Annotated in this window: 52 protein-coding genes, 4 pseudogenes and 1 riboswitch (2 of these 57 running past the window's edge); of the genes and pseudogenes, 9 read left to right on the forward strand and 47 right to left on the reverse strand. The window is 43.5% G+C overall.

Going from position 1 to position 57,671, the window contains the following annotated elements; translation table 11 throughout:
• The 24 genes and pseudogenes from I872_RS05595 to yycF all read right to left on the reverse strand — a co-directional run.
• A protein-coding gene (locus I872_RS05595; RefSeq protein ID WP_015605174.1) for an exodeoxyribonuclease VII small subunit crosses the window boundary here: on the reverse strand, positions 1-166 show its 5' portion. The gene continues 47 nt to the left of window position 1, outside the view; only the first 166 of its 213 coding nucleotides appear in the window; it begins with the start codon at positions 164-166; the stop codon falls past the left edge of the window.
• The gene (xseA, locus tag I872_RS05600; RefSeq protein WP_015605175.1) at positions 144-1,484 is read right to left on the reverse strand and encodes an exodeoxyribonuclease VII large subunit; all 1,341 of its coding nucleotides are present in this window, start codon (positions 1,482-1,484) and stop codon (positions 144-146) included. Before xseA ends, I872_RS05595 begins: the two co-directional genes overlap by 23 nt.
• Positions 1,485-1,586: 102 nt before the next feature.
• Positions 1,587-1,808, reverse strand: a complete 222-nt coding sequence (locus tag I872_RS05605) for a helix-turn-helix domain-containing protein (RefSeq protein ID WP_041826805.1) — start codon at positions 1,806-1,808, stop codon at positions 1,587-1,589.
• 220 nt (positions 1,809-2,028) lie between these two features.
• A complete protein-coding gene (locus I872_RS05610; RefSeq protein WP_015605177.1) occupies positions 2,029-2,871 on the reverse strand; it encodes an NAD(P)H-hydrate dehydratase in 843 nt (280 codons plus the stop codon).
• A gap of 706 nt (positions 2,872-3,577) precedes the next feature.
• A complete protein-coding gene (locus I872_RS05615) occupies positions 3,578-4,288 on the reverse strand; it encodes an ABC transporter ATP-binding protein (protein WP_041826806.1) in 711 nt (236 codons plus the stop codon).
• Positions 4,288-5,052, reverse strand: coding sequence for an ABC transporter ATP-binding protein (locus I872_RS05620; RefSeq protein WP_015605180.1), 765 nt, complete (start codon positions 5,050-5,052; stop codon positions 4,288-4,290). The genes I872_RS05615 and I872_RS05620 overlap by 1 nt, the downstream gene beginning before the upstream one ends.
• Positions 5,052-6,005 (reverse strand): branched-chain amino acid ABC transporter permease, encoded by a 954-nt coding sequence (locus I872_RS05625; RefSeq protein ID WP_015605181.1) that lies wholly within the window; start codon positions 6,003-6,005, stop codon positions 5,052-5,054. Before I872_RS05625 ends, I872_RS05620 begins: the two co-directional genes overlap by 1 nt.
• A gap of 3 nt (positions 6,006-6,008) precedes the next feature.
• Positions 6,009-6,878, reverse strand: a complete 870-nt coding sequence (locus I872_RS05630) for a branched-chain amino acid ABC transporter permease (RefSeq protein WP_095666451.1) — start codon at positions 6,876-6,878, stop codon at positions 6,009-6,011.
• 151 nt (positions 6,879-7,029) lie between these two features.
• Positions 7,030-8,190 carry an ABC transporter substrate-binding protein gene (locus tag I872_RS05635; RefSeq protein ID WP_015605183.1) on the reverse strand — a complete coding sequence of 387 codons (1,161 nt, stop codon included), beginning with the start codon at positions 8,188-8,190 and terminating at the stop codon, positions 7,030-7,032.
• A gap of 99 nt (positions 8,191-8,289) precedes the next feature.
• On the reverse strand, positions 8,290-8,559 hold the full coding sequence (locus I872_RS05640; protein ID WP_015605184.1) for a DUF2129 domain-containing protein: 270 nt from the start codon (positions 8,557-8,559) through the stop codon (positions 8,290-8,292).
• A gap of 87 nt (positions 8,560-8,646) precedes the next feature.
• Positions 8,647-9,237: an ATP-dependent Clp protease proteolytic subunit gene (locus I872_RS05645; RefSeq protein ID WP_015605185.1), complete on the reverse strand. Its 591-nt coding sequence runs from the start codon at positions 9,235-9,237 to the stop codon at positions 8,647-8,649.
• 171 nt (positions 9,238-9,408) lie between these two features.
• Positions 9,409-10,038 (reverse strand): uracil phosphoribosyltransferase, encoded by a 630-nt coding sequence (upp, locus tag I872_RS05650; RefSeq protein ID WP_015605186.1) that lies wholly within the window; start codon positions 10,036-10,038, stop codon positions 9,409-9,411.
• 144 nt (positions 10,039-10,182) lie between these two features.
• Positions 10,183-11,691: a signal recognition particle-docking protein FtsY gene (gene ftsY / locus I872_RS05655; protein ID WP_015605187.1), complete on the reverse strand. Its 1,509-nt coding sequence runs from the start codon at positions 11,689-11,691 to the stop codon at positions 10,183-10,185.
• 3 nt (positions 11,692-11,694) lie between these two features.
• A complete protein-coding gene (locus I872_RS05660; RefSeq protein ID WP_015605188.1) occupies positions 11,695-12,513 on the reverse strand; it encodes a Cof-type HAD-IIB family hydrolase in 819 nt (272 codons plus the stop codon).
• On the reverse strand, positions 12,513-13,304 hold the full coding sequence (locus tag I872_RS05665; protein WP_015605189.1) for a Cof-type HAD-IIB family hydrolase: 792 nt from the start codon (positions 13,302-13,304) through the stop codon (positions 12,513-12,515). Before I872_RS05665 ends, I872_RS05660 begins: the two co-directional genes overlap by 1 nt.
• A 330-nt stretch (positions 13,305-13,634) precedes the next feature.
• Positions 13,635-13,862, reverse strand: a pseudogene (locus I872_RS05670) (nucleoside deaminase); the annotation flags it as partial.
• A gap of 4 nt (positions 13,863-13,866) precedes the next feature.
• The gene (locus I872_RS05675) at positions 13,867-15,162 is read right to left on the reverse strand and encodes a hypothetical protein (protein ID WP_015605191.1); all 1,296 of its coding nucleotides are present in this window, start codon (positions 15,160-15,162) and stop codon (positions 13,867-13,869) included.
• A pseudogene (locus I872_RS05680) lies at positions 15,149-15,833 on the reverse strand (AI-2E family transporter); the annotation flags it as partial. The pseudogene I872_RS05680 and the gene I872_RS05675, both read right to left, overlap by 14 nt.
• Positions 15,834-16,199: 366 nt before the next feature.
• Positions 16,200-19,736, reverse strand: a complete 3,537-nt coding sequence (smc, locus tag I872_RS05685; RefSeq protein WP_015605193.1) for a chromosome segregation protein SMC — start codon at positions 19,734-19,736, stop codon at positions 16,200-16,202.
• Positions 19,736-20,422: a ribonuclease III gene (rnc, locus tag I872_RS05690; protein WP_015605194.1), complete on the reverse strand. Its 687-nt coding sequence runs from the start codon at positions 20,420-20,422 to the stop codon at positions 19,736-19,738. Before rnc ends, smc begins: the two co-directional genes overlap by 1 nt.
• 144 nt (positions 20,423-20,566) lie before the next feature.
• The gene (locus tag I872_RS05695) at positions 20,567-20,926 is read right to left on the reverse strand and encodes a YbaN family protein (protein WP_015605195.1); all 360 of its coding nucleotides are present in this window, start codon (positions 20,924-20,926) and stop codon (positions 20,567-20,569) included.
• 311 nt (positions 20,927-21,237) lie between these two features.
• A complete protein-coding gene (locus tag I872_RS05700) occupies positions 21,238-22,038 on the reverse strand; it encodes an MBL fold metallo-hydrolase (protein ID WP_015605196.1) in 801 nt (266 codons plus the stop codon).
• Complete coding sequence (vicK, locus tag I872_RS05705; RefSeq protein ID WP_015605197.1) at positions 22,031-23,395, reverse strand: cell wall metabolism sensor histidine kinase VicK; 1,365 nt, start codon at positions 23,393-23,395, stop codon at positions 22,031-22,033. Before vicK ends, I872_RS05700 begins: the two co-directional genes overlap by 8 nt.
• Positions 23,388-24,089, reverse strand: coding sequence for a response regulator YycF (yycF, locus tag I872_RS05710; protein WP_015605198.1), 702 nt, complete (start codon positions 24,087-24,089; stop codon positions 23,388-23,390). The genes vicK and yycF overlap by 8 nt, the downstream gene beginning before the upstream one ends.
• Before the next feature lie 262 nt (positions 24,090-24,351).
• Between yycF and I872_RS05715 the strand changes: the two genes are divergently transcribed.
• Positions 24,352-25,434: a M24 family metallopeptidase gene (locus I872_RS05715; RefSeq protein ID WP_015605199.1), complete on the forward strand. Its 1,083-nt coding sequence runs from the start codon at positions 24,352-24,354 to the stop codon at positions 25,432-25,434.
• A gap of 75 nt (positions 25,435-25,509) precedes the next feature.
• On the opposite strand, the gene I872_RS05720 is transcribed toward I872_RS05715, so the two are convergent.
• From I872_RS05720 to I872_RS05745, 5 genes are all read right to left on the reverse strand, one after another.
• Positions 25,510-25,989 (reverse strand): hypothetical protein, encoded by a 480-nt coding sequence (locus I872_RS05720; RefSeq protein WP_041826807.1) that lies wholly within the window; start codon positions 25,987-25,989, stop codon positions 25,510-25,512.
• Between the two features lie 269 nt (positions 25,990-26,258).
• Positions 26,259-26,708 (reverse strand): Rrf2 family transcriptional regulator, encoded by a 450-nt coding sequence (locus I872_RS05725; protein ID WP_015605201.1) that lies wholly within the window; start codon positions 26,706-26,708, stop codon positions 26,259-26,261.
• A gap of 499 nt (positions 26,709-27,207) precedes the next feature.
• Positions 27,208-28,050 (reverse strand): metallophosphoesterase family protein, encoded by an 843-nt coding sequence (locus I872_RS05735; protein WP_015605203.1) that lies wholly within the window; start codon positions 28,048-28,050, stop codon positions 27,208-27,210.
• Between the two features lie 96 nt (positions 28,051-28,146).
• The gene (locus tag I872_RS05740; protein ID WP_015605204.1) at positions 28,147-30,870 is read right to left on the reverse strand and encodes an FtsX-like permease family protein; all 2,724 of its coding nucleotides are present in this window, start codon (positions 30,868-30,870) and stop codon (positions 28,147-28,149) included.
• 1 nt (position 30,871) lies between these two features.
• Positions 30,872-31,573, reverse strand: coding sequence for an ABC transporter ATP-binding protein (locus I872_RS05745; protein ID WP_015605205.1), 702 nt, complete (start codon positions 31,571-31,573; stop codon positions 30,872-30,874).
• 141 nt (positions 31,574-31,714) lie between these two features.
• Between I872_RS05745 and I872_RS05750 the strand changes: the two genes are divergently transcribed.
• Positions 31,715-32,275 (forward strand): TetR/AcrR family transcriptional regulator, encoded by a 561-nt coding sequence (locus I872_RS05750; protein ID WP_015605206.1) that lies wholly within the window; start codon positions 31,715-31,717, stop codon positions 32,273-32,275.
• A 128-nt stretch (positions 32,276-32,403) separates the two neighbouring features.
• Here the strand turns inward: I872_RS05750 and I872_RS05755 are convergent, their stop codons facing one another.
• Positions 32,404-33,333, reverse strand: a complete 930-nt coding sequence (locus I872_RS05755) for a peptidase U32 family protein (RefSeq protein WP_015605207.1) — start codon at positions 33,331-33,333, stop codon at positions 32,404-32,406.
• A 128-nt stretch (positions 33,334-33,461) separates the two neighbouring features.
• Here I872_RS05755 and I872_RS05760 point away from each other — a divergent pair, with 128 nt between their 5' ends.
• Positions 33,462-33,752 (forward strand): DUF3270 family protein, encoded by a 291-nt coding sequence (locus tag I872_RS05760; protein ID WP_015605208.1) that lies wholly within the window; start codon positions 33,462-33,464, stop codon positions 33,750-33,752.
• 51 nt (positions 33,753-33,803) lie between these two features.
• Here I872_RS05760 and I872_RS05765 read toward each other — a convergent pair.
• The 10 genes and pseudogenes from I872_RS05765 to I872_RS05810 form a co-directional block, all read right to left on the reverse strand.
• Positions 33,804-34,647 (reverse strand): annotated as a pseudogene (locus I872_RS05765) (C39 family peptidase).
• A gap of 200 nt (positions 34,648-34,847) precedes the next feature.
• Positions 34,848-35,279, reverse strand: a complete 432-nt coding sequence (locus I872_RS05770; protein ID WP_015605211.1) for a YtxH domain-containing protein — start codon at positions 35,277-35,279, stop codon at positions 34,848-34,850.
• 15 nt (positions 35,280-35,294) lie between these two features.
• Positions 35,295-35,690, reverse strand: coding sequence for a DUF948 domain-containing protein (locus I872_RS05775; RefSeq protein WP_015605212.1), 396 nt, complete (start codon positions 35,688-35,690; stop codon positions 35,295-35,297).
• Positions 35,666-36,481: a prolipoprotein diacylglyceryl transferase gene (gene lgt, locus I872_RS05780; RefSeq protein WP_015605213.1), complete on the reverse strand. Its 816-nt coding sequence runs from the start codon at positions 36,479-36,481 to the stop codon at positions 35,666-35,668. The genes I872_RS05775 and lgt overlap by 25 nt, the downstream gene beginning before the upstream one ends.
• Positions 36,474-37,409: an HPr(Ser) kinase/phosphatase gene (hprK, locus tag I872_RS05785; RefSeq protein WP_015605214.1), complete on the reverse strand. Its 936-nt coding sequence runs from the start codon at positions 37,407-37,409 to the stop codon at positions 36,474-36,476. Before hprK ends, lgt begins: the two co-directional genes overlap by 8 nt.
• A 143-nt stretch (positions 37,410-37,552) precedes the next feature.
• A complete protein-coding gene (locus tag I872_RS05790; protein ID WP_015605215.1) occupies positions 37,553-38,044 on the reverse strand; it encodes an NUDIX hydrolase in 492 nt (163 codons plus the stop codon).
• A gap of 47 nt (positions 38,045-38,091) precedes the next feature.
• Positions 38,092-38,541, reverse strand: a complete 450-nt coding sequence (locus tag I872_RS05795) for a hypothetical protein (protein WP_015605216.1) — start codon at positions 38,539-38,541, stop codon at positions 38,092-38,094.
• Between the two features lie 273 nt (positions 38,542-38,814).
• Positions 38,815-39,087, reverse strand: coding sequence for a PspC domain-containing protein (locus tag I872_RS05800; protein ID WP_015605217.1), 273 nt, complete (start codon positions 39,085-39,087; stop codon positions 38,815-38,817).
• Positions 39,088-39,189: 102 nt separating this feature from the next.
• Complete coding sequence (locus I872_RS05805; RefSeq protein ID WP_015605218.1) at positions 39,190-39,639, reverse strand: SprT family protein; 450 nt, start codon at positions 39,637-39,639, stop codon at positions 39,190-39,192.
• Positions 39,626-41,758 carry a Tex family protein gene (locus tag I872_RS05810; RefSeq protein ID WP_015605219.1) on the reverse strand — a complete coding sequence of 711 codons (2,133 nt, stop codon included), beginning with the start codon at positions 41,756-41,758 and terminating at the stop codon, positions 39,626-39,628. Before I872_RS05810 ends, I872_RS05805 begins: the two co-directional genes overlap by 14 nt.
• Positions 41,759-41,929: 171 nt before the next feature.
• Here I872_RS05810 and I872_RS11275 point away from each other — a divergent pair, with 171 nt between their 5' ends.
• The 5 genes and pseudogenes from I872_RS11275 (at position 41,930) to zwf (ending at position 46,913) form a co-directional block, all read left to right on the forward strand.
• Entirely contained in the window at positions 41,930-42,067 is a 138-nt protein-coding gene (locus tag I872_RS11275; protein ID WP_015605220.1) for an SPJ_0845 family protein, read from the forward strand.
• Complete coding sequence (locus I872_RS05815; protein WP_015605221.1) at positions 42,064-42,969, forward strand: permease; 906 nt, start codon at positions 42,064-42,066, stop codon at positions 42,967-42,969. The genes I872_RS11275 and I872_RS05815 overlap by 4 nt, the downstream gene beginning before the upstream one ends.
• A complete protein-coding gene (locus I872_RS05820) occupies positions 42,966-43,781 on the forward strand; it encodes a TIGR03943 family putative permease subunit (protein ID WP_015605222.1) in 816 nt (271 codons plus the stop codon). Before I872_RS05815 ends, I872_RS05820 begins: the two co-directional genes overlap by 4 nt.
• A 183-nt stretch (positions 43,782-43,964) precedes the next feature.
• Positions 43,965-45,328, forward strand: a pseudogene (locus I872_RS05825) (MFS transporter).
• A 121-nt stretch (positions 45,329-45,449) separates the two neighbouring features.
• Entirely contained in the window at positions 45,450-46,913 is a 1,464-nt protein-coding gene (zwf, locus tag I872_RS05830; protein WP_015605223.1) for a glucose-6-phosphate dehydrogenase, read from the forward strand.
• Between the two features lie 220 nt (positions 46,914-47,133).
• Here the strand turns inward: zwf and mgtA are convergent, their stop codons facing one another.
• The 4 genes from mgtA to I872_RS05850 all read right to left on the reverse strand — a co-directional run bounded on the left by mgtA (position 47,134) and on the right by I872_RS05850 (position 54,319).
• Complete coding sequence (mgtA, locus tag I872_RS05835; RefSeq protein WP_015605224.1) at positions 47,134-49,794, reverse strand: magnesium-translocating P-type ATPase; 2,661 nt, start codon at positions 49,792-49,794, stop codon at positions 47,134-47,136.
• A 277-nt stretch (positions 49,795-50,071) separates the two neighbouring features.
• Positions 50,072-50,224, reverse strand: a riboswitch (M-box (ykoK) riboswitch).
• Positions 50,225-50,276: 52 nt separating this feature from the next.
• Positions 50,277-51,443, reverse strand: coding sequence for a MalY/PatB family protein (locus I872_RS05840; protein WP_015605225.1), 1,167 nt, complete (start codon positions 51,441-51,443; stop codon positions 50,277-50,279).
• A 1-nt stretch (position 51,444) separates the two neighbouring features.
• Positions 51,445-52,539: a cystathionine gamma-synthase gene (locus I872_RS05845; protein ID WP_015605226.1), complete on the reverse strand. Its 1,095-nt coding sequence runs from the start codon at positions 52,537-52,539 to the stop codon at positions 51,445-51,447.
• Positions 52,540-52,690: 151 nt separating this feature from the next.
• A complete protein-coding gene (locus I872_RS05850; protein WP_015605227.1) occupies positions 52,691-54,319 on the reverse strand; it encodes a putative polysaccharide biosynthesis protein in 1,629 nt (542 codons plus the stop codon).
• An 86-nt stretch (positions 54,320-54,405) separates the two neighbouring features.
• Between I872_RS05850 and I872_RS05855 the strand changes: the two genes are divergently transcribed.
• Positions 54,406-55,851 (forward strand): UDP-N-acetylmuramoyl-L-alanyl-D-glutamate--L-lysine ligase, encoded by a 1,446-nt coding sequence (locus I872_RS05855; protein WP_015605228.1) that lies wholly within the window; start codon positions 54,406-54,408, stop codon positions 55,849-55,851.
• 311 nt (positions 55,852-56,162) lie between these two features.
• On the opposite strand, the gene I872_RS05860 is transcribed toward I872_RS05855, so the two are convergent.
• From I872_RS05860 to I872_RS05870, 3 genes are all read right to left on the reverse strand, one after another.
• A complete protein-coding gene (locus tag I872_RS05860) occupies positions 56,163-56,912 on the reverse strand; it encodes a CPBP family intramembrane glutamic endopeptidase (RefSeq protein WP_041826808.1) in 750 nt (249 codons plus the stop codon).
• 140 nt (positions 56,913-57,052) lie between these two features.
• On the reverse strand, positions 57,053-57,256 hold the full coding sequence (locus I872_RS05865) for a CsbD family protein (RefSeq protein WP_015605230.1): 204 nt from the start codon (positions 57,254-57,256) through the stop codon (positions 57,053-57,055).
• A 96-nt stretch (positions 57,257-57,352) separates the two neighbouring features.
• Positions 57,353-57,671: the end of a DUF1803 domain-containing protein gene (locus I872_RS05870; RefSeq protein ID WP_015605231.1), read on the reverse strand. It continues 335 nt past the right edge of the window; 319 of the gene's 654 nt are visible here — the last part of the coding sequence; its start codon lies off the right edge, out of view; it ends in the stop codon at positions 57,353-57,355.

A 57,671-nucleotide genomic window follows, 5' to 3' on the forward strand; every position in this document is an offset into this window, starting at 1 on the left:
AGGTCTTTTCTGCCTGATCTAGCGTCTTTTGCAAGTCTTTAGACAGCTGCATGCCCTTCTGGAATTCAGCAATCGCCTCTTCCAAGGCCACATCTCCATTTTCCAGCTTCTGGACAATGGCTTCCAAATCAGCTAAATTTTCTTCAAATTTTTTGTCTTTTGACATCTTTTACCTCAACTTGGACCTGACCATCCCGCATAAGAATGGTCAATTGGTCCTTCTCCTTGATATCCTGACTGGACTCGATTACTGTTTCATTTTTTTGGATAATAGCGTAGCCCCGCGCCACAATGCGACTGGTGTCCAGCATGAGTAGCGCATCCGATAGCCGCTTGGCTTCAGCCACCTTATGGTCATAGATCACTGCCATATTGCTACGCAACAAGCGTTCTTGCTGGTGAAGTTGCTCCTGATAGCGCTGCACCTGTCGCAGAGGTGACAAAGACTCCAAGCGATGCTGTAGAATCTTGACCTGCTGGACTTCTTCACTATAATATTCGCGAATTTTTTGCTTTAAACGCAGATTAAGCTGGTCTAGCTTTTGCAGATAGCCATCATAAAGTCGCTCTGGCTGCCGAAAAATAACAGAGGAAGCCAGCTTGTGCAAGCGTTCTCGCTGGTAAGCCAGACGATTTGAAGCTGCATTTGCCAGACGATTTTGCTGCTGACTCAAATGCCCCAGAAGATCCAGCTTGGTGACTGGCGTCGCCAATTCCGCTGCTGCTGTGGGGGTTGCTGCTCGTTGGTCTGCCACAAAGTCAGCCAGAGTCGTGTCCGTTTCATGCCCCACACTGGAAATAATCGGAATCTGAGACTCAAATATGGCTCGCACGACGATTTCCTCATTAAAAGCCCAAAGATCCTCGATGGACCCGCCACCCCGACCAATAATCAAAACATCCAAATCTTCTCTCTCATTGGCTCGACGGATATTAGCCACCACCTCGGCGGCAGCTCCTTCGCCCTGAACCTTGGTCGGATAAAGCAGGATATCCACGCCTGGAAAACGGCGGCTGACTGTCGTGATGATATCTCGGATGACAGCCCCGCTAGGACTGGTCACCACCCCAATTTTCTTAGGAAATTGAGGTAAGGGCTGTTTAAACTTATCTTGGAAAAGACCTTCTTCTCCCAGTTTTTTCTTGAGCTGCTCGAACTGAACAGCCAAGGCGCCAATGCCGTCTGGCTCAGCCTTTTCAATGACAATCGAATAAGACCCACTTGGCTCATAGAGCTGCACACGGCCGATGACATTGACCTTCATGCCCTCTTCTAGTTCAAAACCAAGCTTTTTATAAACACCTGACCAAATAGTCGCCTGAATAACTGCCTTCTCATCCTTGATGGAAAAATACTGGTGATTGGGGCGCTTGCGAAAATTAGAGACCTGACCTGTCAGATAAACCCGTTCCAAATAAGGATCACGGTCAAACTTCATCTTCAGATAACGGGTCAAAGTCGAAACCGATAAATAATCCGGCATGTCGCTCCCTTTCTATTTTCTAGTATTTGCGTAACTTTTATTATACCAAAAATGGTGTAAGTCAGTGATTCCAAGTTCCTGATTTTCATCATAAAATCACTATCACTTGGAACTTTCTTTGATAATTTGATACATTTCGATGTGCAACTGCTGCGCAATGAATTCTAAGGTTAGTAAACTAGGAATCGAATCGCCTGCCTCGATCCGAGCAAGCTGTCTGACTGTCAAACGAGTCTCATCCTCACACAGCAATTCCCTTGTCATTTTACGTTGTTCCCTCAATTCTCTAATTTTTTTTCCAATTGCTATCCTTAACTCTGACATAACACTTTTTGCACTTATCCATTTCTACTAAATTGTATAATATTAACTCTCATACTTTATTATTATTATAGCACAAAAAAGTTTTCTATCATATTAACTTTTTAATATATATTTAAAAATAGATCATGTAAAAAAGAAGAAAAATCCTAGTTTTTCTCAGTCGGGACAAGATTCCCAAAATCACAAAAAGAGACTCGAATTTTTCCAAGCCTCCCAAGATTTATTGACTAAAATTTTTCATCCAAGTTGAAATTTGTTGACTCAATTCTGTCGGTAATACCACATAAACTTCTTTGGCTAACTCATCCGCAATGGCTGAATGCAAGTAGGTCGCAGCTGTTACTCTTTCAAAAAGTGAAACCTGCTCAAATTGACCTGCAAAGCCGGCAATCATCCCTGCCAAGGTATCTCCCATACCGCCAGTTGCTTGATAGGGACCACCAACCTGCAGTTGATAAACATCCTTTTCCCTACTCTGAAAAATTCGCGTTCCATTCCTTTTCTGTACAACTAGAGTCCCCTTAGGAAATTGGTCAACAGCCTTTTGGCTAGATTTTTCGTCCTGTGACTCGATGGGCAGGCCAGACAAGCTTTCCCATTCTTTCTGGTGAGGAGTAAAAATTGTCTGGGAGTTTGGAAAAGGTAGAGCTTGCTTGGCAAAAAGCGAGATAGCGCCCCCATCCATAATCAAGATTTGTTGCTTGTTTACAAGCTGTAAAACCAACTGCAGCACCGATTTCTCTAAAGAATTTTCAGCCAAACCCGGTCCGATTAAAATAACAGTAGCCTTGCGGATCTGCTCCATCAGTCGCTCTTGCTCCCACAAATCAAAGGCCATAGCCTCTGGCAAATGGGCATGGAGGGCAGGAATATTTTCCCGTTCAGTTGCAACAGTCACCAAACCAGCTCCGCTCCTTACTGCGGCCAAGGCAGCCATGATAATAGCTCCACCATAGGGATAGGTCCCGCCAATCAAGAGCAGGCGACCATAGTCGCCTTTATGGCTGTCTGGCGATCGATTTATAATAACCTTTTTCAAAAGCCTGTCACTGACTAGTTTCATATTTCATCCTCTATAATTATTTAAATGTTTTCAAAAACTAATATTACCCGCTCAAGCACATCAAACAAAGAAACTCGACTGCCATTTTCTATCCCTGATAGGCATATCTCTATTGAATTCTAGTTGCGTAAGAGAATTGTGTAGAGACGAACAGAAAAAAGCTTCTTTCTTCACTTCAAAATAAAAAGCTAAACTTACTCTCCATCTCGCCAGTTACCACCAATAAGCAAATCCTATACTTTGACAAATTATTTCCGAAATTTCCAATCTTTATTTCGACCCGAGCAATTTTTCTTCACCCATATTTTACCATATTTTCGCTCGATACTTAAAATGAAGAAACAGATTCAGAGAAAAGGTCATGTGGAACTGTTACATCGCTTACCACCACAGCACTTAAAAAATGGAGACTTTTATCAAAGAAAACTATACTACGAAACTCTAGCCTCATCTAAAAAGCCCCAGCGAATTTTAAAAAACGTACAGTTGCCAATGCAACTCTTTGGTTGTAACCAAAAACGGCTAACGGCCCATCCAAATAAACAAATTTATCTTGAAAACAAAAAAGGTCCACTGGACCTTTTTAAAATGTTAAGTTACTACCGTAACTTTCTATCCACAATCTAAATATGTCTCCCAGACATTTTGAAGAAAACTCGCTACCGCGAGTTCCCATTTGCAGTCTGAAACAATCTCCCAGATTGTTTCAGCCACCTAGATATGCTTTGCGGACTTCGTCAGAAGTCAGGAGTTCTTGTCCTGTTCCGGACAAGACGATGTTACCTGTTTCAAGGACATAACCGCGGTTAGCGATAGAGAGCGCCTTGTTGGCATTTTGCTCGATCAAAAGCACAGTTGTTCCCTGTTTTTGGATGTCTTGAATGATGTCAAAGATTTCTTGGATGAAGATAGGAGCCAACCCCATTGACGGCTCGTCCAAGAGTAAGAGCTTAGGCGTAGACATAAGCGCTCGGCCCATAGCTAGCATCTGCTGCTCACCACCAGATAGAGTCGCCGCATCTTGGTTCTTACGCTCTTCCAAACGTGGGAAACGAGAGAAGACTTTTTTGAGATTGGCTTGGTTTTCTTCGCGATTTTTCTTAAGAAAAGCTCCCATTTCGAGATTTTCTAAAACGGTCAAACCTGGAAAGACATGGCGCCCTTCTGGAACCTGTGAAAGCCCCGCCGCTACAATCTTTTGAGCAGGTACTTTTTGAATTTCATTGCCTAAAAATTCAATCTTCCCAGCACTTGGGCGAACCAAACCAGAAATCGTGCGGAGGATGGTTGTTTTCCCAGCACCATTAGCTCCGATAAGGGAGACGACTTCTCCTTCGTTGACTTCAAAGCTGACATCACGGACAGCCTGAATCATGCCGTAGTGGACGGATAGATTTTCAACTTTGAGCATCGACATTAGGCTTCACCTCCTAGATAAGCTTCAATAACGCGTTTGTCATTCTTAATCTCATCTGGTGTGCCGTGGGCAATCAAGCGACCATACTCTAGTACGTAGATGCGCTCAGTTACTTCCATAACCAGACTCATATCATGCTCAATCAGCATGATGGTAATGTTAAATTCATTTTTAATCCGACGGATTAGGGCAGTCAGCTCAGCTGTTTCCTGTGGATTCATCCCAGCAGCTGGCTCATCCAAGAAGAGAATCTTAGGCTCTGTGGCAAGCGCTCGGACAATCTCCAGACGACGTTGCTGACCGTAGGCCAAATTTTTAGCCAAGGTTTCTGCTTCCTTATCCAAGTCAAAGATGGCCAGCAATTCCAAAGCTTTCGCTTTCAATTCTTCTTCATTTTTATAAAATGCTGGAAGGCGGAAGAAAGAAGCCAACACATGAGGTTTATGGTGATTACCAAAAGCAATCAACACATTATCCAAGACTGTCAAATCTTTAAAAAGACGGATATTTTGGAATGTCCGGCTGAGCCCCAGAGTCGCAATTTTGTAAGGTTGCTTGCCATTCAGCAAGTGCCCATCCAAAGTGACCGTTCCCTCACTCGGCTCATAAACACCCGTCAAAAGGTTGAAAAGAGTTGTCTTTCCAGCACCGTTAGGCCCGATAAGACCGACCAGTTCCCCTTCGTTTAACTCCAGAGTTACGTCACTAACAGCTGTTAGTCCTCCAAAATTTTTGGTTAATTTTTTTACATCAAGAAGTGCCATTATTCTTTGACCTCCTTATTCTTTTTAAAGAGCTTAGCCAAGCTAAATTCCCAAGTACCAAGCAAGCCGCCTGGGCGGAAAATCATAACCAAAATTAAGGCAAGTGAATAAACGATCATCCGAACGCTTGAGATATCTTGTAAAAGCATATTGAGGATACCCAGTACCACTGCCGCTACAATTGCTCCAGTCATTGATCCAAGACCACCAAAAACGACGATAATCAAAACGTTAATCGTATTGATGAAGGAGTAGTCTTTTGGCACTACTGAACCGACAAATCCGGCCTGCAAAGAGCCTGCAATAGAAGCTGTAATAGCTCCAAAAACAAAAGCAATGACTTTAATTTTTGTTGTATTGACACCGACAGACTCTGCCGCAATCTCATCCTCACGAACAGACAAGGTGCTGCGTCCAATAGGACTGCGGAGGAAGTTGAGGGTCAAAATAGTCGTAATCACAACAAAGGCATAAACCAGCTGCCAAGATGTAAATGGTGGAATAGACAGGATCCCTGCCGCACCATTGGTCAATTCGCCACCATTGACAATCAAAATCCGGATAATTTCAGAAACACCCAAGGTCGCAATCGCCAAATAGTCTCCCTTTAAGCGAAGGGTAGGAATACCAACAAGCAGGGCCACCGCACCTGCAAGAACAGCGCCGACCAACATAGCAATAAAGAAAGAACCGTAGGTTGGGGATTTAGAACCCATAATGGCTACTGCATAGGCACCAATGGCCATAAAGCCAGCATGTCCCAGTGAGAATTGCCCAGAGAAACCAACAATGAGATTAAGGCCAACAGCCAAAATAATATTAATCCCAATCTGCTCAAAGATTTGCAGATAAAAAGGATTGAGAATACCTGTGCTAGCAAGCACTGTCAGTAATAGGTAACCAAAAAGGATCAGAGCAAGCCATAACGCATTTACTTTTAAATTATTTTTCATACATTACACCTTCTCTTTCACATTTTTACCTAGAATACCAGCAGGACGAACCAATAGAATGATAATCAAAATTGCATACACAATCGCATCTCGGAAATCTGATAATCCAACTGCTGTTGCAAAAGTTTCCAAGAGACCGATTACAAATCCACCCAAAGCTGCCCCTGGGATGATACCGATTCCGCCCAAAACTGCGGCAACGAAGGACTTGATCCCTGGGGTCATTCCCATCAGTGGCTCAAGCGAGTTGTAGTAAAGGGCAATCAGCACCCCTGCTGCTCCTGCCAAGGCTGAACCCAAAGCAAAAGTAAAGCTGATCGTACGATTGACATTGATTCCCATGAGCTGGGCTGCATCGCTATCCACGGAAACAGCCCGCATGGCTTTCCCCATTTTGGTTTTTTGCACGATAAACTGCAATCCAACCATGAGTAAAATAGAAATTCCCAAAATCATTAGTTGGATATTGGAAATCGAAACTGGTCCAATCGTATAACGCACCGTTTCAATCACCTGAGGGAAAGAACGAGTATTGGCACCTACAAAGAAGACCATCCCGTATTCCAAAAGGAAAGAAACCCCAATCGCCGTAATTAAGGCTGCAATCCGTGTCGAATTGCGCAGCGGACGATAGGCTAAGAATTCAATCACTACACCAAGGATTGCTGTACCAACCATAGATAAAATAAGGGCCACGAAGAAATTCAGGTGAAGGGTGTTAATCAGGTAATATCCCATGAAAGCACCGATCATATAAATGTCTCCATGCGCGAAATTAATCAATTTGATAATTCCGTAAACCATGGTATAACCCAAGGCCAGAAGCGCATAGACACTCCCCAAAATCAATCCATTGGCTAGCTGCTGAAGAATTTGTTCGAGCATTCCACACCACTCTTTCTAATATAAAATAAGAGCAGAAACAACAATCTCAGACGAAGCCTTGTCTTGCCGTCTCTACTCAAACATCATAAGCAAGTAAGAAACAAGTCAAAGACTGGGTTTGTCCCCAGCCTCAGACCCTTTATTCAGGTTTAACTGTCTCAACAGTATCTACTTTACCATCTTTCAAACCAATCATCAAGGCTGTCTTCACAGGGTTGTGATCTTTATCAATGGTAATAGATCCAGTAACTCCTTCAAAGTCTTTTAACTTAGCAAGGTTATCTTTAATTTCTACAGATGTTTTTGCACCCTTAGATGCTTCTGCTGCCATATAAACTGCGTCATATGAAAGGGCTGCAAACATAGAAGGTTCTTCATTGTACTTAGCTTTGTAAGCTTCAACGAATTTCTTCGCTTTATCTGTCATGTCACCTGAAGTTGAGAAACCAGATACATAATAAACATTAGTTGCTGCTGCTGGAGTTGCTTGCTCAACGAATTTGGCATCGCTAAATCCATCAGGTCCAACGATTGTTTGGTTAATTCCCAAACCACGCGCTTGGTTCACCAATTTACCAGCTTCTGTGTAGTAACCTAGTACAACCAGTGAATCAAATTCTTTGCTCTTGATCTTTGTCAAAGCTGCTTGGAAATCTGAGTCACCAGAAGCGAATGTTTCTGTCGTAACGATTTCACCCTTGTATTCTTTCTTGAAGGCTTCAGCCATTCCTTTAGCGTAGTCGCTTGAGTTGTCATAATAGAGTACAACTTTCTTAGCTTTCAAGTTTTCTGTTACATATTTAGAGATGACTTTACCTTGGTAACTATCAGTAAAGGTTGCACGATACAGATAGTCTTGGTTTTTTGTCAAATCATCCTGTGTAGCACTTGGCGTTACCAAAGGCACACCAGCTTTACCAGCATTGGCAATTGCAGCCGCAACCCCACCTGAAGTCGCAGGACCGATGATTGTATTCACCTTATCTTGAGTCGCCAAGCTTGTAGAAATAGTAGCTGCTTCTGCTGTTTCTGATTTATTGTCTTTATCAGTGACTTCGATCTTCTTACCGTCTACACCGCCAGCTGCATTGATTTCATCAACAGCAAGCTGAGCACCGTGTTGTTCTGCAGTACCGTAAGCTGCTACAGCACCAGTTTCTTCAAAGTTGAAACCGAACTTAAGTGTTTTACCGATTTCTGTTCCAGTAGCGGATGAGTTGTTTGTCGAAACCTCTCCACAGGCTGCTAGAAGCGCAGCACTAGCAAAAGCTACAAGCGAAAGTGCAAATTTTTTCTTCATGAATAATCTCCTCTATTTTGTTTTTTGCTATGTTTGCAAATGATATAGTAAGAATATACCGAATTATCTGACAATTGTCAACCCAAAGAAGCCATTTTTTTAAATAATAGCGTTTTCTTGGTTTCTAAATAAACTTCCAACAAAATTCGTATCCAGATTTTGGATCTCGCAAGTCTGGATTTTTTTGATATAGGACTCTTTTGACAGGCTCTCCTTCAGAGAATCCGCCTGATCTTTTGCCACATAAAGCTGCAAATAACGGTGTTTCTTAGAATGATAAATAATATCTCCAACATGAGCCAGCTTCTTTGCATCGCGATTATAGTATAGATGAATGATGAAACCCATTCGTTCCTCTTTTTTAAACATGACAATCCTCTCTGGTCATTTGTACTCTATTGATTATATCAAAAAAAGCCCACAAATGGGGCATTTTTTCCTAGTTATAAATGAAAACTAGCTAAGATTATTATTAGCCATGATTTCATCGATGAAACCATATTCCAAGGTTTCTTGAGCACTCATCCAGTAATCACGTTCGGCATCTGCGTGAATTTGCTCAACCGATTTACCAGAATTATCAGCAAGAATTTGCTCCAAGGTCTTACGAGTCTTGAGCAAATGCTCTGCTGCAATGGCCATATCTGTTTGCTGAGTACCGCCACCAGTACCACCCATTGGCTGGTGGATCATATACTCTGCGTTTGGAAGCATGAATCGTTTGCCCTTAGCACCGCTAGAAGCAATGATAGTTCCCATGCTAGCTGCCATTCCCATGACAATCGTCTGCACATCAGACTTAATGAAGTTCATAGTATCTACAATCGCCAATCCCGCTGACACAGAGCCACCCGGAGTATTAACATAAAGATAGATGTCCTTGGTGCTGTCTTGTGCATCTAGGAAAAGCAATTGCGCAATAACAGAATTAGCCATATTGTCCTCAACAGGACCTGTCAGCATGATAATACGGTCTTTTAAAAGGCGTGAGTAAATGTCATAAGAACGCTCACCACGGCTGGTTTGTTCAATAACTACAGGAATCATGAATATTTTCTCCTTCATTCGATCTATTCATTATTATATCTTTTTGGTCAAAAAAGGTCAAATATTTGCTTTCTCTGTCGGATGACAGAAAGCAGCGCTGAGATTATCTTTGGTTTAGAAAGCACAAATCCACCGGTTTGGCAGAACTTTCCTTTTTGTAACTTCTAGCTATTATTTTGTACCAAAGAGGCGGTCACCAGCATCTCCGAGACCTGGAACGATGTAGCCGTGCTCATTAAGATGATCATCAAGGGCAGCAGTGAAAATATCTACATCAGGATGAGCATCCTGCAAGGCTTTAACACCTTCTGGAGCAGACACTAAGCAGACAAAGGTGATGTTGCTTGCGCCACGTTTCTTCAGAGAATCTACAGCCAAAATAGCAGATCCACCCGTAGCCAACATTGGATCGACAACAAAGATTTGACGTTGGTCAATGTCTTCTGGCAATTTTACCAAATATTCAACTGGCTTCAAGGTTTCTTCGTCACGGTACATTCCAATGTGGCCGACTTTAGCAGCAGGAACCAAGCTCAGGAGACCATCTACCATACCGATACCAGCCCGCAAGATTGGGACAATCGCCAATTTTTTCCCTGCAATCTGCTTTTGAACTGTTTTCGTAATTGGTGTTTCAATTTCTACATCTTCAAGTGGTAAATCGCGCAAAACTTCGTATCCCATCAGCATTGCGATTTCATCTACCAATTCACGAAAAGCTTTAGTAGAGGTATCTGTACGACGCAAGATAGACAATTTATGCTGAATTAGTGGATGAGCAATAACTTCAAGTTTTCCCATGATTGGATTTCCTTCTTTCATTTTATTCTTCTTATTATATCAAAAAAGAAGAAAAAAGGCTTGCAACAAGCAAACCTTTTCATCTATTTTGATTACTTTTTGATAGAAGAGTTTGATTTCAATTTAGGCTTTATTGATAGACTATTACACCAAACCTTCTAGGAGACCTCTCATAAAGTTCTCAGAGTTAAACTCGCCGATATCGTCAATTTTCTCGCCAAAACCAATCAGCTTCACTGGAATATCCAGTTCCTGACGAATGGCAAGCACAACACCACCGCGCGCAGTTCCGTCAATCTTAGTCAGGACAATACCTGTCACAGGCGTAATTTTTGAAAATTCTTTGGCCTGAACCAGCGCATTTTGACCAGTGGAAGCATCCAAAGCTAGGAAGGTTTCGTGCGGCGCTGCTGGATCCACCCGCTTGATAATGCGACCGATTTTTTCCAGCTCTGCCATGAGATTGTCCTTATTTTGCAAGCGACCTGCTGTATCAATCATGAGAATATCGACATTTTCAGCCTTGGCCCTTTCTAAACCGTCAAACACGACACTGGCTGGATCGCTCTTTTCTGGACCAGTCACAACAGGCACATCGACTCGGCGACCCCACTCAGCCAGCTGGGCAACTGCTCCAGCTCGGAAGGTATCTGCTGCCACCAGCATCACTTTTTTACCTTCTTGCTTGTATTTATAGGCCAATTTACCGATTGAGGTCGTCTTGCCTACGCCATTTACTCCGACAAAGAGCATGACAGTCAAACCGTTTTGGAAATTGATTTTTTCATTAAAGCGGCCATCTTTCTCATAGATATCGACCAATTTTTCAATGATTAGTTGGCGCAAGGCTTCTGGTTTCTTAGCATTTTCCAGGCGTGCTTCATAGCGCAAGTCCTCAGTTAGATTGGAAGCTACCTGCACACCGACATCACTGGTAATCAGCAATTCTTCCAAGTCTTCAAAGAAATCTTCGTCAACTGAGCGGAAATTAGCAAAGAAGGCATTGAGACGAGCACCAAAGCCAGTCCGCGTCTTTTTTAGACTGCGGTCATACTTGTCTTGAACACTCTCTTCTTGGTATTCAGTAGAACTCTCAGATGTTTCTGCGGGAGTCAGTTCTTCCTCTGCCTCTTCTCCATACTCGGTCGAGTCTACTTTTGAAGAAGTGCTTGCTTCCTGCTCACTAGATACTTCTTGCTCTGATTCGTAGTTAATTTGCTCTCTCGCTGCAGCCAAACGTTCCTGTAATTCTTGGTAATAATCTCTGCTTTCAGTCGCCGCTTCTGATTCGCTACTACTTTCCAACGCTTGATTTGCTGAAGTTTCAGACTGCTCTTCTGCCTCAGCCAAAACTTGTTCAGGACTTTCCTCGTCTTCAAGCACTGGTTCAGATAAGTCAGCTTGTTGAGTAGTTGGGGCAAATTCCTGCTCAGAAATTGCTGAATCTGTAGACTCTATCTTCTCTTCTAACACAAACTCTACTTCCTGAGTTTCCGCTGTTTCTTCATTGGAAGCAGCAAGAGGCTGGGATTCTGCCTCAAATGGGACTTCAGTCTCTGTAGTCTGATAACTCTCCTCTGCCTGCTCCTCTAACTGGGGCTTTTCTTCAAGTTCCTCTTTTTTACGTCCAAAAAGACGGTCAAATAATCCCATTCTTTAGTTCTCCTTCAATACATATTTCCGAATGGCCCAAGCAACTGCATCTTCATCATTGGTCATCGGAGTGACAACTTCTGCGACTTCCTTGACTTCTGGCACAGCATTTTGCATGGCAACTCCTAGCCCAGCCCAAGCAATCATTGACAGATCATTGGCTTCGTCACCGCAGGCCATAACTTGGCTTTTATCAATTCCCAAGTGGGCAATCAGTTTCTCCAAACCAGTCGCCTTGTGGACATTTTTCGGTGACCATTCCAGCAGCATTTCCCGTGATTTGAAAATCTCATACTGGTCAAACAGTTCGGGCGCAATATGAGGAATGGCTGCATCCAGCGGTTCCTGAGCAAAGGCTGTGACGCACTTATTGTAGGTAATTTGGCTAGAAAGGTCTTCAAAAGCAATGGATTCAAAGTTCAGAGCTGGATTAAACTCCGCATAGAGCGATACTTGGTCTGATTGAATCTGATAAACCAAGCCCCCATCAATCGCATCCAGAGGCAGACCCAATTTCTCAGTCTCTTCATAAATTCTAGCTACATCATCGTAGGCAAAAACTGTTTTATCCAAAATTTCGCCTGTATTGCGCTGAACTAGACCACCATTAAAGGTAATGGTGTATTCATCTGCCTGACCATCAGTGCCCAGCTCATGCAGGAAAAATTCCATAGCCTTAAGCGGACGCCCTGTGGTCAATACAACTTTGACACCTTGCTGCTGAGCCGCTTTGAGCGCTGCCAGATTCCCTTGAGAAATCTTTTTATCCGTAGTCAAAAGCGTCCCGTCCAAGTCCAAAGCGATCAATTTAATATCAGCCATTATAAGCCCTCCATGTAGGTCATAACAGATTGGGCCGCATGGTGGCCAATCACTTCTTTCGCAACTGCCAAAATTTCCGGCCGTGCATTTTCTGGTGCAATCGGGTGCCCCACCACCTGCATCATATGCAGGTCATTGAGGTTATCGCCAAAAGCCATGACCTGGTCCATTTCTAGGCCTAGCTTCTTAGCTAGCTCGACAAGAGCCACGCCTTTATCCACATAGTCCAGCACGATATCAATCGACTTATAGCCTGTTGTCATCGCCTTGACACCTGCGACATTTTCATTGACCCAGGCTTCGCCGTCGGCCACTGTTTCTTCGCTGAAATTGGTCGTGAATTTAAAAATCTCGTCTGTAATCTCACTAAAATCAGCAACTTTTTGGATATTTTCATTATAATTAGCGCTGAAAGAGAGATAAGTCGGATCTACTGTCTCTAGCACATAACAGCCTTTTTTCCCTGTCAGAAGCAACTCATTGATATTGACAAAAGGCGACTCCTTAAGCTTGTCAAATACCTTTAGATAAAATTCTCTTGGCATGGTTGCTTCGTATAGATCTTTTCCTTGAAACTCTACTAGGCTACCATTTTCTGCGATAAAGATAATATCATCCCGAACTTCATGAAAGAGCTTCTCAAGAGAGAGAATCCCTCGACCACTGGCAACAGCAAAGTAGATGCCCTTTTCTCTAAACTGAGCTAGCAGGTGCTTGAGCCGCTCCATATCAAACTGACCCTTGTCATCTAAAAAAGTCCCGTCCATATCTGTGGCAATGAGTCTTATCATACAATTATCTCCTTTTTGAATTAGGGGTGTGCAAAGGGCATTTAGGGTATGCATCTTTTAAGGATTTAGGCAACCCCCATCATTTCTCATCTCTGTTAATCCTTTATATTATATCATAAAACTAACACTTCATTCCACAGATGAAAAACAGTCAGATCATATTTCTATGACCTGACCGTTTTTGATATTGTTTATACTATATCTATTTACTTTTTATTTTATAAAATAACATCACATAAACTTTTTATATATTTAGTTATCCTAAATTCAATTTATGTTTTGCTATTTGGCAAATACGTTCTGGCGAAGCGTGGTCTACAAACTGACTTAGCAGTCTTCGAGTCGCCAGCTTCCAAGGTGTTGGTTTGCCTGGCGAATGGCTTTGATTTCGGCGTGCAGCGTGGCGTCTTGTTCCTTTTCACGTAAGTTATGACCACGCCCAATAATTTCACCATTCAAGACCACGACAGCCCCGATTGGCACTTCCGCTTGGTCATAGGCTTTCTGCGCTTCCTTCAACGCTTCCCTCATAAAGAATTCTTTTTCATGAAGTTCCATGTTCTTACTGATAGACGCGCTTCGTCACGACTAGACTATGCGGTCTCTCAAACTCCTTATCTAAGTAATCTTGGTACGTTCCTGGTGAAATAAATCCTCGGGCGCTTAAAATATCGGTGCCTGCTGTCCCGACAATCGTATCGGCTAGCAATACACAGTTGGTACTCATCACAAAATACGTCTTGAATTTTGAAGAGGTAAATTTATACAAGAGTGCATCTGCTTCTTGTTTGAGCTTGTAGGCATACATTGGTTCTTCTTTGTCGATTCCAGGATGCTTAGGTTTCACCATTTTCGGTGGATCCCAAGGCACTGTCAGCGACATCAATTTGGCGATTTCCTTATCGATGGCCGCGAGTTGTTCTGGAGACAAGGCAAGACCATATCCCAGTAGGGTCTTATGATTTTCGCGTTTACAAAATTCGATGTATTTTTCACGGTCGGCACTGAAAAGTACCCCGTCCCCCATCGTTCCAAAGAGGCGCTCCGAATTCGTATCGTAGTTTCCGAATGAAATAATGCGGCCCTTATAACACAGGTCGACATGCCCGATGGCTCCAAACCCGTCTTTTGTGACATGAATAAACATCTCTAAGTTTGGTTCTGCATTTTCTTTGGCACGGTCGTAAATTTCTGAAGCCGTTTCGCCTTCTCCAAGTTCCAACGCATCATTAATTTTTTGTAAGGTTACTCGAGGAATCAGTGCAGCAAATACAAGCGGCATCCCACGACGCAAGCGTCTGCGAAGGACTTTCTTTCCAACTTCGGCCTCGAAGAACCAGCCGTCCCGAATATTGCTAATCCCATACCCGATAAAATAGAGCGAAAGGAAGAACATTTGCAAATTGCCGTCGCCCCCAAGAGAAATTAAAGTGGCTACCCCGACAACTGAAAGCCAAATGGTATCAAAGAGCAAGCGAAATCGCGGGCGAATATCATCTTTGACATAAATATAGTATGTCACACCACTAATTCCCGCCTTCATCACTTCATTGAGTCCCATCAAGATGCTTACAATCGCAATCGGCAATGACAGGAAGAATTGATTTCCTGCTAAAAATCCGTAAAGGGAAAATTTCCCTATATTCAGCCATAACGGGTCTTTAGATGCCGCTTTACTAAACCAACGGAATAAGAAATTCCATAGTTCACGGGCCCATAAGAATGTTAAAAACAGACGTAACATCAATTCTGGGAAGCTTGGTCCGAATATAAGGAGCAATATCCCAGCAACAAGGAACGCAATCCCTTCAAAGAGGAGCTTTTTCCCCGTAATCCCTAAGTCGCTAATTTTCTTCATCAATAATACCTCCTACAGCTACCACTGGAGCAGCTTGTTCATGTTTCTCCATCCATTCTTTCACGAGACGGTAAATCACGGCAAAGATTGGTGTGAAGAAAATCATTCCTACTAAACCAAAGAGATTTCCACCGATTAACGTAGTAGCAAGGGTTAGAGCCGTTGGCAACCCTACGGAACTGCCGACAACCCTAGGATAGACGACATTGCCTTCCACTGTTTGAACGACCATAAAGACGACAACCGAAATGAGTGCTTGAATTGGGCTTTCTGTAAAGATGAAGAGCATTACGATTCCGCACGCCATAAACGGCCCGATATTCGGAATGAACGAGAATACTCCGGCCAGCACCCCAACAAGTCCTGCATATGGCAACCCTACAAGAGAGTATGCGGCAAAAATCATAACCCCAACAATTCCCGCCTCGATGATTTGACTCATCAAGAAACGGTCATACGTATCCACGATGACTTCCCCGACATAAGAATGTGCTCAATTTTGTCTTTTAGCAACACCACATTGAGAATGCGAAGCGTTAAACGTGCGAGTATTTCCTTACTTACGAGAATATTAATCATGAAGAAAATCCCCATAATCACAGAGAACACATTTGAGAAGAGCCTATAATATTCGTTGTAAATCCGCCAAGGAATGTAATGACAGACGATATACGCTTTTGTATTATCTATAACCTAGTTTATTTCCATCAACATACCTGTGCCTTCAAATTATTTTTTATTTATTATCCTCATTATACCAAGAATTCTCACAATTTACTATAACTCCTACTTTCTATTGACGAAAGAAATGTTATTATGCAGTTATACTGCCTCAAGATGATTGACTTTCGAAACATGCAATTTAACGTTTAACAAATCAAGGGTGTCTCCATAGAATCAAAGTATTTCTGATACCCATTTCCTTCTATCTATAGACAGTAAAAAGCCTTGAAACAACTTATTCAAAGGCTTTCTTAGTATTCTATTGTATCAATTACCTTATTCCGATTTCTGTTGCTACTAATTTTATACTCATACTATAAACTTTCTAAATCTTTTAACTTGACCGACACAATCTTGGAAACTCCTGACTCCTGCATGGTTACTCCATAGATGGAATCTGCCGCAGACATGGTTCCCTTACGGTGGGTCACAACGATAAACTGGCTTTCTTTGTCAAAGCGATTGAGATAATCCCCAAAGCGCTTGACATTGGCCTCATCCAGAGCTGCCTCAACTTCATCCAAGATAACAAACGGAATGGTCTTGACGCGGATGATGGAGAAGAGAAGGGCTAAGGCTGACAGGGCTTTTTCTCCACCACTCATAAGATTGAGAGATTGGATTTTCTTGCCCGGAGGCTGAACCGAAATCTCTACCCCAGCTGTCAGCAGGTCGCCTTCTGTCAAGATCAGGTCAGCTGAACCGCCGCCAAACATCTGGCTAAAGGTCAGCTTGAAGCTTTCACGAATGGCTTCAAAGGTTGTTTGGAAACGTTCCTTGACTTCGTCATTCATCTCTTCAATGGTTTCCAAGAGAAGATTTTTGGCTGAGAGGACATCGTCCCGCTGACTTTTGAGGAAATTCAGTCGGTTGCTGACTTCTTCAAATTGTTCTACTGCTTCCAGATTGACCGGTCCCAAAGCACGAATAGCCTTTTCTAAGTCTTTGACTTGGGCTTCTGCAGCTGCAAGATTTTCCAAAGAACGCGCTCTTTGATCAGCCTCTTCAAAGCTGATCTGGTAATTATCCGTCAGATTAGTCAGCAGACGACGCAAGGCATCTGAAAATTTCTCTTTTTCAGCCTCTGCCTTGGCCTGACGGCGAATCAGACTTTCGTTTTGCTGACGGGCTTGATCTAAGTTCCCTAGAATATCCTCAGACTGGCCCTCTAAGTCGTCCAGCTCAAATTTGAGTCGGATGAGGCTCTGATCCAAGTCTGTCTTTTTCTCTTGGGCAGTCTTAAGCTGCTCTTCCAAGACGGAAATATCCACCTTCTGGCTGACCGCTTCTTCCTTTTGCTCTATCAAAAGCTGCAAAGTAACGACTTCCTTGTCCAGAGCAGCCTTCTCCTCTAGCAAACGCGACAAATCATTCTTCTCAAAGCGCTGGCTAGAAGTCAGCTCCGTGCTCTTCAATTTCAGTTCTGACAAGTTAGCCGATAGCTGATCGAAACGATCCTGAACAGCGTTTTTATTCGACTTGACTTGCTCGATTTCAGCAGTAATGGCTACTTTGGAAGCCTCGATAGCCGACAGCCGCTCTTCCATTTTTTTCTTTTCAGCAAGGCCTGCTGCTTCAGTCTGATTAGCCAAATCTTGCTCCTGGAGTTGCTCCAGCTGGCTGAGTTCCGCAACCCGCTCTGCAATCTGTTCGTAGGCCAACTTGACTCTTTGCTCCGTCAAGCGGGCTTGCTCACCCTCAGACTTGATGGCTTCCAAGGCTTGCTTGGCCTCTGATAGCTGAGACTGCAAGCTTTCGACTTGCTGCTCCTGAGCTTTCAGCTTCTGGGACTGCTGCTCCATTTCTCCAAGCAGGCTGTCCAGTTCAGGCTTGATAAAGATTGTGTTATTATTGCGATTGGCTCCTCCGGCGTAAGAACCGCCTGTGCGCAGTTCCGTTCCGTCCAGCGTTACAATTCTGACTTGGTAACGTACCTGACGAGCAGCCGCACGCGCATGCTCAATCGTATCAAAAATAGCGGTTGTCCCCAATAGATTTTGGAAAATATTCTCCAAACCTGGCTCATAGGTCACCAGCTCCGAAGCTATACCTAAGAAGCCTGAACTAGCCTCAATTCTGGATTGATTTTGCTCGGGAAGTTGACGAGCCTTGATGGTCGTCAGAGGTAGGAAGGTAGCCCGACCAGCCCGATTTTTCTTAAGAAAATCGATGGCTCTGGTCGCTGCCCCTTCGTCCTCAACGATGATATGCTGACTACTTGCCCCCAGCGCAATTTCCAAAGCGGTCTGGTAATGAGGATCGAAGCTCAATTTCTCGCTGACTGCCCCGACAATACCACCCAGACGATCAGCCTCCTGCAGAACGCTTTTTACACCTGCATAAAAATTGCTGTGATTTTTGAGGATGGCTTCTAAACTGGCTGCACGGGCTTTTTTATTTTTCAAATCATCCAGCAGGGCAAACATGCTGGTCTGCTCCTTTTGATAAGCAGTCGCCAACTTCTCGACCTGCCCCTGCTGCTCCTGATACTGATCTAGCAAGGCTCTGAGAGCAGCCTGTGACTCTTCTAATTCCGCCTGTCGAGCCGCTTCTTCTTCCCTACCAGCTTTTAAATCAGCCTGTAGTTTGCTAAACTCAGCCTGTTTGCTGGCAGCTTGACTCCGCTCATTCTCCAGTCGATTTTCTAGCGAGGTCAAGTCGTTGGACAAGTCCGCTTCTTCTTGCATGAGCTTGACGTAACGATCCCGCAGATTTTCAATCAGCTGGTCTGGGTCATCTGAAAAGTCAGCCAATTCTGCTTCCAACTGGCTCATAGCCTCTTGATTTTCTGTCAACTGGACTGCTAAATCAGCTAGATGAGCTTCTTTAGAGGAAATATCAGCTGTCAGCTGCTGGCTTTTTTCTCTCAGTCCAGCCAAACGTTCTTCATTTTCCAAACGACTGCTAGCCGCCTGACTAGATTCCAACTTAGCTAGGTCTATCTGGCGTTCCAAATCACTGATTAAACGAGTCAGCTCCAAAAGACTGGCCTGATCGTCAGACAGTTTTTGATTCACTTCCTGCCGTTTGACCTTAATCTCTTGGTTTTCACGCTCCAATTCGTCCCGTTTCGTATAATAGGCCGCCAGCTCCTGCTTGATGCTCTCCAAATCAGCCTCTGCTACCGTCAAATCAGCTTTATTCGCCTTAATCTGAGCCACCAAGACATCCAGATAAAGCTCCTGACGCTCTTGATCCAGTTCTAAAAAGCGCTTGGCCGTTTCAGCTTGCTTTTCCAGTGGTTTGACTTGACTATCCAGCTCGTAGATAATATCTTCCAAGCGATCAAGATTGTCTTGGGTCTGCGCTAACTTACTTTCTGTTTCCTTGCGGCGGGTCTTATATTTGAGCACTCCGGCCGCTTCTTCAAAAATAGCCCGGCGCTCCTCTGGCTTGCTGTTAAAGATTTCCTCGACTTTTCCTTGGGAAATGATGGAGAAAGAATCTCGTCCTAGCCCTGTATCCATGAAAAGGTCATGGACATCGCGCAGCCGAACCTTTTTACCATCAATCTTGTACTCGCTATCCCCACTGCGATAGATATGGCGCTCGACGCGGATTTCCTTGCCTGCTTGCTTGATAAACTGGTCCTGATTATCCAAAACCACAACGACCGAAGCATAGTTGAGGGGCTTGCGGTTCTCCGTCCCTGCAAAAATGACATCGGGCATCTTACCGCCCCTCAGACTCTTGACGCTCGACTCACCCAGAGCCCAGCGCAGGCTCTCCGTAATGTTGGACTTACCAGAGCCATTGGGACCAACAACAGCAGTTACACCTTGGTCAAAAACCACCTTGGTCTTATCTGCAAATGACTTGAAGCCCTGAATTTCAATTTCCTTTAAAAACATTAGTGACTTTCCTTTTCAAATGCATCCTTGGCAGCTTCCTGCTCAGCCAGTTTCTTAGAACGGCCTTGTCCCTGACCCGCTTTCTGACCATTGATTAACACAGCCACAGCAAAGTTCTTAGCATGGGCTGGCCCTGTCTCATCTGTAACCTGATAGACAATCTCCACATCCCCATTAACCTGTAGGAGTTCTTGCAGCTTAGTCTTATAGTCAGTCACCTGCTCAAAGTCACCTGCTTCTACCTTGGGAATCATGACTTGGTAAATAAAGTCTTTGACAGTCTCCACATCCTTATCCAAAAGAAGGGCACCCAAAAAGGCCTCAAATAAGTCACCCAGAATGGTATCGCGATTGCGGCCTCCTGACTTTTCCTCACCGCGACCCAGCTTGATAAACTGATCGAACTGACAGTCCCGTGCAAAGCCAGCCAAACTCTCCTCCCGAACAATCATGGAGCGTAGTTTTGACAAATCTCCTTCTGGTTTTTGGGTATTTTTATATAAATACTCAGAAATAATCAGCTGCAGAACAGCGTCTCCTAAAAATTCCAGGCGTTCATTGTGTGAAATTTTTAAGAGGCGGTGCTCATTGGCATAGCTGGTATGAGTAAAAGCGGTCTCTAGCAGACTGCTGTCTTCAAACACCAGCCCAAACTGCTCCAGCAGTGCATCTTTTAATTGTTCCATAATTTCTTTTTCATGCTAGGCCAAGGCAGAGCATGAGTCCAATCCATCCTTTCTAAAATGATGTTCTTTGTGAACCATCTACCATTATACCAAAAACAAGTGCCAACGCACTTGTTTACTTGTCTTCTTAGCGTAATTCCTGGCCTATTCCTTATCTGGGATGACCTTGAAAAGATAATAGGTAATAAAGATTGTCAGGGCGAATAAGAAAATTTTTACCCAAATTATCGGAGCTAACGCAATGGAAATTCCCATCAAGATATAGATGGATACGATAATCTTTTTCTTGCGCTCCTTAGCAATCGAACCTGTCTCCCGAAAATCTGCAACATAGGTCTGATATAGCTTGGTGTGATAAAGCCAATTCTCAATCCGCTTGGAACTGCGCGAAAAGCAAGCAATAGACAAAAGTAAAAAAGGAGTCGTAGGAAGAAGGGGCAGAAAAATCCCCAGCACTCCTAAGGCCAAAGATAAGCAGGCAATCACAAAATAAATCAAGCGCATTTGGTTTCCTCACGTACGTTTTCATGGTCATTCTTTAGCTTCCTTTCTAGTATAAAAAACAAGCTAAAAAATATAAAACTAGTTTCCCATAAAAAGCAATCCTTGTCAATCCTAAAAAGAGAGTGGGACAGAAATCAGTAATTCGTTAGAATTCGATTTCATCGTCCCACCTCCGCACAGTTGAGTAGGGCTGTAAAAGCTGATGAAATCAGCGTAGTAGAGCCCACTCAACCACTGCGTCTTGCTCGACAATCCAAAGACAATTGAGAGGCTAGGACTTTTGTCCCAGCCTCTTTCTGAGCGACTGATGATTAGATAGTTACCAAAGGCGTCGCTGTATCAGGAAAAGTATCAAAGACCTGAAAATCATGACCTACTGGCAAGTCAGCTTGAGCCAGTTGATTGACCATGGTCATATGAGCCAGCTCCTTGATATTATTTTCCTTACTCAAATGCCCCAGATAGATGCGCTTGGTGCGATTGCCAAGGGTGCGAATCATGGTTTCCGCACCATCTTCATTGGATAAATGTCCCAAGTCAGACAGGATGCGCTGTTTCAGGCTCCACGGGTAGGCACCGCTCCGGAGAATCTCGATATCATGATTGCTCTCAATCAAATAAGCATCCGCATTCTCAATCACTCCGGCCATGCGGTCACTAACATAACCCGTATCCGTCAGCATGACAAAGCTCTTGCCATCCTTCATAAAACGATAAAACTGGGGAGCAGCCGCATCGTGGCTAACCCCAAAACTTTCGACATCTAAATCGCCAAAAGTCTTCATTTTACCCATTTCAAAGATATGCTTCTGACTGGCATCCAGCTTGCCCAAGTCCTTTTCCATCGCTCGCCAGGTTGCTTCGTTGGCATAAATATCTAGATTGTACTTACGCGCCAAGACCCCTACACCATGGATGTGATCCTTGTGCTCATGGGTGACCAAAATAGCATCTAAATCCTCTGGTTTGCGGTCGATTTCGCTTAAAAGGCTCGTAATCTTTTTCCCTGATAGACCAGCATCGACAAGCAGGCGTTTTTGGTCTGTTTCCAGATAAAAGCAATTGCCGCTCGATCCCGATGCTAGAATACTATATTGAAATCCCTTAGTCATGTTCACTTTCTACATTCTCTTCATTTTCCCAGTCATCTACACGGACAGCATCATTATCATAAGGAAGGACGATGGTAAAGGTAGAACCCTTACCGTACTCGCTCTTAGCCCAGATAAAGCCATGATGCTGCTTGATAATTTCTTTAGCAATAGCCAGACCCAAGCCCGTTCCTCCCTGGGCTCGACTGCGGGCCTTATCCACCCGATAGAAACGATCAAAAATCTTTGGCAGATCCTGCTTGGGAATGCCCAAACCTTCATCCGAAATCGAAAGAATCAACTGAACATCTGTTGTCCTCACAGAAACCGTAATCGTCCCACCATCAGGTGAATACTTGATGGCATTGTTCATGATATTATCAATAACCTGAGTCATCTTATCCGTATCAATCTCTACCCAAATCGGCGTAATTGAATAATCCCTGATAATCTCATATTTTTTGGTCTCATCCTGATTTTTAATCTTATCAAAACGGTTAAGGATATAGGTGATAAAGGCCGTAAAATTAGTCAGCTCAACGTCCAGATGGCTGGTATTATTATCAATCCGCGATAAGCTAAGTAAGTCCGTCACCATCCGCATCATCCGGTTTGTCTCAGTTAGTGAAACTTTGACAAATTCCGGTGCAACAGGCTCTGACAGAGCACCATCATCCAAGGCTTCCAGATAGGATTTTACACTGGTTAGAGGCGTCCGCAATTCATGGCTAACATTGGAAACGAAAAGCCGACGCTCCCGTTCTTCCTTGTCTTGCTCCGTTGTATCGTGCAGCACTGCTACCAACCCTGATATAAAACCTGACTCCCGTCTAATCAAGGCAAACCGAACCCGCAGGCTTACGTATTCGCCATTTTCATCTTGAGAATCAATGGTCAATTCTGGAACATTGGTAATCAATTCGCGCAAATCGTACTCATCAGCAATATCCAGCAAATCTAAAATACTAGTATTAAGCACATCATCACGTTTGACCCCCAGCTGCTTGGTCGCCATGTCATTGATAGTGATAATCTGTCCTCGACGGTTGGTCGCAAGTACGCCATCCGTCATGTAAGACAGGATGCTGGATAGACGCTTGGTCTCTTGCTCCAAATTTTCATGCGTCAGGCGAATGACTTCAGAAAGATCATTGATAGAATTGGTCATATCCGTGATTTCAGGACTTCCCTGCATATCTAAAACTTCTGAATAATCTCCTGCAATCAAGCCTTTAATCTTTTGATTTAATTGGACCAGTTTTCGAGTATCCCGTCGATTTTCCAGCAGCAAGAGGGCTACAACGATGATAAAGCCGACAACGATCAGTGAAAAGACAAAGTCAGGAGACAGAACAAACTCTTTTATTTTTTCAATCATTATTTCTTATGTAATAACCGACACCGCGGCGAGTCAAGATGTACTCTGGACGGCTTGGAGTATCTTCGATTTTTTCGCGCAGACGACGAATGGTCACATCAACAGTCCGCACATCACCGAAGTAATCATAACCCCAGACCGTTTCTAGTAAGTGTTCACGTGTCATGACTTGACCGACATGGGTCGCCAAATGGTGCAAGAGTTCAAATTCACGATGGGTTAATTCCAATTCTTTCCCGTGTTTTTTCACCACAAAAGCATCTGGAAGAATCTGCAAATCTCCAATAAACAATTCCTTTGGACTACTCTCATCCACATGACTATCTGGGATGAGTTCAGAACGGCGCAGCAAGGCCTTGACCCGAGCCAGCAATTCACGATTTGAAAAGGGCTTGGTCACATAGTCATCAGCACCGATTTCCAGACCGATTACCTTATCGAACTCGCTATCTTTGGCCGAAAGCACAATGATTGGAACATTGCTGGTCTTACGAATGGTCCGAGCAACATCAAGTCCATCCACTTCTGGCAACATCAAGTCCAGAATCAAGATGTCTGGTTGCTCCACTTCAAACATTTCCAAGGCTTCCTTACCATCAAAGGCAGTCAGCACTTCATAACCTTCCTTGGTCATATTAAACTTTATAATGTCCGAGATTGGCTTCTCGTCATCTACAACTAATATTTTTTTCATTTTTTACCTTCATATCTATACAATTTTTAAGCTTAGACATCTATTATTTTTTTATTTGTCCTACTGCTCCATAAGCACTATTATATCAAATTTTCCTTAAAAAATACTATTTTCGCACACTATATTCTAACATTCTTGTAAAAATTTCACCTCAACTTTCTTTCTCTCAAAAATTTCAGCCAAGGATGAGGAATCCTCGCTAAAATCCTTGATTTTTTTCACTTTTTCTGCAAAAATAGAGGCATAGAAAGAAGGTTGAACTATGACAAAAATCAATCAAATCATCACTTATCTTGAAAATGAAAAGCAGGATGTCACTGTTATCTCCGATCCTGTAACCATTCATTACCTAACAGGCTTTTACAGCGATCCACATGAACGTCAGATGTTCCTATTCGTCTACACTGACCATGAGCCACTTCTTTTCGTACCAGCACTGGAAGTTGAGCGTGCTTCCTCTACCGTAGATTTTCAGGTTGTGGGCTATGTCGATTCTGAAAATCCTTGGGAAAAGATCAAAACTTCCCTACCATCTCAGACCTTCAAACAAGTGGCAGTCGAGTTTGACAATCTGATTTTAACCAAGTACCACGGCCTGCGTACTGTTTTTGATGGGGCTGAATTTGTCAATCTGACTCCTTACATCAACCGCTTGCGCCTGATCAAATCAGCCGACGAAATCCAGAAAATGCTGGTAGCTGGCAAGTATGCTGACAAGGCTGTCAATATTGGTTTTGACAATATTTCACTGGACAATACTGAAACGGACATCATCGCTCAAATCGACTTTGCTATTAAGCGAGAAGGCTATGAGATGAGCTTTGAAACCATGGTTCTGACAGGCAATAACGCAGCCAATCCGCACGGCATTCCCGGAGCCAATAAAGTCGAAAATAACGCCCTCCTGCTCTTTGACTTGGGCTGCATGGTCAATGGCTATGCCAGCGATATGACACGGACCGTCGCTGTCGGCCAGCCAGACCAGTTCAAAAAAGATATCTATTATCTGACATTGGAAGCTCAGCAAGCAGCGCTTGACTTTATCAAACCAGGCGTCACAGCTCATGAAGTAGACCGAGCTGCCCGTGAGGTCATCGAAAAAGCTGGCTATGGTGAATATTTCAACCACCGACTTGGCCACGGTATCGGTATGGATGTTCACGAATTCCCATCCATTATGGAAGGCAACGAAATGGTCATCGAAGAAGGCATGTGCTTCTCTGTTGAGCCTGGTATCTACATCCCTGGCAAGGTCGGCGTTCGTATCGAAGACTGCGGTTATGTTACTAAGAATGGTTTTGAACTCTTCACCGAAACTAGCAAAGACTTGCTGTATTTTGAATAGAATAGCAGAAAAGCACCGAATGGTGCTTTTTTGCTGCTCTTTTCAGGCTCTAAAACGGTGAAAAGGTTTCCCTTTTTATAGAGCTTTCTCAATTTCTTTTGCGATTTTGCTCTTTCTTAACTTCCTCTTTAGGAGGTATGTCAACAAAAGAGTAGGATTTAGACTGTAGGATAATTGCCATTTATAATAATTGATCCACTCGATTACGGTGAATAGCCAAATAGCCATAGAGATGGCAAAAGCTGCAAAATTACTGTAGTTCCAGAATATTAACAGCACTCCCACAGCTAGTAAGCAAGCATCTACTTTCTTCAATATTTTATAGATTTTCCCTGTATATTTTTCAGCAAATCTTGGCTTGGCAAGCCTTTTTATCAAAATCCACCAGAAAACAGAGCCCTGTATTAGAATAAAACTCAGTACAAACAAGGAGAAGGAAATAGAAATTAGGGCTTGTGTGGTTACAAGCCACTTTTTGAGTAGGCAAAAATTGAACCAGAATACTAGAACAGCGACTAACTCGCCACTCGCTAGGCTAGTCAATTTTTGTTTCATCGACTTTTTCAAACGAAGCGCACACCTCCTCCACCCCACAGATAAACTTTACTAGACAAGCCTGCCTCTCCTGCATCTGAGCAGCTTCCTCCCCAAGACATTTCCAGCTCAATGATAGCTTTAACTTGACATTCCTGTCAAAAGAGAATTTCATGGTTTATCATGCACAGGATTTCGAATTTATGTCCGCCAAATACTTATTTTATGTGCCAGTGATCTTAGGCTCAACAAAGAAAGCCCTCGTCTCTAGGCTAAAAAGCCAAGCAGTCTTACGAAATGGAGTCTTTCGCCATTTCTTTTTCGGTTGCTGCAACAACCTCGGCCAGACTAGTTTGTGCCAGTTCAGCTTCCATCGCTTTCTGGATAGCCTCCAAACGATTATCTAAAACATTGTGGATATTTTTTCCGATAGGACATTCTGGATTGGGCTTGTCATGGAAGCTAAAGAGCTGCCCACTCTTGCCCAAACACTCGACCGCACAATAAATATCAAACAGGCTGATGTCTTCTAAATTCTTGATAATATCTGCCCCACCTGTCCCACGAGCAACACTAATCAGGCCAGCATTCTTAAGCTGGGACAGAGTCTTGCGGATAATAACAGGATTGACTCCGACACTGCCAGCCAAAATATCACTGGTCAGTTTTTGTTTTTTTCCTTCCAAAGCTAGGATAATCAGCATATGGGTAGCAATGGTAAAACGGCTAGAAATTTGCATGTTTTTCTCCTCTCTACTGGTATCTATATTTATTATATAGCAAAAGAGTTGTAACTTCAAGTGTTACTTTTCAAAATCTCCTCTATTAACTCTTTTTTTGTTTGATAAAATGTTTTATTTCTGTAAATGATTGTGATTTTAGGACAATCTGCTATAATAGTATTAAGAAAGCGTTTTCAACAAACGCAATTCGAGTGCTTTTTTAGGCCAAAAGCCCAAGGCATTTGTTCGGCCAACATTCTTATTCTAACAAAAGTTCGCTAGCAAAGAATTCTTCCTCTACTTAAATGTTAGTAAAAGAGCCATCCCCAAACCTAGCCAGAGCTCGAGCTCAGGTGGCAGTAGCACACATACTTCTTCATCTGGCAGAACGCACGGAGGTCGGGGCGGCGGATTCTAGGAGCATCTATAAACAAAGAGGCTGGGACAAAAGTCCTAGCCTCTCAATTGTCTTTGGAGTGTCGAGCAAGACGCAGTGGTTGAGTGGGCTCTATTACAATTAATCTAGATTGCGAATAAAGTCCTGAACATCCTCAAAATAGCCCTCCCGCTCACTGATTTCTCGCAGTAGGTCATGGTTATGAGTATGGTGGATGCCATTCACGAGGCTTTCCTCATAAATTTCGTAGTAAGGTAACTGGAGCTCACGCGCCCTAGCCAGCTCATGCTCTACATCATAAGCCACGCGACGCATATCGACATCTTTCAGCCCTGTCTCATCTATCTCTAAAATGGCATATTGAGCCCTCAAATCTTGGCGCAGAGTCGCATCTAAAAAGAAAGGTTGGCCGATGGAGCCTGGATTGATAATCAGCTGACCACCTGTTCCATAGCGGAGAAACTGCTGGTGAATATGACCATAGATAGCAATAACCGCTTCATTGCCTTCAAAAAGTCGGTCAAAATCGCTCTGATTACCAATATGAATCAGCTCCCGTCCCCAGTTCTTATCTGGCAAGTGATGACTGACCGCAATCTTGAGACCTGCTACTTCTGTCAGGACTTGCAGGGGAAGCTCGCGCATACGGTCAATTTCTTCTGGAAGGATTTCCTCCAAAACAAAATGGCAGAGCTTGGTTAAATAAAGGTGGCTCGGTCGCGTCAAATCCAATTTTTGATGCAGGGCATGCCAGAGGCTATCTTCCCAATTCCCACGTACTTGTAGACTAATCGGTAGCCGCTCCAGTTTATCCAAAATATTTCGCCGACCCGTTCCCGGCATGAGCAAGTCACCTAAAAACCAATAGTCTGTCACAGCCTGACTTTCTGCATCAGCTAGGACAGCCTCTAGCGCCGTCGCATTCCCATGCACATCTGACAATAAAGCAATTCTTCTTTTCATTTTATCTTTCACTTTCTATCCAAGAAATATTATAACAAAGATCAAAAAAACTTCCACTCAAACACATTTAGGGAAGTTACAATATAAAATCTAGTCTTAATCCACTGACTTGAGCGCTTCTAGCATATCTAGCCGTTTCAGCTGATAATTGACAAAGAAGCCCAATAAAGTCAGAATGAAACTGACCGCTAGAATAGGCAGGAGATAAACTTCCCAGCCGACTTGCGGATTAAAGGCGATGAAGTTTGGCGCAATCATCTGAATCAAAAATCGATGGAGATAAAAACCAGCCAAGAGCCCTGTGCCAATACCCATGAGTGACAGCAAGATGGTCTCCCGATAGATATAGAGCGTGACTTCCTTACTATGGAAGCCTAGTACCTTGATGGTCGATAGCTCCCGTATCCGCTCTGCGACATTGATATTGGTCAGATTATAGAGGATGACGATAGCTAGCAAAATCGAGACAATCACCAGAACCAACATGGTAGAATTCAGTGAAGTTGCTAGTGTGTTAAATTGCTCGACCATACTGGTATTTTGAGAAACGCCTCTGACAGCTGAGAGCTTCATAAAGTCTCGTGCCTGAGACAAGGTCGCCTTTTCGGAGCGATTTTTGAGCTTGACGATATAGGCATTGTTGCTAGCTTTCTGACCAAAGACGGACTCATAGTCTGCCTGCGACATAAAAACAAAATGTCCCACGTAGTTTTCATTGATTGCTGCGACGGGAATTTTTTTGCCATCCAGTTCTAACTGATCTCCAACGGAGACACCGGCTATCTTAGCCAGCTTGGCTGAAATAACGGCTCCTTTAGCCAAGGTCAATTTTTCCTGATTTTCTTGACTTTCCAGTCTGATAAAGGGACTAAAGTCTGCCTTATCTGTCACCATCAGTGTCACAGTTTCTTTGTTTTTGCTCCCTTGATAGACTTCCTCGAAGCTCTGGCTAAAGATACTCTGATAGTCTGAAATAGCTGGGTCTTTTAGCTTCTTTTCCAGCTGTAATTTAGCAATTCGGTCAGCCTGACTCTTTTCTGAGATGATCAAATCATAGCTCAAAATCTGCTCAAACTGGCGATGCGGCACCCCGCTGATAGAAGACCGAATCCCTAGACCAGCAAAGAGCAGAGCCACCGAGCCAGCCACGCCAAAAATTGTCATCAGCATCCGCTGCTTATAACGAAAAATATTGCGAGCCGTCACCTTATGGGTAAAGCTAAGTCTTTTCCAGATAAAAGGAAACCTCTCTAAAAGAATAGTCGCGCCCTTAACTGGTGGTTTAGGTAATAAGAGATGGGCAGCTTCCTCAGTCAACTCTCGGCGAGCAACCAGATAAGCCGGTAAAACGCTAGATAAAAAAGCTAAGCCCAGAGCCAAAAGACTGTAAAATGGATAAAAGTAAAGCCTGCTCTGGCCTACTACCATGCCCTGCGTGATGATTCGAGAAATAATCCCCGAGAAAAAATAGTGCCCTAGAAAGATTCCCACGAGCGTACCCAAACTACCAGCCACCAAGCCATAGATAGTAAATTTGCGAATAATGTCTCGACTGTGATAGCCTAAGGCTTTGAAAACACCTGCATTCGTTCGCTCTTCATCCACAAAACGGGTCATGGTTGTAAAGGTCACCATCGCAGCCACTAGATAAAGAACCACTGGGAAGATATTGGCCACTGCAGCAATACTATTGGTGGCATTGCTATACATGAGATAACCTTGGCTACCTGGCAAACTCTTCCTCGTATAACTATGATAAGCTGGCTCCGTCAAACTTGCTAAGTCTTCCCGAGCTTGTTGCAATTCTACTTTCCGATTTTTTAGTTCTGCCGTCGCCTGCTCTAAGTCCTTTTTCTTCTGAGCCAGCTGGGTCTTTCCTTGTTCCAATTCAGACCGACTGCTGGCTAGACTTTCTTCAGCTAGTAAGCCGCTGGTTGCCGCTTGATTGAGTTTCTTTTCCTGCTCCTCTAGTTTAGCTTGAACCTGCTCTAGCTGCTTCTGCCCTTGAGCTATATCGGCTTCTGCATTCTTAATCTTTTCTGCTCCCGCTTGGATGGAAGCAATCGCATTTGCCTGTAAGCTTTTTAGACGCGCTGCGCCATTATCCTTGAGGTCTTCATTTAATTGCTCTTGATGAGCCGCTAGCTTGTCCTGATAAATCCTTGCAAAAGAACCCAAATCTGCCAAATCTTGATAGCGCAATCGAGCGATACTATAGACATTTGACGAAAAGGCCTCTGGCGCAAGGACGGCATAGGCATCCAGATTGCCACTACCACTATTAGCATTGCCTAGGCTTCTATCAGACCAGAGCTCTGCCGAGTTGACAAAACCCACAATCTTATAAGTCTTATTTTTCAGAACTGACGGCCGGCCTGCCTTCTCGGTCAGATCAATCTCCTGACCAAGCTTATATTTCTTAGACCAAAAACTAGCTAGGGCAATTTCTTGCTCATTCTGAGGAAGACGGCCTGAGGTCACTTGAAAGTTTGAAATATCCTTGGTATCTGAGAATACTCGGAGAGCCTCTTCGCCTACGGTGACATCTGTCAGATAGCCAAACTCGACATCAGCTCCCTTAATAGTTTCCAGCTCTTTCTGATCCGCTGCATCCAAACCATAGTCCGCCATAACAGCCAAGTCCATGGTTCGTTGCTCTTTCAAGTAATCTGTTGCTGTTCTGCGCATATTGGGTGGAGCGACCTTAAGTCCCACGAGAGCTAAAGAGCCCAGCATCATGAGGATTAAAATAGATAGGAAACGTCCTTTAGAGCTAGTGAAGGAGCGCAGAATATCTTTCCAATAAATCTTTCTCTTCATATTAATACTCCAATGTACTTATGTCTTGAGGCGATTCATTCACCGTAACACTTTTGACTTTCGCATCGTGCATACGGATGACCCGGTCAGCAATGGGAGCTAAGGCAGCATTGTGGGTCACGATAATGACAGTCGCTCCTTGATTGCGGGACATGTCCTGTAAGATTTGCAGCACTTGCTTACCGGTATTGTAGTCCAAAGCTCCCGTTGGTTCATCGCAGAGCAGAATCTTTGGATTTTTGGCCACCGCCCGAGCAATGGACACACGTTGCTGTTCTCCACCTGACAGCTGAGCTGGGAAATTATTGAGACGCTTTTCCAGACCAACCGCAGTCAGGGCAGCCACTGGATCCTGAGCATCCTTGACGATTTCTGAGGCCAGCTCCACATTTTCCTTTGCTGTCAGGTTAGGCACCAGATTGTAAAACTGAAAGACAAAGCCCACGTCATTACGGCGATACTCGGTCAATTGATGAGCATTATAGGCCGCGATATTCTGTCCATCAATCAAGACTTCCCCCTCATCATTGGTATCCATACCACCGAGAATATTGAGAACCGTTGACTTGCCTGCTCCAGAAGCTCCAAGAATAACAACCAGCTCTCCCTTTTCGATCTCAAAAGAGACATTCCGATTGGCGATTATTTCCGTATCCCCCATCTGATAACGTTTAAAACTATGTTTCATTTCAATATAAGCCATATCGCTTCTCTCCTTTTCAAACCTCATCTCCTTAAATAGACAAGGTGTTGATTCTAAATCACAGATATTATATAATGAGCTTAGATAAAAAGCAATAATCAAAAATCAACAAAGTGTTGATTTAATCAAAAAGGAAGAAAAATGGCCCAGAAACGAAAAACTAGAACCAAAGAAGACATCAAAGAGGCCCTCATCCAACTACTTTCTGAGGATAAATTTGAGCATATCTCCATCAGCAAACTCTGTAAGCGGGCAGGGATTAATCGCGGCACCTTCTACCTCCACTACCAAGATAAGTATCAGATGGTTGATAGTCTCAAAAGCGAAATTATTTCCCAACTTTCTAGTTATAGCTTGTTTGAAGCGGAGAACGAATATCCCCAAAAGTTAATGATAGCAAAATTTCATATACTGCGTGCTAATGAGCGTCTTATCAACGCCCTGACCAGAAGCCATTATATTGACTTTCGAGAGGCTATTCGGGAGTACATAACCACTATCATTCTGAGTGACAAGCAAGAGACTGCTACCCAGCGTTTTTTAGAGGAGAACTTTCACATCCCTCAGAAATATGCCTTGGAAATCTTCCTATCCAGTGTTGAGGGGATTATTTCTCTTTGGATAGCCGGTGGTGCTCAAGAAGAACCCGAAGAAATCACGGACATAATCTTGGCTACTTTCAACTACGACTACTGGAGATAAAGACTAGTATTCCCATTCTCTTACATAGAAACTTAAAAAGGCACAGACTAATCCGTGCCTTTTTAAGTTTCTGGTGATGCATTGGCCTTCTAAAAAAGTCTACTTAGATAAAGACAGCAAAACTAGACCTATTTCACCATGTCTGGATCGTAATCATAAAATCCTGTATCGAGGAAACGATTCTTCGGATGCAGTTTGTGAAGCAACTCATCTAACAAGAAAGCTTGGTCATGACTAAATTCACCTTTTTCAATCAAGTCCCTCGCCTGAACAAAAAGCTTAGCAATCTCAACAAAATTCTGACCAGGAGTGTAGAGCCCTTCCAACTTCCAATGCGTAAAGCCGTGGTCAACCAATTCTGTCAGCTTAGTCATCAGGTCTAAGTCATTATTGGCGAAAATATGCGTCCCGTGGTCGTCCTCAAAAATCGAATAATGGCTCTGAGGGTCACTCGGCTCAGCAAGAAAGAGGTCTCTCTCTCTTGATTTTTCATCATCAATGTGTGTAAAGTTATAGTAATTTTGCAAAAGCGGACGTTTAGAGTGGTGGATAACGCTCGCACCATAAACTAGGACTTCGGCTGGAATTTCAAGGATTTCCGGCATTTTAAAGAGTTCTGCCGATGGAATTTCCCGCGCCAAAACAGCTTCCGATACACCAGCATTCTTGCCCCAAAAATTAATCTGGCGACTGCTGGTAACCATGGTCGAAGCATCATAAATCGTTTTCAGCTTATAGCCATCCCGCTGCAAAACGTAGAATACACCTGCATCACCGACGGTGATATAATCTACCTCAATCTCCTGAAGAAAATCCAAATAAGGCTTGATCTGATCCATCATGTCCTGATGCATCAAAGCATTGACAGCAACGGTCATTTCTTTTCCTGCCTGATGAACCATTTGAGAAATACGATTTAATTCGTCATAAGTGAAATTATGTGGCAATCGAAGGCCGTATTTTTTCTCACCGACATAAATACGATCCACACCAGCTTCCAATAAAGCTTGAACTTGTTCTATACTTTCAGCTGTCGCTGTAATGATTATCTTTTTCATATCATTATTATACCAAAAAATAGGAATTATGATTTCTTAATTCGATTTTATTCGTTTTGTAACTATCTTGTAACATACCTAATAGTAGAAACATGATAGAATGATAAGGTACTATTAGGAGAGAGATTATGGCAGTAAGAGATTTTAAACAGTTTGAGTCAGCGCCCCTGCATGATTCGACAGAGCAAACCAAGGAAGTATCCTATCAAGAATACCTGCCTCAAGCAGAATCAGCATCGCAATTACGTGAGCTACTTTTCTTTATAAATATCGCTTTATTCTGTATTTTGACAGTCTTTTTTAGCTTTATCTTCTTATCTGCAAAAATAAGTACCTTCCTATCTTTTACACTTGCTGTAGTCCTGAGTCTAATGGTTATTCAAGGCTACCGTACTGTTCGGAGAAAGAGACACCGTTAATTCACGAATTAAATCAAACGAGATCAAAAGATCTCGTTTTTTTTCTTTTCTTTACCAAGCGTAATTTGGTTCCTGACAAGCACACATCGCTGCCAATAATTCTTCTGGAGTCACCCTTTTCAGCCCTCCATAGACTGGATCCTGAACGGTATAGGATGGATCAATGTAATAAACTGCAAGGACATCACTGCCGTCTGCTGATAATTCATAGCCCGTCCCCACGACATTGTGTTCACCCTTGTGCCCTGGGTAGATGGAGGCATTATCAATCGTATAGTAGAGCGGATAGCCATCATCAATATTCTTGCGCAGGCGCTCCTTAAAGAGCTGCATATCTTCAGAATTCGAGGCGCTACTAGTCACTGTCGCAAGATGATAGCCCGCTTGGCCTGCCGGCACTTCCTCATAGCCAAACAGATATTGATTTAAGACACGGATAGCATTGACATTATGGGTGCCAAAAGTCCCATCGGTGCCCATCGCTCGTGCCAATTCTTCCTGACTAGCCTGGACGCCCCTGTAAGCTAGAATCATACTGACAGAGGTCGGTGCGCAAGTATTCCAAGCTCGCTGGATCTGCATAGGAACTTCCAGACGTTTTCTGATTGGAGAAAGGCGCTTCTTTACTAGAAGGCTGTGTCTCCTCTTCTCTGACCTTTTCAGTTGTCTGACTGGAGCTTTCCGACTCCGCAGAAGCGGAACTCTGACTAGGGCTGGTTTGATTAGTACTGGCTTGACTACTACTAGCTGCTTTCGAGCTAGCTTGACTCGCGCTCGAAGCTTTAGACGAAGGGTCAGAGCTTTTAGACCGAGGGGATTCTGAAGCTTTCTGCCGAGAACAAGCTAGTAAGCAGCAGCCCAGACCTAGCAAGGCAAGTATTTTTAAATTTTTCATACCAACACCCCCTTTTACATATATAATAGCGCTTTCGCTGCGAAGTGTCAAGACGCAGAGGATAGAACTAAAGAGTAATAAGTATCGCTTCCTAGCCCCATACGACTACTCATCAGCTACTGCGGGAAATGTCTACTTCGAATAAAAACGAGGCTAGGACTCTTTTGTCCCAGCCTCAGACTTGTATATCTAGTTTGAACTTACTTATCTTCTAAATCAATGATGATTTCTTCTGAAGAAGCTTTTTCTCCTTCTTCCACCACGATATCAGAAATTTCTTCTTCAAGAATTTCCTCTTCTTTTTCAAACTTTTCTTTGATTTCTTGGAATTTATCCTGTGAATAGTCTACTACTGACTTGGTTGTATCCTTGACAGACTCCAATACTGTTTCAGCTGTAATTTCGCCATTTTCAACCTTTTCCTTGGTTTGGTTGATGGCCTTGACAGCCTGATCTGAAAAATCCTTTACTGATTGGACAACTGCTTCGTGAGTCTTATCTGGATCTTCACGATAGTCAACAACGAAGTCTTGAACTTTTTCAGTAATTTCTTTACCTTTTTTGCTAGTTAGAAAGTACGCTGCAGCTGCACCAGACACAGCACCTAATAAAAGTGATGAAATTTTTCCCATAATAAACCTACTTTCTTATTTTTTAAATAATTTGCCAACAAAACGAAGGGCCGTTAGACCTGCTGTTGTTTTGGCTGTCGTGCTTCCTGCTGCGACTGCTTTTTTTCCTAAAACACGCGCCTGATCGTTTAAATCAGAGACTGATTCAGATAGGTCTGCCACCGCATTGAAAAGCGGATCAATCGTTGCTACTTTGTGGTTGATATCATCTGTCAACACATTGACTTTGGCAATCAAATCATTGGTTTGATGCAGGGTGACATTGACATCAGAAGTCAAAACTTTGATAGTATTTTCTGTCTCATCCAGCATTTTAGCAGCCTTATCACCGAGAGTTTTGACGGTGATAGTCATATAGATTAGAAAAACAATCAAAGCGACAGCAACTAAAGTATAAGCAATTTCAAGCATAATATTCTCCTCTCATTCTTGATAATAGGGGGCTTGTTTTTTCTTTGGTAAATCATAATGCCGATGCCTAGTAAAATCAGAGCTGCAGACAGCCACTGAGATACACGAACACCCAAGAACATGAGACTGTCGGTCCGCATACCCTCAATAATCATCCGGCCAAAGCCGTACCAAATCAGGTAAAAGGCTGCCAATTCTCCCTGACGGAAGAATTTAGGCCGGCGTCGTAAAATCATCAGTAGGGCAAAACCAAGTAAATTCCAAAGGGACTCGTATAAGAAGGTTGGCTGGCGATAAGCACCATCTATGTACATATTGTTGCGGATGAAGGACGGCAGATAGTTAAGGTTTTTGACCACTGCTCCATAGGCTTCTTGGTTAAAGAAATTGCCCCAACGGCCGATGCTCTGGGCAATCAAGACGCTAGGTGCTGCAATATCCAAGAAATCAACAGGATTGATCAGCCTTCTCTGTGAAAAGAAATAAAGGACAAGCGCACCGGTAATCAAACCACCGTAAATGGCTAAACCACCATTCCAAATCTGAAAAATCTCAATCAGAGAATGCTTGCCATAATAAGACCATTCAAAAATCACATAGTAGAGCCGCGCTCCAAGGATAGCCAAGGGAAAGGCAATCAGAATGAAATCAAGAATATCATCTGGAATCATCTTTTTGCGTGGCGCTTCCTTCATGGCCAAGTAAACGGCTAAAATCAAGCCAGTGACAATGCAAATTGCATACCAACGAATACTAAAGGGACCAACTGTAAAAGCTACTGGATCAAGCATCTTTCACCTCATTCTGGCTAATTAGATTAGTCAGTCGTTCTTCAAAAATCTTGGTGGCATCAAAGCCCATTTCCTTAGCTCGATAGTTCATGGCTGCAGCCTCAATCACCACAGAGATGTTGCGTCCTGTCTTAACGGGGATGCGAATACGAGGAATTCTGACACCAGAAACTTCCAATTCTTCTGCATTATTACCCAGACGGTCAAAGGTCTTATTGGTATCATAATTTTCCAGATAGACGGCAATCTGTACCTGTGAAGAATCCTTAACCGCACTAGCTCCGTAAAGGCTCATCACATCAATAATGCCGACACCACGAATTTCCAAGAGATGACGAAGAATCTCAGCAGGCTCTCCCCAGAGAGTCATTTCATCCTTGGCAAAAATATCGACCCGGTCATCTGCCACTAAACGATGGCCACGCTTGACTAACTCAAGACCAGTTTCACTTTTACCAATACCACTGTCTCCTTGAATCAGCACTCCCATTCCGTAGATGTCCATCAATACGCCATGAACACTGGTTCTGACCGCCAAACGTGAGTCAAGGAAACTAGAAATTTCCCCTGATAGACGGCTGGTTGATGTGCGGCTGGTAAGAATCGCGATTTGCTTTTCTTCCGCTGCTCGTCGCATTTCTTCAGGAATCTCCAAATTGCGCGCCACAATGACAACTGGTGTTTCTGGTTGAAACATTTTCAGAAGGACTTGATGACGATTGTGGGATGTCATCTTCATCAGATAAGACCACTCCTTCATCCCAATCAGCTGAATCCGTTCTGGCGTGTAGTAGTCAAAATAGCCGGTCATTTCAAGACCCGGCCGCGAAATATCCGATGTCGAAATCTCCTTTTCTAAGAGGTCATCACTGCCGTAAACTATGCGTAAACGGACTTTTTCAATCAAATCTTTGACCTTTACAGACATTCCCTGCTCCCTTCAAATTTATCTTTCTCTATTATAGCAAATTTTTACCCTAAAAGAGTTTTTAAGATTGGAAATTAAGCAGGATTTTTCCCTAGATGCTTGTAAAAACATCTGCCAGCCAGCAAAAAGGCCAGTCAAAACAACTAGCCTATCCACCTTTGGAGAATTCTTTTTTGACTTTGAAAGCATGGATGGCTCTCGATAAAGGCTGGTATTTCTCTTAGAGCCAGCCAGATATGAGCATCAGTTTCGCCTACCTGATAGCAAACTTGGCTCTTGTCCCCAGACACCACCGCTTCATAGAAATCAAAGTGGCACTGGTCTTCGACAGAGCACACCTGCTCCAATAGTCTGATACTGTCAGGAACTAGGCCTGTTTCTTCTTCTAGTTCCCGCAGGGCGGCTGTCTGACTATCCTCTCCTGCCAATACACTACCTCCCGCTCCAAACTCATAGTAGCCAGGATAGAGACTTTTATTTGCTGATCGTCGCATACAGAGAAAATCACCATCCTGATGGCGAACCAAGACATTGACACAAAGATGAAACTGGCCTTCAGGAATTTTTTCTCCTCGAATTAGGAGATGCGGGAGCTGACTTCGATTCAAGTCATAGGCATTCCAAACTTCTGTCATATTTCCTCCTTGGATAAATGCTTAGGTTTTCTTTGAATTTGTAAGGTTCAGTCTATTTCACTCTGATTATTTTCAGTTTGAGAAATAGCTCGCTTTTTATAGTTAGAAAGGTTTATTGAATGAGCCATAGAGTATACAATTGTATTTGAAAGCAGCATACCAAAAACATAAAATAGGCTATTAGGAAGAGAGTTGATAATGTTTTGGAAACCTCCAACAAAACCATAAATTACGAAACATAGAACTGGCAGAAATAAGATAGATACAAGTCCTACTAAACGCTTTGAGCTTTGCTCCGGGGTTAAAACTTTCCAGAAAAAGAAGAAATTCCACAAGCCAAATGGAAAAGCTAAATTACCTATAAAGAAAACAAAGAAGGTAGCATAACCTCCTGCCACCATGCCTGCTGCAAAAATAAGAACTATATGTAGAATTAAACTAATAATCAAATACAGGAAAAATTTCAAAATATATAATGGTAAAGAAAATTGTTTCATTTAAATCTCTTTCTAAGCTTTAAGGTAATCGGTTGAATCAGCCTTTTCTATTTTTGGGGATGTCTGAAGCTAGGCAAATCGTAAGCCTATGTAGCATAAGCTATATAAAATAACTACGAATACCGTTCTTCAAAATAACAATCAGGGATAGGAACGCTTAAAGCAGCAATTTGAGTGTTGGTAGCCTAATGGAAAATGTTTCTTATAATTGTTATCTTTCCTCTACATCTAGCAAAAATTCGGGAACACTACCCGAATTTCTCTCTTTCATAATTACCAAAACCAGCCGTCATTGTCATTGATTGGCTCGGCATCTTTCATTTTACGAGGGCCTGTTCCATACATTTCCGCTTCCACATCTTCCTTGTAAGGCATCACGACAGCCAGCAAAATATAAATCAAAATTCCTAAGCCAAAATTGAAAACTGTAAAAATGATGAATAAAAAGCGTAACAAACCAAGATCAAAGTTGAATTTATCGGCCAGTCCCGATAAAACCCCTGAAATCACTCGGTTTCTTCTTAATTTATAAAATTTAGTTTTCATGGTGACGACCTCAACTCTCATTCTTTCCTTCATTTTATCATAGCGAAAGGGCAAAAAAATCAGCCCCAAGGCTGATTCTGCAGTTATCAGTTTTTCATTCACTCAGCCTCTGTTTGTTTCCTCTTTGAGGAATGCCAGTTGGCCTCTACAGCGTCCGCAACGGTATTTTTGAAGATTGACCCTACGTCTGCGACGGATAAGTGCTCCGCAGCTCAGGCATTCATAGATGAGAAGGGATTGCGAATCTGACAATGAGGGGGCGTAGCGCAGACCATCCACCTGCTTGAGTAATTCTTTAAAATCCCTATCTCCATGGCGGTAGCCTTTACCCTGATAATAAAGATGATAGTGGACCAACTCATGGCGGACAATTTTTCGGAAGATCTCCAGCCCAAAAGTTTCATAGATTTTTGGGTTAAAATCCAGATGGCCGTCTTTAGGAAAGAAGCGTCCTCCTGTAGTACGGAGACGCTTATTCCAAAAAGCTTGGTGGCTAAATTCCCAGCCAAAATCTTCCAGCGAAACTTGCTTAACGTAGTTAGTTAGATTCATTTGGTGCTATCAGAGAGAGGTTGACCCTCTCCCGCTCCACATCCAGTTTATCCACCCAGACAGTGACCAAATCGCCAACCGACAAGACTTGACTAGGGTGTTTAATGAAATTTTTGCTGATTTTAGAAATATGGATAAGGCCATCTTCGTGGATACCGATATCCACAAAGGCTCCGAAATCAACGACATTGCGGACAACACCCTCAAGTTTTTGACCGATGCGCAAATCCTTAATATCCAAGACATCCTGCCGCAGAACTGGCGCGTCAAAGGAATCACGCAAATCCCGACCAGGCTTGAGCAGATCAGCAATAATATCTTTGAGGGTTTCTTCTCCCAAGCCTAGCTCTGTAGCCAAACTAGCAGTCTGCACTGCTTTTAATTTGGCTTGGGCTGCTTCATCCAAACTGCTAATTTCCAGACGCTTAAAGAGTTCTTCTACTGCCTTATAAGACTCTGGGTGAACGCCTGTATTGTCTAGCAGGTTATCACTTTCAGGAATACGCAGGAAGCCGGCTGCCTGTTCAAAAGCCTTTGCGCCCAGACGCGGCACTTTCTTGATGGCCTCGCGAGACCGAATCAAGCCTTCCGTTTCCCGATACTTGACAATATTTTCTGAGATAGTTTTATTAAGACCAGCTACATGGGCCAGTAGGGCTGGACTGGCGGTGTTGATATTAACTCCGACTTGGTTAACCACGGTATCAACGACAAAGTCCAAACTTTCAGACAGCTTTTTCTGGCTGACATCATGCTGGTACTGACCAACTCCGATGGACTTAGGATCAATCTTGACCAGCTCAGCCAAAGGATCCTGCAGACGGCGGGCAATGGAAATAGCTGAGCGCTTTTCAACCGTCAAATCTGGAAACTCATGACGAGCCAGTTCACTAGCAGAGTAGACAGATGCTCCGCTTTCATTGACGATAACATAGCTGACATCTGGATGGGATTTCAAAACTTCAGCTACAAAGGCTTCGCTTTCTCGGCTAGCCGTTCCATTTCCAATGGCAATAATTTCCACGCCAAACTGCTCAATCAGCTCCGATAACTCTTTCTTAGATGCTTCAATCTGAGTTGGCTTTGCTGGTGGAACGGGATAGATGACATGAGTCGTCAGCATCTTTCCTGTCGCATCCACAACAGCTAGCTTGGCTCCTGTCCGAAAGGCTGGGTCAAAGCCCAGTACTACACGACCTTTGAGAGGGGCAATCAGGAGGAGATTGCGGAGGTTTTCTGAGAAGAGCTGAATGGCTCCATCCTCAGCGGCCTCAGTCAGCTCGGTCCGAATACGGCGCTCCATGGCTGGAATGATTTTCTTTTTAACCGCTTGCTGGATAGCTTCGATAATATAGGCATTTTTCACCTTGAAGCGTACTTCAAAGAAACGCAGAATTTTCTCAATATTGTGCTCAAAACCAACCTTGAGAATACCTAGCTTCTCACCACGGTTAAGAGCCAATGTCCGGTAGCCCTGCATGGTCGCTACTTTTTCAGAAAAATCATAATAAATCTGGAAGACCTGCTTTTCATCCAAATCACCATCTTTGAGACTAGATACGATAGAAGAATTGGTCTGAATCTCATGGTAGGTCCAAGCCCGCAGCTTGGTATCTTCAGAAATCGCCTCAGTCAGAATATCCACTGCTCCAGCTAGAGCAGCTTCTGCTGTCGGAAAGGCTTCACTAGTCAGTTTCTCAGCTTCTTCCTGCAGATTAGCCGCATCCTGTAAGATTAGGCGGGCCAAAGGAAAGAGACCTGCTTCACGCGCAATAGTAGCCTTGGTACGGCGCTTCTCCTTGTAGGGCAGATAAAGTTCTTCCACATCAGCCAGCTTTTCAGCAGCCTCAATCTCAGAACGCAGTGCATCCGTTAGTTTTCCCTGCTCCTCAATCTTAGCTAAGACCGTTGCTTTACGCTCTGCCAAGGCAGTCATGCTCTTATCTAAGTCAATGATTGCCTTAATCTCGACCTCATCCAGATTTCCCGTCATTTCCTTACGGTAACGAGCAATAAAAGGAATGGTATTTCCCTCAGCGGTCAGTTCTAAGACCTGTGATACTTGTTTTTCTTTAAGGCCCAATTTCTGGGCAATTTTTTCAATATTTAAATTTTCCATAACGCTTCTATTATATCATAATATGAAGCTGAACAATCTATAAAGACTAGTTTAATCCATCTTTTTCTTTCTTGGATAAATCCGCTGTCTCAGCTCCATCGTGGCTGAAAATATCATTTTTTTTCTTTTGGTAGTATAATAGAATTATTATTTTAGAAATGAGGTACTTTTATGGCTGTTAAATTTACTAAAACAGACGATTTAGACAAGATGTTCGAGGAATTTGCAACCCTGCCCAAGCTTGAAAAAGTCGAATTTCCAGATGGCAAAAAGAAAAAAGAAGCTGAAGACAAGGCTAAAAAAGCATGAGTTTCTTTTCAAATCTTCCTTCCAGCGTCTTACAGGCTGGAGCTATTTTTCTCTCCATTATCATAGAGGCATTGCCATTTGTTTTGATTGGAAGTATCATTTCTGGCTTTATTGAGGTTTATGTCACGCCAGACAGGGTTTATCACTTCCTGCCCAAGAACAAATGGGCTCGGATTTTCTTTGGAAGTCTAATCGGTGTCGTCTTTCCTTCCTGTGAGTGCGGAATTGTTCCCATTATAAATCGGTTTCTGGAAAAGAAAGTTCCCAGTTACACGGCTGTGCCTTTTCTGGTAACAGCTCCAGTCATCAACCCTATCGTGCTCTTTGCGACCTACTCAGCCTTTGGTAATTCCTTCCGAATGGCTCTGCTTCGTGCTCTAGGTTCTATGGTCGTGGCTATTCTTTTAGGGATTTTTCTGGGCTTCTTTGCGGATAGCAATATCCAGAAAGAGAATCGCAAGGCTGTTCATGAGCATGACTTTTCACATCTCAGCAAAGGACAAAAGCTATTTCAGGTATTTGTGCAGGCCATTGATGAATTTTTCGATACAGGCCGCTATCTGGTTTTTGGCTGTCTCTTCGCCAGTATAGTACAAGTCTATGTGCCAACCAGAATCCTGACCTCTATCAGCTCGACACCAGCTGTCGCTATTCTTCTGCTCATGCTGCTGTCCTTCCTGCTCTCACTGTGCAGCGAAGCTGATGCGTTCATCGGAAGCTCCTTGATTGCTAGTTTCGGCTTAGCGCCAGTCTTAGCTTTCTTGGTCATTGGGCCTATGCTAGATGTCAAGAATCTGCTGATGATGAAAAACTACTTTAAGACACGCTTTATCTGGCAATTTATCAGCCTAGTTACCGTCGTCGTCTTTCTTTACTCTTGGCTTGTGGGGGTAGTGCTATGATTCGATTTTTAATCTTAGTCGGCTACTTTGAGATTACCATGTATCTGCAGCTGACGGGCAAGCTTAATCAATATATCAATCTCCACTATTCCTATCTGGCATATCTATCCATGATTCTGTCCTTTATCTTGGCAGTCGTGCAGCTCATCATCTGGATGAAAAAGATGGAGGTCCATAGTCATTTAAGCACTCGCTGGGCCAAGCTAGGCAGCGTCCTGCTCCTTGTCATTCCGCTTTTTGTGGGAATTTTCTTTCCAACCGTCACCTTGGATTCGACAACCGTTTCGGCTAAAGGATTTCATTTCCCACTGGCTGAGGGAACTTCTGCAGCCGTCCAGCAGGACGAAGGTACGACAAGCCAGTATCTGAAGCCGGACACCAGCACCTACTTTACCAAAGGGGCTTACGAAAAAGAAATGCGGGCAGCCGCCAAGAAATATGTCAAGCAAGATACCATTCAGATCACAACTGAGAACTACATGGAGGTCATGGAGGTCATCTATGACTATCCCGACGAGTTTGTGGGCAAGACGCTGGAGTTCACCGGCTTTGTCTACAACGACCCCAGCGACCAGAAGAGTCAATTTCTCTTTCGCTTCGGTATTATCCATTGTATCGCCGACTCAGGTGTCTATGGCCTCTTGACGACTGGAAATACTCAGCATTTCGAGAATAATACCTGGATTCATGCCAAGGGGAAACTTGCCATGCACTACCATAAAAGTCTTGGGCAAAGCCTGCCAACTCTAGAAGTTGAAAGTTTTGATAGGGTAGAAAAACCGGACAATCCTTATGTCTATCGGGTCTTTTAGAGTCAAACACCTGTGAAAATCCATTTTCATGGGTGTTTCTTTTATATGCCATTCTCTCCCCTTTACTAAGTTAGTCTGCTCGACTTTTATAAATTTGATTAAAGTTGCTATTTAACTTTTTTTCTCCTCTCTTAGAAAATCATGCTACAATAATACTATCTCATTTGAAAAGGAGTTGTTTTTATGAATCAAGAAAAAGTAAAGAAACGAGATTTGCTTTCTATTCTGGCTGTGGCCTTAGTCACCTTTGCTGGAATTCTTTCAGAGACCAGTATGAATGTGACCTTTCCCCACCTCAGCAAAGTATTTGGTCTGAGCTTAGGAGTGCTGCAATGGATTACGACTGGCTATCTGCTGGCCGTCGCCATCACCATAACTTTAGGCGCAACTCTAGCCCACAATTGGACGGAGCGTCGCATCCTCTTTACCTCACTTTCCATCTTTACTCTTGGTAATCTGATTGCTATGATTGCCCCAGACTTTACTTCCCTTATGCTGGGACGGATCCTTCAGGGGGGAGCGACTGGGATTGCCATTCCACTTATGTTTAATCTCATCGTGGAGCGGATTCCTCGGCAGAAAATCGGCTTTTATATGGGACTGAGTGGTCTAGTTATCAGTCTGGCACCAGCCATCGGCCCGACCTACGGAGGCTTCATGATTGGCTCCTTCGACTGGCACATGATCTACAGCTTTATCATGCCAGTTCCCATCCTCTCTTTTTGCTGGCTTATGTTAACTTGGAAAATTCAGCAGGAAAAAGCAAGCGTCCCTTTGATGTGCTGGGCTTTCTCTCGCTCACAACGGCTCTTTCCTTTTCTCTGATGACCATCTCCAGTTTAGAAGGTGGTGATAGTGTCAATTGGCTTTATCTAGCCATTTTCTTCCTTTCCTTTGCCTTTTTTATCTGGCGGAGTCTGACGGTTCAAGATCCGTTTCTGGACATCCGTATCTTGAAAGAACCAACAATTTTCTTTGGAATTCTGCCCTTTTTAATTTTCCAATTCTCCAACCTATCCAGTAATTTTCTCATTCCCAACTTTCTCGTGCTGGTCAAGAATGTCTCCACCGCCCAAGCTGGATTTTCCCTCCTTCCCGGAACCATGATCGGGGCTTTTATGTCGCCTTTTCTGGGGAAATTGTACGATAGCAAAGGCCCAAAACTATCTCTGCTAAGCGGCAATAGCCTAGTCTTTCTTGTCATGATTATCTTTAGCTTCTTTACAAACTGGCTCAATCTGCCTTTAATCTTAGGATTTTATATCCTCTTTACTATGGGACGCAACATGGCCTTCAACAATACCATGGCTTTATCGGCTTCTCAAGTCAGCAGAGATAAAACGGCGGATGTAACTGCCCTCTTTCAACTCGCACAAACCTTTGCTGGTGCCTTGGGAACGGCAATTGCAGCTGTCCTGCTCAATCAAGCCCCCGATACGACAAGTGGCGCCCACAATGTTTTCAGCCTACTACTCCTTCTCGTGACAGGCAACTTTATTTTCTACTATTTCCTGTTTCGAGCGATTCATCAGAAGAAAGAAGCCTAAATTTATATCCCGACTTTCCCTCGGGATATTTTCTTTGGTCAAATCCAGATTTTTCAAATACAATTTTTCTGAAAATTGTGATAAAATAGAGACAATCACATTTAGATAGGTAATAGATATCATGTCTTCAAAAGTTATTATTACAATTTTCGGTGCCAGCGGAGACTTGGCTCAAAGAAAACTTTATCCTTCTCTCTTTAGACTTTATAAATCTGGCAATCTTTCGCAACATTTTGCCGTAATCGGAACTGCCCGCAGACCTTGGAGCAAGGAATATTTCGAGTCGGTCGTTGTCGAGTCAATCTCTGACCTAGCCGACAGTGCTGAGCAGGCTCAAGAGTTCGCCAGCCACTTTTACTATCAAAGCCATGACGTACAAGATACTGAGCATTATATCGAATTGCGCAAGCTGCAAAACAAGCTCAACGAGCAATACCAGGCAGAAAATAACAAACTCTTCTTCCTTTCTATGGCGCCACAATTTTTCGGAACCATTGCTAAGCATCTCAAGTCTGAGCAAATCGTTGATGGAAAAGGATTTGAACGCCTGATTGTCGAAAAACCTTTTGGGACAGATTTGGCAACTGCCAGCAAGCTCAATGAAGATCTACTGGCTACTTTTGATGAAGAACAGATTTTCCGTATCGACCACTATCTGGGCAAGGAAATGATTCAAAAGATTTTTGCCATCCGCTTTGCTAATCTTCTGTTTGAAAATGTCTGGAACCGCCAATACATTGATAATGTGCAGATTACCTTTGCTGAAAAGCTGGGCGTTGAAGAGCGCGGTGGCTACTATGATGAGTCTGGTGCCCTCCGCGATATGGTACAAAACCACACCCTACAACTCCTTTCACTACTGGCCATGGACAAACCAAAAAGCTTTACCAAAGATCATATCCGTGCAGAAAAGGTCAAGGTCTTTGAACGCCTTGTTCAGCCGAGCGAAGAAGATTTGAAGCGCTTCTTCATTCGTGGTCAGTACAAGTCTGGCAATATCAATGGCAAAAAATACATTTCCTACCGTAGTGAGCCCAATGTCAACCCTGAGTCTACGACCGAAACCTTTGCCTCTGGTGCCTTCTTCATTGATAGCGATCGCTTCCGTGATGTTCCTTTCTTCTTCCGAACAGGGAAACGTCTCACTAAAAAAGGCACCCTCGTCAACATCGTTTTCAAACAGATGGACTCCATCTTTGGTGAACCTCTCAAACCAAATGTACTAACCATCTATATCCAACCAACTGAAGGCCTTTCACTCAGCCTCAATGGTAAGGAAGTGGGAGAACTCTTTAACCTAGCTCCTATGTCATTGGATTATCGGACAGACGCTACAGCTTCAGGAGCCTCTCCAGACCCTTATGAAAAACTGATTTTTGATGTCCTCAATAACGACTCAACTAATTTCAGCCATTGGGACGAAGTAAAAGCCAGCTGGCAGCTTATCGATCGCATCGAAGAACTCTGGAGTCAAAATCAAGTACCACTCCATGAATATCCTGTCGGATCTATGGGACCAGAAGCTTCCTTTGAGCTACTCGCCCAATTTGGAGCAAGCTGGCAATGGCAACCTGATAAAGAATAATACATGCAAAAGAGGCTGGGACAAAAGTCCTAGCCTCTCAATTGTCTTTGGATTGTCAAGCAAGACGCAGTGGTTGAGTGGGCTCTATTACGCTGATTTCATCAGCTTTTACAGCCCTACGCAACTGTGCGGAGGTGGGACAACGAAATCGAATTCTAACGAATTACCGATCTCTGTCCCACTCTCTTTTATACTTCTTAAACATCTGCTAGTATTTCTACTACAGCCATTCCTTGTAACGCTTGATATAAAGGCCTTTCACAAAGGTTACACTAATCATATAAAGCACGATAATCAAGAAAAGGAAAAGGAAATAGGTGCCATTGAGCGGGGCAGTCTTCAGAACTGACGCAAAGAGGCTGTATGGCAAGGAAGTAACAAAGAGCGCAGCCGCCATGGTCGTCACAATGACGGAAAGGGCAGGACGGCTTTGCACAAAAGGCAGCTTAGGCGAACGCAGCATATAGATGACCATGGTCTGGGTCCACATAGACTCAATAAACCAGCCTGTTTGGAAAAGAGTGATAAAAATTGCTGCCTGCTCAGTACCAGCTTGATAATTTCCACCAGTCAGCATAGGCACAATAATAAAGTAAAGCACCAGATAGGTCAAAACATCAAAAACGGATGAGATAGGCCCGATCCAAGCCATAAAGCGGGTGATGGAGCTAGCTGACCAAATATGAGGCTTCTTGAGAAATTCACTGTCCACATTATCAAATGGCAGAGCTATACAAGACAAATCATAAACCAGATTGAGGACAATCAAATGAACTGGTGCCATAGGCAGAAATGGCAAAAAGATACTGGCAAAGAGGAGAGAAAAGATATTCCCAAAGTTGGAACTGACCGTCATCTTGATATACTTGGTCATATTGGCATAGACCTTGCGTCCCTCTACCAGCCCTTTCTCTAGAACCATAAGGTCCTTATCCAGCAAAATGACATCTGCCGTTTCCTTAGCAATATCGACAGCTGTATCAACAGAAATACCGACATCTGCTACTTTCATAGAAGGCGCATCATTGATGCCATCACCCATATAGCCGACCTTATGGCCATTGGCTTTGAGCTGGAGGATAATCCGTGCTTTTTGGTCAGGTGAGAGCTTGGCAAAAACTGTTGTATCCTCTACTGCCTGGCTTAATTCCTCATCAGATAAAGTATCTACCTCAACGCCTAGCAATATATTTTCTACATCAAGGCCCACCTTTTCACAGACTGCCTGAGTAACCTTTTCATTATCGCCCGTCAAAATCTTAGTAGCAACGCCATACTCAGCCAAAGTTTCAATGGCTGGAGCTGCAGATGGCTTAGGCGGATCCAGAAAAGCTAGATAGCCCGTCAAAATCATGTCGGACTCATCCTTCACTTCATAGTCGTAATCTTCTTCTAGGTCTGACTTGTAGCTAACACCAAGCACGCGCAGCCCTTGCTCATTGAGTTGAGCCACTTCAGCAAGGATTTCCTGACGAATCTCTTCAGTCAGTTCCGTAATGCGGTTCTTGTATTCTACATAGCTAGAGATGGCCAGCATTTCCTCCAAGGCCCCCTTGGTCACCATGCTGATGACATCCTCATCATCCTTGACGATGACACTCATGCGGCGGCGTTCAAAGTCAAAAGGCAATTCATCAATTTTCTTAAAAGTTTGGTCTAGATCACGGACAATCTCATGTTTTTCTGCTTCTTTCTCCGTCCGGTTAATAATAGCCCGATCCATGAGATTTTTGAGACCGGTTTGATAATAAGAATTGAGAAAGGCACGACGGAGCACTGCTAAGTCCAAATCACCATGAATATCCAATGGGTATTCTAACACAATCTCGTCTTGGGTCAGTGTGCCCGTCTTATCCGTACAAAGGATATCAATCGCTCCTAAGTCTTGGATGGCATTCAGTTTTTTAATCACGACCTTTTCCTGAGCCATGATAATAGAACCTTTAGCTAAGCTCGCCGTGATAATCATAGGCAGCATTTCTGGCGTCAGGCCGACTCCAACGCTGAGGGCAAAGACACCTGCTTCCAACCAGTCGCCGTCTGCCAGCCCGTTGATGAAGAACACAACTGGCACCATGACCAGCATCAAACGAATCAAGAGCCAAGAAATGCTATTCATCTCGCGCTCAAAAGAGGTTGGCTCATCGTAGGTGTTCAATGTCTGCTCAATAGCACCCATCATAGTCTCATCACCAACCACCAGCACCAGGGCCGTGGCTCTCCCAGAAATAACATTGGTTCCCATAAAGGCCAGCGACTCTGTTTCTAAAAGGCTATTGAAATTTTGCCCATCCGCCTTGTTCAAACAGAGCTTTTCTACTGCGTCACTTTCCCCTGTTAGGCCAGACTGTTGTACAAAGAAATCGCGGGAATCCAGCAGCAAGACATCTGCGGGAATCATGTCTCCAGCACTAAGCTTGATGATGTCTCCTACAACAAGCTCATCAATCGGAAGTTCCTGCTCTGCTCCTTCTCGGATAACCGTAGCTGTGTTGACAATCAGCCGAGATAGATTGCTAGCAGCGCGGTCGCTCCGCAATTCCTGAATAAAACGGATGCCGCCGGAAATCAGCACCAGAACGACAATAATAATGGAAGTCGTCGGATCTTCCTCACCAGGCTTGGCCAGCCAGACATTTGTCATTAAAGACACGAGGGCAATCACCAATAAGATGACTGTAAAGGGGTTAATAATAGACTCGTAAATTTTCTTTAGAATGGAGTCTTCCTGACCCTTTGTGATAATATTTTCACCATAGAGATCACGATTTTCTTCGACCTGCTCTTCTGTCAGGCCCCGAAAGGAAGTCTTGTAAAATGCCAGAGTTTCTTGTACAGGAAGCTGCAGAGCAGCAACTAATCTTTCTTTTACTGTTTTCATTGGTTTCTCCTTTATGTATGATTGATAATTTTCATACACAGGGACCAATCACTTTATGAGGACAGAACGACACAAATCAGCGATTGGCTGTGTATGTGCGGTTCCGGATGATCGTCAATTTGCATCGTGCTACTCCTTTCTTTTATTCTTGATTTGCAGAGAATCCATCATTTACATACTTAAACTACTTTCAGCAAAAAAGAAGACCCTGCCATTATCGGCAGGGTTGTTTGCATGTCAGGTTATTCGCTTCACTATTTTAAACACAGATAAAGCAAGTATTGACCGTTCAAGCTTTAACTCCATAAGGCAATGTAATGAACTTAGTCTTGACCTTGGCGATCAGGACTGTTGACCAACGAGTAGTGTCTCCACTGCTTTGCGGTAGTCATCCGTATCCTTATGGTAGCCTCACCTACCGATTTACACTCTTACTATACTCCTCTTTAGAAAGATTGTCAATAAAGAGAGCTATTTTTATTTTATTTTGGCAAAACTTCCGCAATCCGTCGACAAATCTCTTTAATCATAGTCTTCGGCGCAGCTGTATTGAGACGAGCATGTCCTTTGCCTTCTTGACCAAAATCACTTCCTCGATTCAGGACAACCTTGGCTTCTTCTCGGAGCAAATGGAAGAGCTGGTCATCTGTCAGCCCATAAGCTGAAAAGTCCAGCCAAATCAGATAAGTCCCTTGAGGCTTCATGACCCGCAGACGCGGCGCTTCCTTGACAAAATAATCGACAACAAAATCAATATTTTCTTCTAAGACAGCCTTGAGCTCCGTCAACCAAGCTTTACCATAACGATAGGCTGCTTCTGTCGCTAGAAATCCAAGACCTGAAATTTCATGCTGGTTATTGGCCAGTTGGCGCTTTTGAAACTGCTGCCGCAGGCTAGGATTCTCAATCACCGCATAGGAATTTTTAGTCCCAGCAATATTGAATGTCTTCGTCGCACTGGCTAAAATCAAGCTGAAGTCCTTAAAGTCAGGCGAGACAGTATTGAAAGACTGATGTTCATGGCCAAACAGCGTCAAATCTTGGTGAATTTCATCTGAGACCACGAGAACACCGTATTTTTGGCAGAGACGACCAATTTTCTCTAACACTTCCCATTCCCAAACTCGACCGCCAGGATTATGCGGATTGCAAAGAACATAAATCTTGACTTCATTGTCTATGATGTCCTGCTCCAGCTGCTCAAAGTCAATCTGAAAGAGACCGTCCTGTTCTATCAAGGAATTAGTAATCAACTGACGATTATTGAGCTTGACACTGCGGGCAAAAGGAGGATAAACTGGAGTGTTGATGAGCACGGCATCACCTTCTTCGCTAAAGGCTTGGATAGCCGTCGAAATCGCAGGAACAACTCCCTCGATAAAGACCAAGGCTTCCTTATCAAATGTGTAGCCATGCTCATCCCGCTCCCAAGCTAGAACGGCATTGATCAACTCCTCACTAGCATAGGTATAGCCATAAACTAACTGATCCGCATAGTCATGGACGGCTTGCTGAATTTCAGGCAGGACTTCAAAATCCATATCTGCAATCCAGGCTGGCAGGACTTGACAGTCTTTCTCCGCTTCTTTCCATTTATAAGTATGCTGACCAATCCGATTGGGTGCTGTTTCAAAGTTATAATTTCCCATATTAGTCCTCCAAGGCTGCGCGTAAATCGTCTACCAAATCTCGACTATCCTCAATTCCAATCGACAGGCGCAGCAAATCATCGGTCAAGCCATAAGAATGACGCACTTCAACAGGAATGTCTGCGTGAGTCTGGGTCGTCGGATAGGTAATCAAACTCTCAACTCCTCCTAAACTTTCCGCAAAGGTAAAGACTTTCAGGCTATTTAAGAGATGAGGAATCTTGCCTTCGTCCACAACTTTAAAGGAAATCATACCACCCTTGCCTGGATAGAGCACCTCTTTTACCGCAGGAGATGACTTCAGGAATGCAACGACTTCTTGTGCATTCTGAGTAGAACGCTCCATGCGGAGAGCCAAGGTCTTGAGACCGCGCAAAAGCATGTAGCTATCAAAAGGCGACAGGACTGGCCCAGTTGTATTGAGATTATAGAAAAGCTTGTCATAGATAGCAGCGTCATTGGTCATGATGGCTCCAGCCAAGACATCATTGTGCCCGCCCAGATACTTGGTCGCAGAGTGCAGGACAAGGTCCGCTCCATCTTCCAGCGGTCTTTGGTAGATGGGACTGTAGAAGGTATTGTCCACAATGACCCTTGCTCCTCTCTCGTGCGCCGCTTGGGAAATACGGGCAATATCAAACTCCACCATAAGAGGGTTAGTCGGTGTCTCGATATAGACAATATCTATATCCTCTGTCAGATTGTTCAGAAGGTCTTCTTCCGTATTAGCATAAATAAAGGCAAAGCGCCCTTCTGCTTCGGCCTGAGCAAACCAGCGGAAAGAGCCGCCATAAAGATCCCGAACAGCCAAGACCTTACTGCCGACCGGAAAAGCACTAAAGGCCAGCACAATAGCCGACATACCTGAGCTAGTCGCTAAGGCGTAATCTGCACTTTCGATAGCAGCCAGAGTCTCTTCCAAGCTAACCCGCGTTGGATTCTTGGTCCGAGTATAGTCATATCCTGTGGACTGGCCAAACTCTGGATGCTGGTAGGTCGTCGAAAAATGCAGGGGGGTGGTTAAAGCACCCGTTGTTTGATCTGTCTTGACTCCCGCTTGAGCCAACAAAGTATTTAATTTCCGTTCTTTCTCCATCTAACCGTTCCTCATTTTTTAAAATATTTTACCTTTCTATTGTAACATCTTAAGAAAATCATGAGCTTTTTTCTTTTCAAGAGCCAGCTATAGTCTGAAACTATAGAGTAACAATTCGCGAAAAAAGAGCCGCTGAACGACTCTTCATTTCTTATTTCATTCTCAAGCGTTGGCGCAAACTGTCTGCTTTCTGTCCGATAAAACGGTCTATGAGACGAACCTTGAGGGAAAGTAGGATGTAGACGATCATTCCTACTCCTCCAACAGCCGCAACATAGATAAAGCTGTTCATGCGATTAGTTGGTTGTAGGAAGAAACTCAATAGATACTCGACCAGAAGAACTAACATCACCATGACCATCGTGAGAATCATACTCAAGAGCATACGCTTCAAAAGGTTCTTTGGATTCAGACTAACAACCCTGCGGATTTCTCGGAACATGAAGAAGATGGGCAACAGGAGGCCGACAGTGGTTGAAATCAAGGGGCCATAAGCATGGAAGAGATTAATCATCGGTACCTGCAGACTGAGCTTGACAAGGACTCCGTAAAAGAAATAAAGAATGGCCTTCTTATTTTGGAACAGGGCCTGAATCATCGGAGCCAGAACTGTATAAGTGCTGAGAATGATGGTTTGCAACATGGCGCAGATGAAGAGTCCCAAGGCCAGACTATCGGGCTTACCATAAAAAATGGTATAAAGTGGACTGGCTACCATAACCGCTCCCACCGTTGTCGGAAAGATAAAGAAGAGCAACATGCTAAGATTATCTTGCACTAGGCGAGCACCTGAGCGAAAGTCACCCTTGACATAATTTTCAGTCAAGAGAGGGATGCCGACACCACCGATAGAAGTCGCTACCGCAATTAAAATCATGGTGATTTTATTCGGATTAGCTGAGAAGTAAGCGAATTGCACTAGGAGCTCTGATTTCGTATAATCGCTAATCTGGGTCATGATATTGATAAAGGTCGCTTGGTCAATGATCTGGAAAAGCTGAATGGCAGAGCCTGTAATGATGAAGGGAATAGCTTCTCGTATAGTATCCCAAAGGAGGGAGCGGCTACTAATTCCCGCAGATTTTTTTGGCTTTTTCAAGATAGAGCGGAGCATACCCGTCTTTGCTAGATAGAAAAGTAAAACGAGCATACTTGCCAGCATCCCGACAAAGGCGGCAAAAGTAGACTGGGTCACAGCCTCAACATAGTCGCCTGAACCAATTTTCATAATGAAATAAGCTGTCAGCAGCATCCAGATCACCCGAATCACCTGCTCCGAAATCTGGCTGATGGCATACGGTTTCAGATTGTTAAACCCTTGGAAAAAGCCTCGTATGACACTCATGGACGGGAAAATGAGCACAGCCCAAGACAAACTCTGCATGACTGGAATCAAGTCAGCCCCGCCACCAGACATTGAGGCAAAAACCGGTGCCATCAAGTACATGATGACTGCAAAGATCAATCCCAATACCAGCATGAACTTGAGGAACTCTCGAATGAGAGCAAAGCTGTGTTCCTCCTTGTCAATCGTATTATACTTAGCAACTTGCTTGGCCACAGCCACCGGCACTCCTGCTGTGGAAACCAAAAGGAACCAAGCATAGATATTGTACCCCATAGTAAAGAGACCATTCGCTTCCGCCCCATGCTGGCCCATCCAGATATACCAAGGGATGATATAAACAGCTCCGAGAAGGCGGCTGATAAAATTACTAGCAGTCAGCCAGGCAGTGCCCCTTAGCATTTTCTGCTGCTGGCTTGTTGTTTCTTGGCTCATAGAAAACCTCTTCTATTTGTTCTTCTTTTATTATAAACTTTTCCTTGCCTCTTGTAAAACATAGCCTTTCGGTTTACAATAGAGATATGATAAAAATTGAAACAATACTAGATATTTTAAAAAAAGACCAAAATTTTCGTGAAATCATCGCTGATGGAGACTATTACTTCAACTATCAAGGCTTGTCCTTTGACAAGATTAGCTATGATAGTCGCAAAGCAGATAGCAGAACTCTCTTCTTTGTCAAGGGTGAGCATTTCAAGCGGGAATTTTTAGAAAAGGCTGTAGCAGCTGGACTAGAGTTTTACCTGAGTGAGACTGACTTCGAAGTCGGCATTCCAGTACTCTTGGTCAATGATATTAAACAAGCTATGAGTCTCATTGCCATGGAATTTTACGGTCATCCAGAGCAAAAACTCAAACTTTTGGCCTTCACTGGTACCAAGGGCAAGACCACATCGGCTTATTTCGCTTATAATATTTTAAAACAAAGCCACAGACCAGCCCTGCTTTCTACTATGAACACCACTCTAGACGGTGAAACTTTCTTTAAATCAACCTTGACAACTCCTGAAAGTTTAGACCTCTTTGAGATGATGGCTCAAGCTGTAGCCAATGGTCTTACCCATCTCATAATGGAAGTCTCCAGCCAGGCCTATCTTAAAAAGCGGGTCTACGGCCTGACCTTTGATGTAGGTGTCTTCCTCAATATCAGCCCTGACCACATCGGACCGATTGAGCATCCTACTTTTGAAGACTACTTCTACCACAAACGACTCTTGATGGACAATAGCCGAGCTGTTGTCGTCAATAGCGGCATGGACCATTTCCAAATCGTAAAAGAGCAAGTCGCTTCTATGGAACACGATTTCTATGGAGCAGACTCCGTCAACAATATTCAGCAATCGCAAGCCTTCTCCTTTGAAGCGCAAGGAAAGTTGGCGGGTTCCTACGATATCCAGCTGATTGGTCGCTTCAATCAAGAAAATGCCATCGCTACTGGCCTAGCCTGCCTAAGACTTGGAGCTTCTTTGAAAGATATTCAAGCTGGTATTGCCCAGACACGAGTGCCGGGGCGCATGGAGGTCTTGACCCAGTCAAACGGTGCCAAGGTCTTCGTGGACTATGCCCACAATGGCGACAGTTTGGCTAAGTTGCTGTCCGTCGTACAAGAACATCAAAAAGGGCAGACCGTTCTTGTACTAGGAGCTACTGGAAATAAGGGAGAAAGTCGACGCAAGGACTTTGGTCTCCTACTCAACCAGCATCCTGAAATCAAAGTTATTTTGACCGCAGATGATCCAAATCGTGAAGATCCGATTGCTATCGCAAGAGAAATTGCTAGCTACATCTCCTTTGAGGTGGACATGATTGCTGACCGCGAGGAAGCGATCAAAAAAGCCCTCAGCCTGACTAGTGCTGAAGGCGATGCAGTCATCCTTGCTGGCAAGGGAGCGGATGCTTACCAAATCATCAATGACCAAAAGGTTCCTTATCCCGGTGATTATGCACTAGCAGAAAAATACATATAGGAATCTGGGACAAAAAGATTTCAATTTTTAACAATCTTAATTATTAATCCCTTCAAACCTATAATTAAATGCAAAAAGCGAACAAAGCAGAATTCTGATTACCAGAAAACTAGTTTTGTTCGCTTTTTATATTTGAGGTTGGACTTTTGTCCCAAACTCCTCAATTGGCTTTGGATTGTCGATCAAGACGCAGTGGTTGAGTGGGTTCTATTACGCTGATTTCATCAGCTTTTACAACCCTACTCAACTATGCGGAGGTGGGACGACGAAATCGAATTCTAACGAATTAGCGATTTCTGTCCCACTCTATATTATCCATTCCACATTACTAAGACATAGAGCAAGCTGCTGCCTACCATATCCGCAAAGGCATGTGCCAAAAAGAAAGGCAGCAAGTTTTTAACCTTGTATTTATAAAAGAAATAATAGAACAGACCGAAGACCACGCCAATCAGAAAAGCAGAGACTAGCCCCTGATAGGTATGGACAGAAAAGCGAACCAGCGTTGAAAAGGCTAAAACCCACCATTTGCTCTCTTCTTTTACTGATGTGAGCAATCCCAAGAAAAAGAATTCCTCATAGACCCCATTGAAGAGAGAATAAAGAATGACGACAGGTCCCAAGGCAGCGAGTTTGCGAAAAACTTCGACAAAGGTCCAGTCGATATGCTGCAAGATTTCTAAGTCAAAATAATTATAGGAACCGACTAAGGCCGCTATTACATCAGAAGTCAGACCGACAACTGCAAAAATTAAGGGCGCCCACAGAATGGACCAAGACAAGCGTAGTTTCAGCTGTTTGAAATCATAATGACGGATACCTAGATAGAGCAGAGCCAGCACCAGCAAGAAAACTTGCAATTTCAAATTGCTCAGTAAAGCCAAACTTTCATCTTCAGGTCTAGGTACGATTGCTTGTCCCGCAGAGCTGACCGTGGTGAGCCAATTTACTGTTGAGGAGTAAATAAATTGGCCAAACATAATGGCAGCTAAAATCAACATATCAAACCATCTAAGGTTCTCCAGTGGTTGCTCGGGATAGATTTTTTTCAACATTGTCATCCATATTCCTTTCCCAGATTCTATATATTACTATAGCACAGAATATGGCAAAATGACAGGGGAGTTTATCTAATTTTCCCTCATTCGAAAACAGGGAGGAAAGAAGCAAGGCTGAGATACGATTATCCCAGCCTCTGGTTTTAGTCTTCTTCTTTCTTGAAGGAGTTTTTCAAACCTTCTACTGCTCCCTCGACAGCTCCTTTTGCATCTTCTACAACTTCCTTAGCTTTAGCAACTGTTTTTTCGACCGCACCTTCTGCTTCTGTCTTGCTATCGCCAGTGACTTTGCCAAGGCCTTCTTTAAGAGCGCCTTTGGCTTGATTGAGTTTATCTTCTAGTGACATAAATCTGCCTCCATTCTTTTTCGGTATTTGATACCGTTTACATTAGTCTAAGACTTTTCAAGGCAAAGGTCAATTATTTTGCTCATTGCCAACATATCAGTCCAATTGGAACACTAGACGCTCCTTGTCAAAGCTAGCCTGCAACTCATACTTGCCAGCCTCATTCTGACGAATATAGCCTAAAATCACCAGACTATCAACAAAAATATCACGACGCTTCTGCATGAGCTCATCCTTGCGGACATACTTGAGGAGGAAAGTCGTCATATACTTGAGGGCATACTCTGGATTCACATCTCCCAAGACAGCATAGAGAGGCTTCTGTTCCTCAGACAGCGGATACTGATGCTGCATTTTATAGAAATAATTGGACAAGGTCAGTTTATCTCTCTGAAAATCGGTCTTTTCCAGTAAA

Origin of the sequence: Streptococcus cristatus AS 1.3089 (assembly GCF_000385925.1) — a bacterium.
In the GTDB taxonomy this organism is placed as follows: domain Bacteria; phylum Bacillota; class Bacilli; order Lactobacillales; family Streptococcaceae; genus Streptococcus; species Streptococcus cristatus_B.

Coding starts and splice junctions, on each gene's coding strand:
- xseA (WP_015605175.1), bottom strand. CDS start 1,484: ATGCCGGATTATTTATCGGTTTCGACTTTGACCCGTTATCTGAAGATG.
- I872_RS05605 (WP_041826805.1), bottom strand. CDS start 1,808: ATGTCAGAGTTAAGGATAGCAATTGGAAAAAAAATTAGAGAATTGAGG.
- I872_RS05610 (WP_015605177.1), bottom strand. CDS start 2,871: ATGAAACTAGTCAGTGACAGGCTTTTGAAAAAGGTTATTATAAATCGA.
- I872_RS05615 (WP_041826806.1), bottom strand. CDS start 4,288: ATGTCGATGCTCAAAGTTGAAAATCTATCCGTCCACTACGGCATGATT.
- I872_RS05620 (WP_015605180.1), bottom strand. CDS start 5,052: ATGGCACTTCTTGATGTAAAAAAATTAACCAAAAATTTTGGAGGACTA.
- I872_RS05625 (WP_015605181.1), bottom strand. CDS start 6,005: ATGAAAAATAATTTAAAAGTAAATGCGTTATGGCTTGCTCTGATCCTT.
- I872_RS05635 (WP_015605183.1), bottom strand. CDS start 8,190: ATGAAGAAAAAATTTGCACTTTCGCTTGTAGCTTTTGCTAGTGCTGCG.
- I872_RS05640 (WP_015605184.1), bottom strand. CDS start 8,559: ATGTTTAAAAAAGAGGAACGAATGGGTTTCATCATTCATCTATACTAT.
- I872_RS05645 (WP_015605185.1), bottom strand. CDS start 9,237: ATGATTCCTGTAGTTATTGAACAAACCAGCCGTGGTGAGCGTTCTTAT.
- upp (WP_015605186.1), bottom strand. CDS start 10,038: ATGGGAAAACTTGAAGTTATTGCTCATCCACTAATTCAGCATAAATTG.
- ftsY (WP_015605187.1), bottom strand. CDS start 11,691: ATGGGATTATTTGACCGTCTTTTTGGACGTAAAAAAGAGGAACTTGAA.
- I872_RS05660 (WP_015605188.1), bottom strand. CDS start 12,513: ATGGCTGATATTAAATTGATCGCTTTGGACTTGGACGGGACGCTTTTG.
- I872_RS05665 (WP_015605189.1), bottom strand. CDS start 13,304: ATGATAAGACTCATTGCCACAGATATGGACGGGACTTTTTTAGATGAC.
- I872_RS05675 (WP_015605191.1), bottom strand. CDS start 15,162: ATGAAGAAAATTAGCGACTTAGGGATTACGGGGAAAAAGCTCCTCTTT.
- smc (WP_015605193.1), bottom strand. CDS start 19,736: ATGTTTTTAAAGGAAATTGAAATTCAGGGCTTCAAGTCATTTGCAGAT.
- rnc (WP_015605194.1), bottom strand. CDS start 20,422: ATGGAACAATTAAAAGATGCACTGCTGGAGCAGTTTGGGCTGGTGTTT.
- I872_RS05695 (WP_015605195.1), bottom strand. CDS start 20,926: ATGCGCTTGATTTATTTTGTGATTGCCTGCTTATCTTTGGCCTTAGGA.
- I872_RS05700 (WP_015605196.1), bottom strand. CDS start 22,038: ATGACTAAGGGATTTCAATATAGTATTCTAGCATCGGGATCGAGCGGC.
- vicK (WP_015605197.1), bottom strand. CDS start 23,395: ATGATTGAAAAAATAAAAGAGTTTGTTCTGTCTCCTGACTTTGTCTTT.
- yycF (WP_015605198.1), bottom strand. CDS start 24,089: ATGAAAAAAATATTAGTTGTAGATGACGAGAAGCCAATCTCGGACATT.
- I872_RS05715 (WP_015605199.1), top strand. CDS start 24,352: ATGACAAAAATCAATCAAATCATCACTTATCTTGAAAATGAAAAGCAG.
- I872_RS05720 (WP_041826807.1), bottom strand. CDS start 25,989: ATGAAACAAAAATTGACTAGCCTAGCGAGTGGCGAGTTAGTCGCTGTT.
- I872_RS05725 (WP_015605201.1), bottom strand. CDS start 26,708: ATGCAAATTTCTAGCCGTTTTACCATTGCTACCCATATGCTGATTATC.
- I872_RS05735 (WP_015605203.1), bottom strand. CDS start 28,050: ATGAAAAGAAGAATTGCTTTATTGTCAGATGTGCATGGGAATGCGACG.
- I872_RS05740 (WP_015605204.1), bottom strand. CDS start 30,870: ATGAAGAGAAAGATTTATTGGAAAGATATTCTGCGCTCCTTCACTAGC.
- I872_RS05745 (WP_015605205.1), bottom strand. CDS start 31,573: ATGGCTTATATTGAAATGAAACATAGTTTTAAACGTTATCAGATGGGG.
- I872_RS05750 (WP_015605206.1), top strand. CDS start 31,715: ATGGCCCAGAAACGAAAAACTAGAACCAAAGAAGACATCAAAGAGGCC.
- I872_RS05755 (WP_015605207.1), bottom strand. CDS start 33,333: ATGAAAAAGATAATCATTACAGCGACAGCTGAAAGTATAGAACAAGTT.
- I872_RS05760 (WP_015605208.1), top strand. CDS start 33,462: ATGGCAGTAAGAGATTTTAAACAGTTTGAGTCAGCGCCCCTGCATGAT.
- I872_RS05770 (WP_015605211.1), bottom strand. CDS start 35,279: ATGGGAAAAATTTCATCACTTTTATTAGGTGCTGTGTCTGGTGCAGCT.
- I872_RS05775 (WP_015605212.1), bottom strand. CDS start 35,690: ATGCTTGAAATTGCTTATACTTTAGTTGCTGTCGCTTTGATTGTTTTT.
- lgt (WP_015605213.1), bottom strand. CDS start 36,481: ATGCTTGATCCAGTAGCTTTTACAGTTGGTCCCTTTAGTATTCGTTGG.
- hprK (WP_015605214.1), bottom strand. CDS start 37,409: ATGTCTGTAAAGGTCAAAGATTTGATTGAAAAAGTCCGTTTACGCATA.
- I872_RS05790 (WP_015605215.1), bottom strand. CDS start 38,044: ATGACAGAAGTTTGGAATGCCTATGACTTGAATCGAAGTCAGCTCCCG.
- I872_RS05795 (WP_015605216.1), bottom strand. CDS start 38,541: ATGAAACAATTTTCTTTACCATTATATATTTTGAAATTTTTCCTGTAT.
- I872_RS05800 (WP_015605217.1), bottom strand. CDS start 39,087: ATGAAAACTAAATTTTATAAATTAAGAAGAAACCGAGTGATTTCAGGG.
- I872_RS05805 (WP_015605218.1), bottom strand. CDS start 39,639: ATGAATCTAACTAACTACGTTAAGCAAGTTTCGCTGGAAGATTTTGGC.
- I872_RS05810 (WP_015605219.1), bottom strand. CDS start 41,758: ATGGAAAATTTAAATATTGAAAAAATTGCCCAGAAATTGGGCCTTAAA.
- I872_RS11275 (WP_015605220.1), top strand. CDS start 41,930: ATGGCTGTTAAATTTACTAAAACAGACGATTTAGACAAGATGTTCGAG.
- I872_RS05815 (WP_015605221.1), top strand. CDS start 42,064: ATGAGTTTCTTTTCAAATCTTCCTTCCAGCGTCTTACAGGCTGGAGCT.
- I872_RS05820 (WP_015605222.1), top strand. CDS start 42,966: ATGATTCGATTTTTAATCTTAGTCGGCTACTTTGAGATTACCATGTAT.
- zwf (WP_015605223.1), top strand. CDS start 45,450: ATGTCTTCAAAAGTTATTATTACAATTTTCGGTGCCAGCGGAGACTTG.
- mgtA (WP_015605224.1), bottom strand. CDS start 49,794: ATGAAAACAGTAAAAGAAAGATTAGTTGCTGCTCTGCAGCTTCCTGTA.
- I872_RS05840 (WP_015605225.1), bottom strand. CDS start 51,443: ATGGGAAATTATAACTTTGAAACAGCACCCAATCGGATTGGTCAGCAT.
- I872_RS05845 (WP_015605226.1), bottom strand. CDS start 52,539: ATGGAGAAAGAACGGAAATTAAATACTTTGTTGGCTCAAGCGGGAGTC.
- I872_RS05850 (WP_015605227.1), bottom strand. CDS start 54,319: ATGAGCCAAGAAACAACAAGCCAGCAGCAGAAAATGCTAAGGGGCACT.
- I872_RS05855 (WP_015605228.1), top strand. CDS start 54,406: ATGATAAAAATTGAAACAATACTAGATATTTTAAAAAAAGACCAAAAT.
- I872_RS05860 (WP_041826808.1), bottom strand. CDS start 56,912: ATGACAATGTTGAAAAAAATCTATCCCGAGCAACCACTGGAGAACCTT.
- I872_RS05865 (WP_015605230.1), bottom strand. CDS start 57,256: ATGTCACTAGAAGATAAACTCAATCAAGCCAAAGGCGCTCTTAAAGAA.